General features: G+C 31.3%; 40 protein-coding genes. 17 read left to right on the top strand and 23 right to left on the bottom strand.

Going from position 1 to position 44,949, the window contains the following annotated elements; all coding sequences use genetic code 11:
* Positions 1 to 101: 101 nt before the first annotated feature.
* Complete coding sequence (locus WY13_RS08700; protein WP_204377957.1) at positions 102 to 548, bottom strand: hypothetical protein; 447 nt, start codon at positions 546 to 548, stop codon at positions 102 to 104.
* A 419-nt stretch (positions 549 to 967) separates the two neighbouring features.
* Here WY13_RS08700 and WY13_RS08695 point away from each other — a divergent pair, with 419 nt between their 5' ends.
* Positions 968 to 1,690, top strand: coding sequence for an alpha/beta hydrolase (locus WY13_RS08695; RefSeq protein WP_063555303.1), 723 nt, complete (start codon positions 968 to 970; stop codon positions 1,688 to 1,690).
* Between the two features lie 299 nt (positions 1,691 to 1,989).
* Here the strand turns inward: WY13_RS08695 and WY13_RS08690 are convergent, their stop codons facing one another.
* A complete protein-coding gene (locus tag WY13_RS08690; RefSeq protein WP_063555302.1) occupies positions 1,990 to 3,573 on the bottom strand; it encodes an AAA-like domain-containing protein in 1,584 nt (527 codons plus the stop codon).
* 235 nt (positions 3,574 to 3,808) lie between these two features.
* Here WY13_RS08690 and WY13_RS08685 point away from each other — a divergent pair, with 235 nt between their 5' ends.
* From WY13_RS08685 to WY13_RS08670, 4 genes are all read left to right on the top strand, one after another.
* Complete coding sequence (locus WY13_RS08685; RefSeq protein WP_063555301.1) at positions 3,809 to 5,146, top strand: putative DNA modification/repair radical SAM protein; 1,338 nt, start codon at positions 3,809 to 3,811, stop codon at positions 5,144 to 5,146.
* 11 nt (positions 5,147 to 5,157) lie between these two features.
* Positions 5,158 to 5,892, top strand: coding sequence for a TIGR03915 family putative DNA repair protein (locus tag WY13_RS08680; RefSeq protein ID WP_063555300.1), 735 nt, complete (start codon positions 5,158 to 5,160; stop codon positions 5,890 to 5,892).
* A 130-nt stretch (positions 5,893 to 6,022) separates the two neighbouring features.
* Positions 6,023 to 7,393 carry an 8-oxoguanine deaminase gene (locus WY13_RS08675; protein ID WP_063555299.1) on the top strand — a complete coding sequence of 457 codons (1,371 nt, stop codon included), beginning with the start codon at positions 6,023 to 6,025 and terminating at the stop codon, positions 7,391 to 7,393.
* Positions 7,371 to 8,405, top strand: coding sequence for a GGDEF domain-containing protein (locus WY13_RS08670; protein ID WP_063555298.1), 1,035 nt, complete (start codon positions 7,371 to 7,373; stop codon positions 8,403 to 8,405). The genes WY13_RS08675 and WY13_RS08670 overlap by 23 nt, the downstream gene beginning before the upstream one ends.
* 157 nt (positions 8,406 to 8,562) lie before the next feature.
* Here the strand turns inward: WY13_RS08670 and WY13_RS08665 are convergent, their stop codons facing one another.
* The 3 genes from WY13_RS08665 to WY13_RS08655 all read right to left on the bottom strand — a co-directional run bounded on the left by WY13_RS08665 (position 8,563) and on the right by WY13_RS08655 (position 12,056).
* Positions 8,563 to 9,570 (bottom strand): aldo/keto reductase, encoded by a 1,008-nt coding sequence (locus WY13_RS08665; RefSeq protein WP_063555297.1) that lies wholly within the window; start codon positions 9,568 to 9,570, stop codon positions 8,563 to 8,565.
* Between the two features lie 133 nt (positions 9,571 to 9,703).
* Positions 9,704 to 10,267, bottom strand: coding sequence for an N-acetyltransferase family protein (locus WY13_RS08660; protein ID WP_431602450.1), 564 nt, complete (start codon positions 10,265 to 10,267; stop codon positions 9,704 to 9,706).
* Positions 10,268 to 10,406: 139 nt separating this feature from the next.
* Positions 10,407 to 12,056, bottom strand: a complete 1,650-nt coding sequence (locus WY13_RS08655; RefSeq protein ID WP_242866402.1) for a methyl-accepting chemotaxis protein — start codon at positions 12,054 to 12,056, stop codon at positions 10,407 to 10,409.
* Between the two features lie 94 nt (positions 12,057 to 12,150).
* Here WY13_RS08655 and WY13_RS08650 point away from each other — a divergent pair, with 94 nt between their 5' ends.
* Complete coding sequence (locus WY13_RS08650) at positions 12,151 to 12,984, top strand: methyl-accepting chemotaxis protein (RefSeq protein WP_063555294.1); 834 nt, start codon at positions 12,151 to 12,153, stop codon at positions 12,982 to 12,984.
* A 150-nt stretch (positions 12,985 to 13,134) separates the two neighbouring features.
* Here the strand turns inward: WY13_RS08650 and WY13_RS08645 are convergent, their stop codons facing one another.
* On the bottom strand, positions 13,135 to 14,301 hold the full coding sequence (locus WY13_RS08645; RefSeq protein ID WP_063555293.1) for a phosphoglycerate dehydrogenase: 1,167 nt from the start codon (positions 14,299 to 14,301) through the stop codon (positions 13,135 to 13,137).
* A 258-nt stretch (positions 14,302 to 14,559) separates the two neighbouring features.
* Here WY13_RS08645 and WY13_RS08640 point away from each other — a divergent pair, with 258 nt between their 5' ends.
* From WY13_RS08640 to WY13_RS08625, 4 genes are all read left to right on the top strand, one after another.
* Positions 14,560 to 15,210: a GTP pyrophosphokinase gene (locus WY13_RS08640; protein ID WP_063555292.1), complete on the top strand. Its 651-nt coding sequence runs from the start codon at positions 14,560 to 14,562 to the stop codon at positions 15,208 to 15,210.
* A gap of 15 nt (positions 15,211 to 15,225) precedes the next feature.
* The gene (locus WY13_RS08635; protein WP_063555291.1) at positions 15,226 to 15,900 is read left to right on the top strand and encodes a response regulator transcription factor; all 675 of its coding nucleotides are present in this window, start codon (positions 15,226 to 15,228) and stop codon (positions 15,898 to 15,900) included.
* The gene (locus WY13_RS08630) at positions 15,897 to 17,126 is read left to right on the top strand and encodes a sensor histidine kinase (protein WP_063555290.1); all 1,230 of its coding nucleotides are present in this window, start codon (positions 15,897 to 15,899) and stop codon (positions 17,124 to 17,126) included. The genes WY13_RS08635 and WY13_RS08630 overlap by 4 nt, the downstream gene beginning before the upstream one ends.
* Before the next feature lie 136 nt (positions 17,127 to 17,262).
* A complete protein-coding gene (locus WY13_RS08625) occupies positions 17,263 to 20,010 on the top strand; it encodes an EAL domain-containing protein (protein WP_347459205.1) in 2,748 nt (915 codons plus the stop codon).
* Positions 20,011 to 20,133: 123 nt separating this feature from the next.
* Here the strand turns inward: WY13_RS08625 and WY13_RS21785 are convergent, their stop codons facing one another.
* Together WY13_RS21785 and WY13_RS21780 are read right to left on the bottom strand one after the other, a co-directional pair.
* Complete coding sequence (locus tag WY13_RS21785; protein WP_347459208.1) at positions 20,134 to 20,322, bottom strand: DUF1287 domain-containing protein; 189 nt, start codon at positions 20,320 to 20,322, stop codon at positions 20,134 to 20,136.
* Positions 20,323 to 20,357: 35 nt separating this feature from the next.
* Entirely contained in the window at positions 20,358 to 20,522 is a 165-nt protein-coding gene (locus tag WY13_RS21780) for a hypothetical protein (RefSeq protein ID WP_242866401.1), read from the bottom strand.
* Positions 20,523 to 20,790: 268 nt separating this feature from the next.
* Here WY13_RS21780 and WY13_RS08615 point away from each other — a divergent pair, with 268 nt between their 5' ends.
* Both WY13_RS08615 and WY13_RS08610 read left to right on the top strand, forming a co-directional pair.
* On the top strand, positions 20,791 to 21,837 hold the full coding sequence (locus WY13_RS08615) for a GlcG/HbpS family heme-binding protein (RefSeq protein ID WP_063555289.1): 1,047 nt from the start codon (positions 20,791 to 20,793) through the stop codon (positions 21,835 to 21,837).
* 234 nt (positions 21,838 to 22,071) lie between these two features.
* Positions 22,072 to 22,980, top strand: a complete 909-nt coding sequence (locus WY13_RS08610) for a GGDEF domain-containing protein (protein ID WP_063555288.1) — start codon at positions 22,072 to 22,074, stop codon at positions 22,978 to 22,980.
* A 111-nt stretch (positions 22,981 to 23,091) separates the two neighbouring features.
* Here WY13_RS08610 and polC read toward each other — a convergent pair whose 3' ends face one another.
* Positions 23,092 to 27,441, bottom strand: a complete 4,350-nt coding sequence (gene polC / locus WY13_RS08605; protein ID WP_063555287.1) for a DNA polymerase III subunit alpha — start codon at positions 27,439 to 27,441, stop codon at positions 23,092 to 23,094.
* A gap of 546 nt (positions 27,442 to 27,987) precedes the next feature.
* Here polC and WY13_RS08600 point away from each other — a divergent pair.
* Positions 27,988 to 28,176, top strand: coding sequence for a hypothetical protein (locus WY13_RS08600; protein ID WP_063555286.1), 189 nt, complete (start codon positions 27,988 to 27,990; stop codon positions 28,174 to 28,176).
* 75 nt (positions 28,177 to 28,251) lie between these two features.
* Here the strand turns inward: WY13_RS08600 and WY13_RS08595 are convergent, their stop codons facing one another.
* The 5 genes from WY13_RS08595 to WY13_RS08575 form a co-directional block, all read right to left on the bottom strand.
* A complete protein-coding gene (locus tag WY13_RS08595) occupies positions 28,252 to 28,821 on the bottom strand; it encodes a hypothetical protein (RefSeq protein WP_242866399.1) in 570 nt (189 codons plus the stop codon).
* A 184-nt stretch (positions 28,822 to 29,005) separates the two neighbouring features.
* A complete protein-coding gene (locus WY13_RS08590) occupies positions 29,006 to 29,263 on the bottom strand; it encodes a hypothetical protein (protein ID WP_063555285.1) in 258 nt (85 codons plus the stop codon).
* A 100-nt stretch (positions 29,264 to 29,363) separates the two neighbouring features.
* Positions 29,364 to 30,533: an iron-containing alcohol dehydrogenase gene (locus WY13_RS08585; RefSeq protein ID WP_063555284.1), complete on the bottom strand. Its 1,170-nt coding sequence runs from the start codon at positions 30,531 to 30,533 to the stop codon at positions 29,364 to 29,366.
* Between the two features lie 32 nt (positions 30,534 to 30,565).
* Positions 30,566 to 32,539 carry an FAD-dependent oxidoreductase gene (locus tag WY13_RS08580; RefSeq protein WP_063555283.1) on the bottom strand — a complete coding sequence of 658 codons (1,974 nt, stop codon included), beginning with the start codon at positions 32,537 to 32,539 and terminating at the stop codon, positions 30,566 to 30,568.
* Positions 32,540 to 32,567: 28 nt separating this feature from the next.
* Positions 32,568 to 33,737 (bottom strand): MFS transporter, encoded by a 1,170-nt coding sequence (locus WY13_RS08575; protein WP_063555282.1) that lies wholly within the window; start codon positions 33,735 to 33,737, stop codon positions 32,568 to 32,570.
* A gap of 274 nt (positions 33,738 to 34,011) precedes the next feature.
* On the opposite strand from WY13_RS08575, the gene WY13_RS08570 reads away from it, so the two are divergent.
* On the top strand, positions 34,012 to 35,574 hold the full coding sequence (locus tag WY13_RS08570) for a PucR family transcriptional regulator (RefSeq protein WP_063555281.1): 1,563 nt from the start codon (positions 34,012 to 34,014) through the stop codon (positions 35,572 to 35,574).
* A 70-nt stretch (positions 35,575 to 35,644) separates the two neighbouring features.
* On the opposite strand, the gene WY13_RS08565 is transcribed toward WY13_RS08570, so the two are convergent.
* Together WY13_RS08565 and WY13_RS08560 are read right to left on the bottom strand one after the other, a co-directional pair.
* A complete protein-coding gene (locus WY13_RS08565) occupies positions 35,645 to 36,274 on the bottom strand; it encodes a flavodoxin family protein (protein WP_063555280.1) in 630 nt (209 codons plus the stop codon).
* Positions 36,275 to 36,520: 246 nt separating this feature from the next.
* Positions 36,521 to 37,102, bottom strand: coding sequence for a hypothetical protein (locus tag WY13_RS08560; protein ID WP_063555279.1), 582 nt, complete (start codon positions 37,100 to 37,102; stop codon positions 36,521 to 36,523).
* 260 nt (positions 37,103 to 37,362) lie between these two features.
* On the opposite strand from WY13_RS08560, the gene WY13_RS08555 reads away from it, so the two are divergent.
* Positions 37,363 to 37,569 (top strand): hypothetical protein, encoded by a 207-nt coding sequence (locus tag WY13_RS08555; protein ID WP_063555278.1) that lies wholly within the window; start codon positions 37,363 to 37,365, stop codon positions 37,567 to 37,569.
* Between the two features lie 104 nt (positions 37,570 to 37,673).
* Here WY13_RS08555 and WY13_RS08550 read toward each other — a convergent pair whose 3' ends face one another.
* Together WY13_RS08550 and WY13_RS08545 are read right to left on the bottom strand one after the other, a co-directional pair.
* Complete coding sequence (locus tag WY13_RS08550; RefSeq protein WP_063555277.1) at positions 37,674 to 38,486, bottom strand: alpha/beta fold hydrolase; 813 nt, start codon at positions 38,484 to 38,486, stop codon at positions 37,674 to 37,676.
* A 77-nt stretch (positions 38,487 to 38,563) separates the two neighbouring features.
* Entirely contained in the window at positions 38,564 to 38,752 is a 189-nt protein-coding gene (locus tag WY13_RS08545) for a hypothetical protein (RefSeq protein WP_063555276.1), read from the bottom strand.
* A gap of 570 nt (positions 38,753 to 39,322) precedes the next feature.
* Here WY13_RS08545 and WY13_RS08540 point away from each other — a divergent pair.
* Positions 39,323 to 39,856, top strand: coding sequence for an amidase domain-containing protein (locus WY13_RS08540; RefSeq protein WP_431602451.1), 534 nt, complete (start codon positions 39,323 to 39,325; stop codon positions 39,854 to 39,856).
* 201 nt (positions 39,857 to 40,057) lie between these two features.
* Here the strand turns inward: WY13_RS08540 and WY13_RS08535 are convergent, their stop codons facing one another.
* Together WY13_RS08535 and WY13_RS08530 are read right to left on the bottom strand one after the other, a co-directional pair.
* Positions 40,058 to 40,495, bottom strand: a complete 438-nt coding sequence (locus WY13_RS08535) for a hypothetical protein (protein WP_063555274.1) — start codon at positions 40,493 to 40,495, stop codon at positions 40,058 to 40,060.
* A 128-nt stretch (positions 40,496 to 40,623) separates the two neighbouring features.
* Positions 40,624 to 40,902 (bottom strand): hypothetical protein, encoded by a 279-nt coding sequence (locus WY13_RS08530; protein WP_063555273.1) that lies wholly within the window; start codon positions 40,900 to 40,902, stop codon positions 40,624 to 40,626.
* Positions 40,903 to 41,662: 760 nt separating this feature from the next.
* On the opposite strand from WY13_RS08530, the gene WY13_RS08525 reads away from it, so the two are divergent.
* The gene (locus WY13_RS08525; RefSeq protein ID WP_023162117.1) at positions 41,663 to 41,884 is read left to right on the top strand and encodes a DUF6485 family protein; all 222 of its coding nucleotides are present in this window, start codon (positions 41,663 to 41,665) and stop codon (positions 41,882 to 41,884) included.
* A 334-nt stretch (positions 41,885 to 42,218) separates the two neighbouring features.
* On the opposite strand, the gene WY13_RS08520 is transcribed toward WY13_RS08525, so the two are convergent.
* From WY13_RS08520 to WY13_RS08510, 3 genes are all read right to left on the bottom strand, one after another.
* On the bottom strand, positions 42,219 to 42,710 hold the full coding sequence (locus WY13_RS08520; RefSeq protein WP_063555272.1) for a DUF4829 domain-containing protein: 492 nt from the start codon (positions 42,708 to 42,710) through the stop codon (positions 42,219 to 42,221).
* A gap of 803 nt (positions 42,711 to 43,513) precedes the next feature.
* A complete protein-coding gene (locus tag WY13_RS08515) occupies positions 43,514 to 43,759 on the bottom strand; it encodes a type II toxin-antitoxin system prevent-host-death family antitoxin (protein WP_063555271.1) in 246 nt (81 codons plus the stop codon).
* An 81-nt stretch (positions 43,760 to 43,840) separates the two neighbouring features.
* The gene (locus WY13_RS08510) at positions 43,841 to 44,620 is read right to left on the bottom strand and encodes a DNA adenine methylase (RefSeq protein WP_063555270.1); all 780 of its coding nucleotides are present in this window, start codon (positions 44,618 to 44,620) and stop codon (positions 43,841 to 43,843) included.
* Positions 44,621 to 44,949: the final 329 nt, after the last annotated feature.

Here is a 44,949-nt window from a genome sequence, read left to right as displayed (position 1 = left end):
CCTTATTTTGATTTTTTCTGCAAGATAATCATAAAGGAGATATCGGATGCTTTTCAATTTTTTTGCCAGTACATTGGTAATGCAATTAATGGTATTTTTAATTATTCACAAAAGTAGTGGTTGAACCATTTTTTTGACCAACCCAATTCATAGATTTTCTCTACTATAATTTTAAATATTTCTTTTTCTTCAGCTAAACTAAATTTATACTTACTAAATATTCTAATAGAGTTAATCTTATATAACATAAATATGAAGCTTAGCTCTATAGATAGCCTCAACGAAAATCTAAATTTTTCTACATAAATTTGTCTATCTTGTATAACTTCATTAAAAACTTCTGCTCTATCTGCTCTTGTTAATTTGCTATAATGTACTTTAGCAAACCTAATTACATCATTTATGTTTTTAAATTTCTTTATTTCTTCTCTCATTCTTTTATAATTAAACATGTCAGTCTCCAGTTCTCTTTTCATAAATAAAATAGCATTAGCATTTATTTGTGGTATGGGTTCACAACTCATTATTCTAAAACTCTTCAAATCCATTTAATAAAATTAGATCAAATTCTAACTATAGATATTAGCTATATCATGTTCCCTACTCCAGGTATATCCACAATTTAATTATTATATATATTTCTACAAAATATATTTCTACAAAAAAACTAAATTTCCTCTAAATTATGGTTATACTACATCAAGTGATTCTTACACTCAGATGGAATTTCCCTATGAGGAATACCTTCTTCCTGAACAAGCTCGTTAAATGTCATTTAGAAATTTAATCCATCTGAGTCTTAGAAGAACTTATCCATGCGCGCAGCAGCGCTCATCCCCACTTTCATAGGAAAGCAGATATTCCAAATCTTTGTCTTGCTTCTTCATAAACCAGAAAAAATTTGTACTTCTCCATAATTTACTGTAAATTAATAATTATAAATTTAAATATTCTAGGGGGTGAAGACATGAACGGAACTATACAAAATTTAAATATAAATGAGCATCATTGTTCACTATACCTTCCACCTAACTACAACATACTTGATGTTAACTATCCTGTTGTATATATGAATGGAGATAACAATATAGAAGAAATAATAAATTCTATAGAGCCTCATTTTGATGTAGACTGCAGTACTTTTATACTTATAAATATTAAATCAAAAAATTGGAATCATGATTTTTCTCCATGGCCTGCACCAGCTTTAACAAAGGACAGAGAAGACTTTAGTGGGGGTGCATATGAATATCTAAGTAACCTTACTAAGGTTATCAAGCCTTTTATAGATGCACATTACAGGACAAAAACTGAACCTGAAAACACTGTACTGATTGGATATTCCCTAGGTGGACTTGCAACTTTATACAGTCTTTATCTATTTGGAACCTTCGGAAAAGTAGGAAGCTTATCTGGTTCATTATGGTATGATGGGTGGATTGAATTCATAAGTTCTAATTCTCCTATAAATACTGCTGCAAAAGTATACCTCTCTCTTGGCAAGAGTGAAGAACGCAGTCGAAATCAGCGTATGGCTAAAGTTGGAGATTGTACTCAAAAGACCTTTTCTATATTGTCAAAACAACTTGTATCTACAGAAAACATAATACTAGAATGGAATAATGGTGGTCATTTCACTGAAATTTCTCAAAGGTTTAGCAAAGCACTGTTATGGCTTATGCATATATGAATATAATAAATGGAGTAGGCTTCCTTTTTTAGTAGATAAGGGTACAGCTGTAGCTATAGGTATAGCTTTTTCTGGAATTTTAACACCTTCCTAAACTATCAAGTGATTCTTAGGTTCAGGTGGAATTTGCTTATAAGGAATGTCTTTCCTCCATCTGAACCTTAGAAGAACTTATCCAGGCGCGTAGCAGTGCTTATTCCCCCCACTTTGAAGAAGATGGGGGTGTTAGCAATGGTAGCGATCGGATAAAAAGCACCTAGTTACCCCAATAACTAGATGCCCTTTTCTCTCACCTTACATTAGCAATAGACTTCTACTATATTCTTTTTCCTATCCCCTATAGTTACAGCCGCTTCTTTCAACTTTCCTAATTCATTATTTAACTTTCTAAAATCAAATATTAAAAGATAACCTTCATCTAGTCCATATTGCTCTAAGTATTCTCCTAATTGTACTAAACCCTTTTGATGATACTCCTCACCATTCCACCTTTTAAGTTCTAATATATACATTTTTTTATTATAGGTTATAACTATATCAAAACGTTTTTCTTCTCCACCCTGCACTTCTTTGAATGCAAATCCTGTTCCATTTATAATAGGATTTATAAATGCTAAAAATAATAGTCTTCCATCTGCTTCTAAAAATGCTTGCCTCTTCTCTGAATATTCGTGCTTCATAAATTCAGAAAATTTTATAAGAATTCTTCTTACATCTAACTCTCCATCTTGCTTTATATAGCCGCTTTTTTGATTGTAATAACCTATATTCACTGAAATTTCTACAAGTGAACTCATATAATTGTAAATTCTCTGTTCATATACCCTATTGTTGATTTTTATTTTACCATTTTCATTTTTAAAAATTCCATAAATTATTCCCATATTTATTACTGGATTGTCAGCTACATAAGTTACTTCATCATTATCCAGTATAATTCTCTTTACTAAATTCTTTAATTCATCATTATTTTCAATATTTTTAATAAGGCTATCAAAATTAGTATTACTTTCCATTAAGATTTTTTTCACTGCTAAATCCATGTAATCTTTGTCCCATACTAATCTGTCCTCATCCATTATCTTTTCATCTATTATCTTACACAATTTGCTCACTAAGAAAGGATATCCTGAAGTATAATAATAAAGCCTTTCTGAAAAATATTCTTTATCTAACTCAACATTCTTGTCTTCTACATAATCATCCATCATCGTCTCTATTTCTTTTGAAGAAAAGCTCATATCCACGTCAAAATCTGAAGCTATATTCCAGGGACTGTTATATTTATGCTCTTCATCTGGTCGTATCTTAACCTTTAAAGTCTTTACATCATGCACTCCCGCCAGGATTACACTATAAAAGGTGTAATCCTTTCCCATATTCCTAAGCAAATATTTATTTCTAAGCATTCCTAAAAAACTTAAAAACAGTTGATTATTACTGCTTTTGTCTACCTCATCTATCATTAATATAACTTTTTTATTTATGTTTTTTACTAGTCGTGTTATGAAGCTTGATAGATCATCTAAATTCTCTACATTTTCCTTTTCTTCATTTATAAAAGCTGCAATTTCTAAATCTTCTAGCTCCACAGTTCTCTTTAATATATTTAAAAAGCCTTTGGAAAACTTAGTTTCATCCTCAAATATCAAGTCTCCTATGCCCTCAAAGCTTATGGAGATAACAAAATAATCTTCATTTTTATTTAAAGTTTTTTCAAGTAAAAATAGTGTTGTAGTCTTTCCATATTGTCTTGGTCTATTTATTATAAAATATTTTCCCTTATCTATAAGTCTTATAACTTTTTTTAGTTTATTAGATGTGTCTACCATATAATGCATTTCAGGTATGCAGGTCCCTGTTACATTAAATTCTTTTTCCATAGCTTTCTCACCATCCTATATCTATATTCTATCATAGGTTAACCTTATTTAAACAAAAAGTCTTGAGTCTTAAAATCTTGAATTCTAACATGCTATTTTCTATAATGTTATACAAAAAGATTTATTACAAATTCATCACATATACATTTTCCTAGTTTCAGTTTACGAACACTTGTTCTGTAATAAAAAATGAGTTATAATTAATTCATAAAAGTGAAAAGATTGGTGATGAAGTATGGAAATAGGTGAAAAGTTAAGGATTTTATCTTCTGCAGCCAAATATGATGTATCTTGTTCATCTTCCGGCTCAAATAGACATTCAAAGAAAGGCAGTCTTGGTTCAGCAGATGTAAGTGGTATATGCCATAGTTTTACTCCAGATGGACGGTGTGTATCTCTGCTTAAGATACTTTTAACAAACTGCTGCATATATGATTGTTCTTATTGTATCAATAGAAAATCCAATGATATCGAAAGAGCTTTTTTTACCTGCGATGAAATTGTAGATCTGACCATGAATTTTTATAGGCGTAATTATATAGAAGGCCTGTTTCTAAGTTCATCAATTGTGAAAAATGCCGACTTTACCATGGAACTACTTACAACTGTTGCTTATAAACTAAGAAATGAATATAACTTCAGGGGTTACATTCATATGAAAGCAATTCCCGGAGCTGACAAAGACCTTATAAAAAAGGCAGGCTCCCTTGTAGACAGAATGAGTGTAAATATAGAACTGCCATCAGCAAAATCACTTAAATTATTGGCACCTGAAAAAAATAAGCATGATATTTTTAAACCTATGGGAGATATTAAAAATAATATTATTGCAAATAAGTATGATCGTGGAAAATATAAAAATTCACCTATATTCGTTCCTGGAGGACAAAGCACCCAGCTTATTGTGGGAGCTACAAAAGAAAATGATTTAAATATACTGAATTTAACAGAAAATTTATATAACAAATTTGATCTAAAAAGGATTTACTATTCTGCATATGTTCCTATTAATAGTAGTCCCAATCTTCCAGATATTAAAACTCCACCTACTTTAAGAGAGCACAGACTATATCAAGGTGATTGGCTGCTGAGGGTTTATGGATTTAAAGCAGAAGAATTATTAAATGAAAAAAATCCTAACTTTGATATCAACTTTGATCCTAAAACAACCTATGCCTTAAATAATATTCATCTATTTCCTGTTGAAATAAATAAGGCTCCTTATAACATTCTTATAAGGGTTCCTGGAATTGGGATACGCGGTGCACATAAGATAATAAGTGCCCGCAGAATTGGTTTATTGGACTTTTTTGATCTAAAAAAACTTGGCATAGTCATAAAAAGAGCACAATATTTTATCACTTGCAAAGGCAGATATTATGGAAATGTGAAATTTGATGATATGCGAATTAAGAAAGCTCTTTCTCCTAAAGTTGATTTAAATTCAATAGATAAGGGAAAACAATTAAGTTTCTTCGATAATATGGATAATTTAACTATCCCTAAAATTTCATCGAATAATAAACTGCTTTTGTTAAATGATAAGTCCACCTCAATTACCGGTGAATTATAGGAGGTTCTGTCTTGAAAGAATATATATATGATGATACTTTTGAAGGTTTACTTACAGCTATTTTCTATGCCTACAGCTGCAGGGAAAATTGTATCATAACAAAGTCAAAAGACTATATACCTTCATTTCTCAATGAAATTTTAAATATTCCAGCTGAGTACGATAAATTTGATAGAGTTTATAAGAGCATCATAAAAAAACTTAACAGAAAAGTTTTAACAAATATTTATTACTTATATCTTTGTGGAATTTCAGATTCCAGTTCCATTGCTTTAAAGTATCTTAAACTTTGCTATAAATATGGTACAAATATTAATTTGGCTAAAAATAATGATATTATAATTTTAGTTGACAAGTATACTAGAAAAGTTACCTCTGAAGCCCATAACTTCAATGGATTTGTAAGATTTAAAGAAATAGCCCCCTTAAGTTTTTATGCTCCTATAGAACCTGATCACAATATTTTACCATTGATACTCAATCATTTTACAAAAAGATTTTCCGACCAGAATTTTATAATTCATGATTTAAGAAGAGAACTGGCAATCATATACAACAAAAAGACCGCTATCATAACTGAATTTAAAAAGGAAGATGCTAAAATGTTAAACTCAGCAGATGGCAAATTTGAAGCTCTTTGGAAAACTTTTTATAAATCCGTCAATATAGAGGAACGTAAAAATTTAAGGCTGCGCAGCCATTATATGCCCAGAAGATATTGGAATCATCTTACGGAATTTAAATAATAAAAAGCTATACAAATATTTATAAAATTGATAATATAATATTAGAATATGTACAAATCAGTGTCGAGTTAACCACTTTGAATATACTCATTCAAAGTGGTTTTTTTGTTTTTTAAGGAGGGTTTTATTAATGAAAGCATTACTTTTAAAGAATATTGAAACTGTAGTAACATTTAATGACAAAGATGAAATACTTGAAAATGTAGACATATTAGTAGAAGGTCCAAAAATTACTTCAATAGGTAAAGACCTTAGTGTACCTGATAAGACAGAGACAATAGACTGTACCAATCTTGTAGCTTTGCCTGGATTTGTAAATACCCATCACCATTTATATCAAACCTTATTTAGAGGAATAAAAGAAGTTCAAGAAAAACCGCTTTTTCCATGGCTTATTGGATTGTACGAGTTTTGGAAAAACATAACTCCCGATGCAGTATATTATGGTGCTTTAGTTGGTTTTAGCGAACTATTAAGAACCGGATGCACCTTAACTTCAGATCATCACTATGTGTTTCCAAACAATCAACCTCAAACTCTAATAGATGATGAAATCAGAGCAGCAAAAGAAATAGGAATTCGTTTTACTGCCACAAGAGGCTCCATGTCTTTAGGCAGGGATCAGGGAGGACTTCCTCCAATGACAGTTGTTCAAAAAGAAGATAAAATATTAGAGGATAGTGATAGACTTATAAGCAAGTATCATGATGTAAATGATTTTGCAATGACAAGAATCGCACTAGCACCCTGTTCACCATTTTCAGTTACGAAAGAGTTAATGCTTGAAACAAAAGAGTTAGCTAGAAAAAGAGGAGTTATGATGCATACTCACCTTGCAGAAACGCTAGATGAAGAGAAATTTTGCATTGAAAAATATGGAAGAAGACCTTTTGAACTTATGGAGGAACTTGAATGGGTTGGCTCTGATGTTTGGTATGCACATGGTATATATCTTAGCGATGCAGAAATAGATAGATTAAGTGGAACAGGTATTGCACACTGTCCTTCATCCAACATGAAGCTCAGCAGTGGAATCTGCAGGACTTCTGAAATTGTTCGAAAAGGCGGAAAAATAAGTATAGGGGTCGACGGAAGTGCTAGTAACGATGGTTCTAATATGTGGGAGGAAATTAGACGTGCCTATCTTCTAAACCATTTAAAGTATGGAACAAAAGGACTTAATGCTTATGAAATATTAAAGATTGCTACAAGAGGTGGAGCAGATGTGCTTGGAAGAACTGATACTGGAAGACTAGATACCGAAAAAGCTGCAGATATAATATTATTTGATCTTAGCGGAGTTGAATATGCAGGATGCCATGATCCACTTGTTTCATTGGTATGCCTTGGAAACTCAAGTTATACAAAAATGACCATTGTTAACGGAAAGATAGTTTCAATAGATGGAAAGCTTATTACCATGAATACAGATGAAATAGCAAAAAACGCCCATAAAATTGCTCAAGATATAGTTAAACATGAAAGAGAAAATAATCTGTAAGGCAATGAAAATATATAAATATTATGGTATCATCTTAATAAACCTAAATAAAATTCAAGGTGGTGATATGACTAATATGATAACATTAATCAGTACAGATATTCTTGCAATTATTGCACTTTGTTTTACAATAAATTTGGCTAAAAGGAATGTTGTTATAAATAATAAAAAAACTATGATTTACATATCTGCATCGGTGACTACAATTATTTTACTAATTTTAGAAATAGCGACTATTTTAATGGGATCTTCAAGCAATAGTATCCTTGTGATACCTTATCGCATAGCTAACATATTAGGATTTTCGTTGAGTCCTGTAATTCCTTTTATTCTTTTCCTATTTTTTAATAACGATAATACGAAAAACATTTTGCATAATTTCTTTTTAACAGTACCTTTATATTTTAATACTTTTATTTGCATTTTAAGCTATAAAGCAGGCTTCATCTTTTTCGTCAATGCTCAGAATCAATATGCACGAGGAAAATTATTTTTACTACCCACTATAATTAGTATGTTTTATTATGTGTTGTTTTTAATTATTGTAATCAAAAATAGTGCTGAATATGAAATAGAAGATAAAAAAATTATAATTTCTGTTTTTTTTATACCCGTACTAGGAATCATATTGCAGCTTTTATTCAAAGATATAATACTAATTTGGAGTTGTACATCTATATCTTTGCTGTTATATTATATTTTTTTACTTGAGTTACAATTTAGATATGATGTTCAAACTAAAATTAAAAATCGTGCATCATTTGAAAAAGAAATGGGGCAATATGTAAATGGAGATAATAATGCAACAATTGTTATGTTTGATTTAAACAACTTAAAAGTTACTAATGATAAATATGGACATAAAGCTGGTGATGAAATGATCTTTCATGCAGCAAAAGTTATAGAACAAAGCTTTATGGACATGCTTTTTATAACAAAGACGCAAGCGAAAGTATATATTCTACATTTTACAAAGCTGATAAAGCTATGTATACTAACAAAGCAAAATTGAAAGGATTTTACGGTAGAAGGGAGACCGATTAGAAATTGTTATCCAGAGACGCAGCCACTCTTTGCTCACACTTGGAAAAGTGTGAGCATTAGAGTGGGTAGTCATCGGATAAAAAATATCTGCCGCACCCTTGACTTATTATTTTCTTTCAAATGCATTATAAAAAGGTCTTGTAGTCATCATAATTCTTTTTTAGAAGTTCCGGAGTGTTTAAGCCATATGGACATTTGCTCATACACTTGTTACAGTGAATACAATCCTCTATTTTTTTCATCTTCTCCTGCCATTCCTTTGATAGATATACATTCTGCGGTGCACGTCGGAGAAGAAGACTCATCCTTGCACAATCATTAATTTGAATCCCAGCAGAGCATGGCATACAGTACCCACATCCACGGCAGAACTCACCGGATAATTCTTTTCTGTCATGTTCAATCTGTTTTTTCATATCTTGTGTCAAAACTGGTGGATTACCATTATAGGACAGGAATTCATCCAGTTCACGCTCACGCTGTATACCCCAGATTGGAGCAACATGTTCAAACTGTGCAAGATATGCATATGCCATAGCAGAGTTTGTAATAAGTCCTCCTGATAAAGCTTTCATTGCAATAAAACCCATATTGTTTTTCTTGCATGCTTCCACAATTTCTATATCTGCATCGCTTGCAAGATAACAGAATGGGAACTGCAGCGTATCATATAAATTTGATTCTATTGCCTCTTTTGCTACTGCCAATCTGTGATTTGTAATTCCAATAAAACGAATTTTCCCCTGTTTCTTTGCTTCAAGCATTGCATCATAAAGTCCCGATTCATCACCAGACTTTGGGCAAAATGCAGGATTATGAAATTGATATATATCAATATAATTTGTCTGAAGATTTTTAAGACTTTGCTCTAAATCTTTCCAAAAATCATCCGCATTTTGTGCTGCTGTTTTTGTACTGATAACAATCTTATCTCTTATGTAAGAAAAGGCAGCTCCAAGCTTTTCCTCACTGTCCGAATACGCTCTTGCAGTATCAAAATAATTGATACCATTATAAAATGCCTTTTGCAATAAATATACAGCATTTTTCTTTGAAATACGCTGTATTGGAAGTGAACCAAATCCATTTTTGCTTACAACTAGTCCGGTTTTTCCTAATGTTACAGTTTGCATATTATCATCCTCCCTAAAACCCTAGATAATATTATACACTATTACTAATAAAATTTGTGATTGATTTTCCACTACATTATTTAGCAGTTCTTTAAATGTAGTATTATATTTGCTGAAAGCCAAAACAAAATCTCTACAACTCTGATATTGGAATAACTGGTTTTGGATTTTTAGAATGCTCTCCAATAATTTTCTCCATCCAAATCATATCATACCAGTTTCCAAACTTGTATCCGCATTTTGTAAAATGTGCAACTTTCCTGTACCCTAAATGCTCATGAAAATACGTGCTGCCATTGGTAAGATATGCATTATCAGTAGCTGTATAGGCTATACACGCATTCAAGTTAATGATATTTTGTCTCTTTAATATTTTTTCCAAAGCCAAATACAATTTTTTTCCTACACCTTTACCTCGACAATCCTGATTTAAATATATAGTAGTTTCAACAGCCCAATCATATGCAACTCGTTCCTTAAATGATGAAGCATATGCATAACCAATAATCTTATCGTTATCTACCGCTAATATGTATGGATATTTTTTCAATATGTTATTAATCCTCTCAGTAAATTCTTCAATAGATGGAACATCATATTCAAAAGAAATTGCAGTATCCTTCACATAAGGTGCATATATGTTCAAAATTTCTTTTGCATCTGCTTTAGTTGCCATACGTATTGTAGCATTTGTCATTATCTTACCTTCTCTCATAAAATATTAATTTGCAATAACGGCCGCGTATCAAACCTTACATTATTATCTGGTTTAAATCAATTTATTATTTTGTTCTTTAAAATAGTAAATCTTTTAATATTTTTTTTCAAGCCCATAATTATAATTTAAACTTTTGTACAAGTTCATTAAGTTTTTGAGCACTGCCTGCCTGAATTTGTGCTGTTTTAGCCACCTGTTCAATTCCTTGTGTTGTTTCATTTATACTCTCTTTTATAACAAATGCATCTTCTGAAGATTTCTGAGATACTTCTGCCATATTCTGTGCCGCTTCACTCACCTGATTCATAGTTGCAGTAAGTTCTTCTGACATAGCTGCAATTTCTTCCGACGTTTTACTTACAAATTCAGCCTCACTATAATATTGATTCCCCATACTTCCAAAAGCTTCAAATCCTTTACCCACATCTATATGTACAAAATTCAATATATCATTGCTGTTCAATGACAGGTTTTCAAATGCCTCATGGACTTTTAAAATAGTGTCCTGAATACCAGTTGTTGCTTCTGAAGACTGCTCCGCAAGATTTCTTACTTCATCCGCAACTACAGCAAATCCTTTTCCTTTTTCTCCAGCTCTTGCTGCTTCTATTGCTGCATTTAATGCAAGTAAATTGGTCTGCTGTGCTATGCTCGATATCGTATCAGCCATAATTTTTATGTTTTCTACTACTTTACCATCTTCAATTGCCTTCAATGTTTTTTCTCTTTTTTCATTATAGACTTTTGTTGTTTGTTCGATTGCCTTTTTACCACTTTCCTGTACAGTTAAAGCATGTTCTTTTGACTGGTTTGCATTATTACTTCCATTTAAAGATTTTTGTGAAAGCTCACTTATACTCGAATTTACCTCCTGAATAGATGCTGTAATTTCTTCAGTAGATGCACTTGTTTCTTGTACTCCAGATGCAATATTGTCTACAGCATTTTGCATATTTTCAGTTTTAGAATAAAGCTCTTCAACAGTAGCAGATAATTCTTCGCTGGCTGCACTCATATCCTGAGAATTTTCCATTATATTGTGAATGAGATTTTTTATATTGTTTCTAGCATTTGTAAGGGCAACTACAGTTTCTCCAAATTCGTCTTTTCTAGCCATTGAAGATTTATATGATAAATCATATTTCTCTAGTTTATGTGCAAAATTGAGTATGTCATGAAGTACCTTGTTTATGTCATTTGATGTAAGCAATCCTATCAATATTGCAAGAGCAAATCCAAAAATTATCAATATAGCCATTATTACACTTGACATATTATATAATTTTATATCGTCTTGATTATCGTTTTTTGCATAATTAAGATTTAAGTTTATTAAATCATTTAAACTTTTAGACATATTTTCTCTCATAGATGTAGCTTTATTTAGCAATTCACTTTCTGCAGATTCGTAATCCTGTTTTGATGAAAAATTATTGATATTTTTAACTTCATCATTATAACTCTTCAATTGACTTTTAAATGTTTCCCAAGCACTCTTTTGTGAAGCATCCATTTCAAATGTATCAAAAACTTTAACATATTCGGCATTATTGATTTCTTTGGCATTTATATCTTTTTCAGCATCTTGCCTTTTTGCATCGCTCTTTTGATAAACCATTTTTAAGGTATCTGACCTTATATCAGATAAATTCCTGTTCATATCGGATAACTTATAAACAATCTGCATGTTTTGATTGTACATGTTTTGGGAATTACTTGAAACTTTCTTTAAAGATATTGTTCCCACTACTCCTACTATTAAAATCAATGCAGCTACAATTTATTAAAAGTAGAAAATGGCCCTAAATTGTGATATATTGTTAATAAAATATTTCACAAAATTATGAGAGAAGGGATTATAAATGGAAAAAATTTTTCAATCATTGATTAATACTGCACCAGTCATAAGTGAAGCGCTTGAAGGAAATGTAGTTATCACAATTTGGGATAAAGAAAAATGTATATATGTTCTAGACAGTAAAAATAAAAAATCTACTGTAAAAGTCGGTGACAGATCTGATATGAATCTTATTAAAAATGTTGGTGCCAGTGATATCATTTTTAATAAAAAAGAAACATTTAGAGCTGTATTTAATAAAAATGAACATGGTATAGATGCTAAGATTACCATAATTCCTGCAATTAATAAAGATGGCCAAGTTGTTGGGGTATTAATTTTGTCAACAGATATAGAAGACATCTTAAAAATTGAAAAGTCCACATCAGAATTAAAGACCTCTCTTCAAGAAACAAGCTCAAGTATATCAGAAATTACTAATGATGCTGTTAAATTATCTGAAAAATTAAACTATATTATAGAAAATACTGAAGTAACAAAAAAATTAATAATTGAAAGCAATGAGGCTATTAATTTAATTGAAAGCATATCAAAACAATCTAATCTTCTTGGACTTAATGCTGCAATAGAGTCTTCAAGAGCTGGAGAATACGGAAAAGGTTTCTCCGTAGTAGCAGGAGAAATGAGAAAATTGGCATCAAATAGCAGTGAATCTTCTAAAAAGATCTCTTCTGCACTTGCTGAAATGAACAACAATATGAAAGTAATAATAGATACTATAAATGAATTAGGCGAAATAGCCACAACTCAAGCCGGTTCATTAGAAGAAGTATCTGCAACAATAACACAAATTACTGAAAATTCACAGATATTGGTTGATAATATGAAGTTACATTAATAGATTATATTTTATTTTAAACTGATTTAACTTTTTCTCAATTTTGTGATTAATTAATAATGCATCGCCTTTGTATGGTATAAGGTGATGCATTATATATAAAATACCATCTGATGCCAAGAACTCTGTTTATCAGAAACTACAGCATAACTATCTAATAATTCTTACCATTACAACTCCATCGATTGCCTTAATTTTTTCCAACACTTCAGAAGTTACATTACCATCAACATCTATTATATTGTATGCAATTTTTCCCTTATGACTATTTAATAGACTGGCAATATTTATTTCATTTTGTGCTAATATAGTTGTTACCTGTCCAACCATATTAGGAACATTGATATTTCCAACTAAAAGCCTTATGTGACCCTTATATTCTAGATCACAATTTGGGAAATTTACTGAATTTTTAATAGTACCTCTTTCAAGAAAATTTCTAAGTTCATCTATTGCCATAGCTGCACAATTTTCCTCTGATTCAGGCGTTGAAGCTCCTAAATGAGGAATTGTAATAATATTATCATTTCCTATTAGTTCATCCTCTGGAAAATCTGTAATATAGCAGCTTACAGTGCCATCTTCTATTGCTTCAAGTAAATCTTCATTTACAACTAGTCCACCTCTTGCTATGTTTATTATTTTCATACCTTTTTTCATAATTGCAAACTTTTCCTTATTAATCATACCTTTTGTATTATTATTTAATGGAACATGAATAGTAATATAATCTGCTTCAGCAAGTAAGTTATCAAAATTCGTCTCTTTTTCTACCTTTCGCGAAAGATTCCATGCTGAATCTACGGATATATATGGGTCATACCCTATTACCTCCATACCAAGTGCAAGTGCATCATTGGCAACCGCTGCACCTATAGCGCCAAGCCCTATAATTCCAAGCTTTTTTCCTTTAATTTCTGGTCCTTGAAATTGGCTTTTGGATTTTTCCACTAACTTTACAACATCTTCACCTTTTCCTTTAAGAGACTTAGCCCAATTTATTCCTCCATATATCTTTCTTGAAGAAAGAAAGAGAGATGCTAAAACTAACTCTTTAACACCATTTGCATTAGCTCCTGGTGTATTAAATACAACAATTCCATTTTCAGAACATTTGTCTATTGGTATATTATTAACTCCAGCTCCTGCCCTTGCAATTGCTTTAAGACTTTGAGGAAGTTCGGCATTAAGTAAATTGAAACTTCTAAGAAGAATTCCATCTGGATTATCAAAATTTTCCCCAATCTCATATAAATCATTTGGCATTGTATTAAGTTTTTCTTGTGAAATATTATTATACTTCTGAATTTTAAACATTTAATTGCCCCCTATATCGTTTATCTGATGGCTGCCTACTGTAACACTCCCATTAAGTAAAATTCATTGATAGGAAATAGCTTGACCATTTGTCAGATTTATTACTATATTATCAAAATTCAAGCATTTCAGCAACTCTACCATAATACAAATAATAAATTATTTATACTATTATAAATTTAACCTATATTTAAGGTTACAATGCTATCTTTTATATCAGAAGTTAAAAACAATTATTTCAGCAAGGAGGAATACCTGATGCAGCAGTCCAAATATGACATTAAATGTGAAACGCTGTCACCTGAACATGAATTCTATAAAGAATCTCATATACTATTAGAAGGAGCAATTATTGAAGTTATTTCAAGGTTGGATATTATTCGAAAATACAAAGTAGCCAAGCAATGTAAAGATCCTATTGAACACTGTAAGGCGAGGATTAAGTCGGCTAAGAGTATGAAAGAAAAATTGATGCGAAAAAATTTACCTGTTACGGTAGAGAGTGCTTTAAAGGAAATCCATGATGCAGCTGGAATCCGTGTTATCTGTCCATTCTTAGATGATATTTATTGGATTGTAAACATGCTAAAGAACCAGCAGGATATTAAGATTATTAAGGAAAAGGATTATATTCATAATCCGAAACCTAATGGCTATCGTAGTTATCATGTAATTCTACAAGTGCCATTGCATCTAGAAAACCGGGTTGAAATGGTGTACTGTGAGATTCAAATACGTACTATTGCAATGGATTGTTGGGCAAGTTTAGAGCACCAGTTAAAATACAAGAAAAACATTCCTAATGAGAAGATGATTATTAATGAATTAAAACGGTGTGCAGATGAAATTGCTTCAACAGATTTAAATTTACAGACTATTTCGGATATGATAAATGAAATACAATATTAAGATGGAGATATATATATGAGAATTTTACTTGCGGAAGATGAAAAAGAATTGTCAAATGCACTGGCTGCCATTTTAAAGCATAACAATTATTCAGTGGATACTGTGTATGATGGAGCAGATGCATTAAAATGTGGATTATCCAAAAGCTACGATGTGATTATTTTAGATATTATGATGCCAAAGATGAACGGACTTGAAACATTGGAAAATTTAAGAAAAGAAGGAATACATACACCGATTTTGATGCTTACTGCAAAGGCTGAGATTGAAGACCTAATTTTTGGACTAAATACAGGAGCAGATGATTATTTGAGCAAACCTTTTGCTATGGGAGAATTGCTGGCCAGAGTTCATGCTATGACCAGACGAAAAACCGAGTTTACACCAAGCTTAATTAAAGTAGGAAATATTAGCCTCAACAAAGAAAACTATGAATTATCAAGCAAAAAATCCTCTCTAAGACTTGGCAACAAGGAATTTCTGATGCTTGAGATGCTAATGAATAATCCAAAATGTTTGATTTCCACAGAACAGTTTATGGAACGAATTTGGGGATATGATGAGGAAGCTGAAAGCAATGTGGTGTTGGTATATATTTCTTACCTGCGTAAAAAGCTGTCATCTTTAGGTGCTAATGTAAAAATTAATTCAAGGAGAGATGCCTGCTATACATTGGAGGAGATTAAATGATTAAAAAATTACAGAGAAAATTCATTATGATTACAATGAGTTCATTGGCTTTAGTTGTATTCATTCTCCTTGGCTCCATTAACGTAGTTAATCTTTATCAGATAGACCGTAAAGTTAATGGTGCCCTTAAAATTCTTTCGGAAAATCAGGGAAAGTTTCCAATATATAAAAAAGGAAAGCTGCCGCCTAGTGAGCAAAGATTTGGTTTTCAAATGAATGCAGAAACCCAGTTTGAAACACGGTATTTTGTAGTAAAGGTCAATAAAGACGGTAGTATCCGAGAAATTGATACAAACCATATTGCTGCTGTTTCTTCAACCGATGCAGCAGGATATGCCAATAAAGTACTAGATGAGGGTAAAACTAACGGATATAGTGACATCTATAAATATATAGTAGTAAATAAACCAGATGGCCTCATGCTTGTATTCATGGATTGTAGAAGTCAGATCCAAATGGCTACTTTATTTTTACTAACTTCTTGTGGAGTTGCACTAATAACTCTTTTGCTTGTGTTTATTCTTGTGTCTATTTTTTCTAAAAAAGCAATTAATCCTATTATTGAAAATATGGAGAAACAAAAGCAGTTTATTACTGATGCAGGACACGAGATCAAGACACCACTTGCCATTATTTCAGCTAATGCAGATGTGCTGGAGCTAACTCACGGTAAAAGTGAATGGATTACAAGCACTCGAAATCAAATTTCCCGTCTTAATAAGCTTGTAAAAAATTTACTAACACTTTCAAAGATGGATGAAGGAAATATTAAATTGGTGTTTACTGATTTTGATTTGAGTGATTCAGTTTTTGAAACAACAGCTCCATTTGGGACCATTGCAGAGTCACAAAATAAAAAGTTTCTAATGGATATTAATCCAGGAATAAAATTATATGGAGATGAAGATAGTATCCACCAACTCGTTTCTACTCTTGTGGACAATGCCGTGAAGTATACTAATGAAAAAGGGACTATCAAAATTTCTTTGTCTGCTGCAAAGAAAGGATCAAAGCTAGAAGTATATAATACAACGGATGAAATTGATAAAGAAAATTTAAACAAGTTATTTGACAGATTCTATCGGGCGGACTCCTCAAGGTCCAGAGAAACTGGAGGGTATGGAATTGGACTTTCCATTGCCAAATCCATTGTACAGGCTCATCATGGAAAGATTTCAGTTAAAAGTGAAGACGGAAAATCCATTTGCTTTACTGTTCTAATCTAATTAAAGTGTCTATTACTACTTCATTAACTTTAAATCAATGCCTACAAAAGATAAAATTTCCACAAAAAATTTTGTAATTGTACATGTTATGACTTAAAATAAATTATAAGCAGTATATAGATCATTTTAGAGGAGTATGCCCATGTATGGAATTTTATTCAGTATAAGTTTTATAGTTTCTATAATTTTATTAGTTCTTCTGTATAGAGTAAAAAATGCTGCCATCACAAAGCCATTGATCATAAATACTGTGCTTGTTTCTTTATGGCTTTTAATGGAAATACTTAGCTATTATATAAAAACAAACGAAATTGCAATTCTATTCCAGAAGATAGAATTTATCAGTATAGTATTTGTGTCACCACTTTACCTGTTAATAATAAATGAATATGCTAATAAAAACAGAAAAAATCTTTACTTTATTTTATTGATTTTTATTATACCAATATTATCATTATTGTCTTTAACTTCTAACATACCCTACAAATTTATGTCACATATTAGCATGTCATATATTAAAGGTATTCCCATATTGTTATACGTGCCAAATATCGGATTTTACATTAATCTCATTTATACCTACTGCAGTATTTTGGCAGGATGTTATATTCTTATGATGAAATCAATAAAATCTCCCAAATTATACCGCAGGCAAAGTACATTTATTTTTATAGGTACAATCATATCAATCGGACTCAACTTTTTATTTATTAGTTCTAATTTTAAATTAGTCCCCATAGATGTTACTCCCATTTGCATACTATTAACATTGATTGTATTATACCTGGGAATGTTTCATATGACCAAGTTAGTAATAGTACCAATTGCCAGAGATCTTTTAATAGAAAATATTAAGGACATTGTTATTATAGTAGATTCTTCTAACAAAATAATAGATATCAATCCAGCAGGCATTGAACTTATAATGTCTTTCAAAAATAAAAAATTTAATATTAAACAAGGTATGAATTTTATAGGAATAAAAATTAATGATCTATTAAAATTTGTACCGGATATAAAACACGCTGCTGCAATAAATGATACAAGTAACGAATATACAATTACTTTTAACTTCAACAATAAAACTTTTTACTATAGGGTATATAAATCTTCTATTTTTGATACAGATAAATCTGAAATTGGCAGATTATTTACCTTCCACAATATAACTAAGATGCAGGAATACACTAACAACCTTAAGCAATTAAATGATAATTTATTAATTTCATATAGAATAATCGGCACTGCCATGGAAGGTGTATTGATGACAGATGCTTCTGGAAACATTATTAAAGTGAATGATTCTTTTCAGAGAATATCGGGGTATAAAAAAGAAGATTTAATTGGGAAAAACCCTAGAATACTTAAATCCGGCCGTCACAATAAAAAATTCTACTTAAATATGTGGCACAATTTAATTGCTACCGGTTATTGGGAAGGTGAGATTTGGAACAAAGCTAAAAACGGGCAATTATATCCTAAATGGATGTCAATAACATCTTTAAAAGGGTCGGATGGAACAGTAGAAAATTACATTGCTATTTCTACAGACATCAGTAAACTAAAAAAGACAGAAAATAAACTTCACAATCTTGCCTATTATGACCCATTAACAGGTATACCAAATAGGGCTCTCTTTTATGAAAGGCTTGAAAGAGCACTTATAAGAGGTAATGACAACAAAAAAGCAGTAGCTTTGTTATTTATGGATTTAGATGGTTTTAAATTCATTAATGACTCCCTTGGTCATGCAGCTGGAGATTTACTTCTTAAAGAAGTCGCAGTCCGCATTAAATCTAATATTCGTAAATCCGACACTGTGTCAAGGCTGGGAGGAGATGAATTTACTGTAATACTTGAAAACGTAGGGAATCAAGAATATGTAAAAACTACAGCACAAACTATCATTGATAAAATACTGATTCCTTACAATATACTTGACCAGGAAATAACTTTAGGGGTAAGTATAGGAATAGCTTTAGCACCCTATGATGAATCTACCGTTGAAGGCCTAATTAGAAAAGCAGATGCTGCAATGTATGACGCAAAAGAATCTGGAAAAGGAAAATATTCTTTTTCTTCAAAAGAAATTGAAAGAAAAAACCGCGAAATTCTTGAAATGCAAATAAGATTAACTACAGCACTGCGCAATAATGAATTTAGTTTATATCTTCAGCCACAAACTATTTTTGACGGAAATGACTTTAAAGTAGTTGGTGCTGAAGCCCTTATTAGGTGGAAAACAGCAGATGGCAAAGTATTTACACCAGATAAGTTTATACCTATATCTGAAAACAATAGAATGATAATACCTATTGGTAATTGGATATTAGAAGAAATTCTTAGAATTGATCAAGTATTGAAAAGCAGTGGCATCAATATTAAGTTATCAATTAACGTTTCATCAAAACAATTTGAAAATAATAATTTAGTCTCAAAAATTAAAGAAATTTTCAAAGAGAATATTTCTCAAAATATTGATTTGGTAATTGAAATAACAGAAAGCTTTTTATTGCAAAATACTGAGGAAGCAATACAAAGCTTGCTTGAAATAAAAAAGATAGGAATTGGTATTTCGATAGATGATTTTGGTACAGGTTTTTCTTGTCTGAGTTATTTAACTCATTTGCCTGCCGACTATTTAAAAATTGATAAGTCTTTTATAGATGACATTGTGAATACAGATCATAAAAATCTTACACCAAGTATTATTTCTATGGCAAAAACTCTCAACCTAAAAACAGTTGCAGAGGGGGTAGAAACACAGGGACAAGTCAACAGATTAATAGCTGAAGGATGTGACGAACTTCAGGGATATTATTTTAGTAAGCCCCTTATTCTCAGTGATTTTATCAAATATGTAAAGCAATATAATAAAATTTAATATTCATATTTTTCTATAATATTTATTATATTCAACTTTTTATCATTTCAAAACCTTTTCCATTTTCTACATCAATAACTTAATTCTTATGTCAATAGATTTATACCCTGAATTTTTAAAGTTTTATTTTGGGAATCTAAAATGGCCTGTTATTTTAGGCATCCAATACATAATTTCGTCACCTTCTCTAGCATAAGGTGGCGCATTATGTATGATATATGGAATGCCGTCTTCTCTCCTTTTATCAGAAACTATAGCTATGTGTTCCCTATGATCAAAGGTTATGATATCCCCTGGCTGCCATTCCTTTATATTCTTGTCTGAATTTATTAATATTATTTTTTTCTTTAGCTTCTCATCAATTGTTTCAATCTTTTTTTACTATCCATACTTTTATTTTCCATCTCGGTTGTATTTTTACTGTAAAGCGAATTTTTCTGTACAAAAAGTTTAAACCCTACAACAATTAAACAAATCAAAGCTAAAAATATTACACAAAACTTTTTTCTCACCTTTTACCCCCTTGTCATTTTCTATTACGCTAGTAATAGACTTCTACCATATTATTTTATCTATACCTTATAATAACTTTTTAACCAGCCTATAATTCTATTCTATCATATGCCAACATTATTTGAATAAAAAACATCTAAATATCTTTGAAAATAAATGACGTTAGCCACTGTCTAGCTACATATTCAACTCCTTTTAAGGGAAAAATATAAAAAGTGCATTTGAAACTTTAAATAACTTATATATCCTAAGAAAGGAGTCTTATTAATGAAAATAAATAAGACATCATTTCTTGCATTAATTTTATCACTTATGTCAGTAATACCTTTTTCTGGCTGTCAAGATACTACCCAAAAGAATGAATCAAAAACTACTACAGAACCTGCAACAATTGAAGCAAAAAATACCAATATCAAAATAGGCCGATCTATTGTAAATTTAGCCCTTGCAAAACAAATTACTACTGCAGCCGAGACAAAAGCAAAAGAAATAAAGGTTCCCATGTATATTACTATTGACGATGCTGATGCAAACTTAATTTCTATTAATAGAATGGCTGGCACAATTTTGGCTAGTGAAAAAATATCACAGGGTAAGGCATATACTGCCGTTGCACTAAAAATGCCAACTAGCAAACTTACATCTCTAGCTCAACCAGGATCATCTTTATATGGTATACAAAATAATAGCAATATAATTATTTTTGGTGGAGGTTTCCCTCTACTACTAAATGGTGAAATTATTGGTTCTATTGGTGTAAGCGGTGGTTCTGTTGACCAAGACATGCAAGTAGCTCAGACTGGTTTAAAAAAATATAAAGAAATCGCTGAAGGATTGAAGAGCAACTCTGTAATAACACAATCAGAGGCATCAAAAAATATAACTGGTACTAAAATAACTGATTATGGAATTAATGTTGAACTAGCCAGAAAAATGGCTATTGCAGTTGAGAAAAAATCTGCTGAAATCGGCGTACCAATGTGGTTCTCTGCAGTAGACAAAGGTGGTAATCTAATTTTAGAACAAAGAATGGATGAAGCTTTGCTGGCAAGTAGAGAAATTTCATTAAACAAAGCATATACAGCAGCTACTCTTAAGCTTCCAACAGATGAAGTTTCAAAACTTTCCCAACCTGGAGCTCCACTATTTGGTGTCCAGTCTGTTTCTAGAATGATCACGTTTGGAGGTGGCTATCCACTTGCATATAACGGAAAAGTTATAGGTGGTGTTGGTGTAAGCGGCGGATCTGTTGATCAAGATATGCAAGTAGCTCAAGCTGCTATGGATGTATACAATGCAGAATTGAAAAAATAATTGAAGAAAATCAAATATAAAATTTTTAAATATAATGAAAGAAGGTAGCAGCCAGCTATCTTCTTTTTCACTTTCAATTAACTTCTTGTTTAGCAAGTATGTAATTGCAATAAGGTAGTTTGCTATTATAGATAGTTTTAGAATTAAAAAATTTACTGGAGTTTTTTTACTACAGAAAACATAATATTTATGATATGATTGAAAATAATGGACTCTATTTTAGGAGGAAACAATATGGAAAAAGTTAATACAAGTACTAAAAGTATTAGTATGAATACATTAATTAACACCATTTCAATATTTGAGACGTTATATGACGTAATTAGGATAGTAAACCCAGTAAAAAAACAATTATTAGATTTAAAGTTAAACAAGGTTAATGAATTGGAATCTTCTTGTTATAATCTTTGGAGGATGGGAAAAGTATGTAGTAATTGTGTCTCTGCTAGAGCTTATAATGAAAAAGAAACTTTTGTAAAAATAGAGTACACTGGCAAAAAAGTCTACATGATCACCGCTATACCAGTTGAAGTTGATAATTTACCAGTAGTTCTTGAACTTCTCAAGGATATAACTAAAAGTGGAGTCATAGAAAATATAGAAAATAAAGATAGTGACACTATACGCCATGCAGTAAATCATATAAATGAACTAATAGTATTAGATCCTCTTACGCAAGTTTTTAATAAACGATTTATATACGAAAGACTTCCAGCTGACATAATAAAGAGCTTATTAAACAGTAAGCCGTTGTCATTAATAATGGCAGACATAGATTTTTTTAAGAAAGTAAATGACATTTATGGACATGTAGCTGGAGATGAAGTTCTTAAAGTAGTTGCTTCTATACTTAGTGGTTCTGTGAGAAAAGATGTAGATTGGACGGCTCGCTATGGTGGAGAAGAATTTATAATTTGTTTAAAAAATGCAAGTGAAGATACAGCAGTAAAAGTTGCTGAAAAAATGAGAAAAGCAATAGAAAACACTATAATTAATTATGAAGGTGCCTCTATAAAAGTCACTGCAAGCTTTGGTGTTAAAACATTATTTGATGAGAATCTTAATGAAGAAGATCTAATAAAAGAAGTAGATAAAAAATTATACGAAGCTAAAAATGCTGGAAGAAACAAGGTAATAGCATAATGTATAAATAATTTTATTCTACACATAATATTGTATGAATTCAACATTAGCCTTCTTCGATTAATTTTTTTACCAGGGATATTTTAAATCCCTGGTTTTTTTAATTATCTTTTAAATTACATCAAAAAAGCTTATTTGATCACTTTCTGGAAGACCTTTTAAACAACCAAATTTTTTAAGTAAATCTACAGCAGAATTTCCAATTTTAGCACGTTTCTTTACATCCTCTATAGAACTAAATGGCTCTTCTCGTGCTGCACTAAATATACTTTCTGCTGCGATATTTCCCATGCCAGATATACTATTTATAGGTGGCCTTAAGCCATCTTCCTCTACTATAAATTTGGTAGCATGAGATTTATATAAATCAATTGGTAAGAATTTAAATCCCCTCTCATACATTTCCAAAACTATCTCTAAGTCATCATACATATCCTTATCCTTAGGAGTAGCTTGATTACCCATGATTTGAATTTCTCGCATCTTTTCTATAACCTTTTCTTTTCCAAATATCATAAATTCACTGTCAAAGGCCTTTGCTCTAATAGTAAAGTATGCTGCATAATAAGCCTTTGGTATGTGAACCTTAAACCAGGCTATTCTAAATGCCATCATTACATAAGCTGCAGCATGAGCTTTAGGAAACATATATTTTATCTTTTTACAGGAATCTATGTACCATTCTGGCACTTTATGTTCTCTCATTAAAGCTTCATACTCTGCCCATTTTTCAGGCTGCTTCGATACCTTTCCTTTACGTACCAGCTCCATTATCTTAAAGGCACTATTTGGTGGCAGACCTTTTTTGATAAGATAAATCATAATATCATCCCTGGTACATATAGCCTCACTTAATGTAACTATTCCATCATCAATTAAGTCCTTTGCATTTCCAAGCCACACATCGGTACCATGAGAAAGTCCTGATATACATATTAAATCTGAAAATGCTTTTGGCATTGTATCTACAAGCATCCCCCTTACAAACTTAGTACCAAATTCAGGAATACCAAAGGTTCCTACCTTAGAATTTATCTGTTCCGGTGTTACTCCTAAAGCTTCCGTAGATGAAAATATAGACATAGTCTCCTTATCATCCATAGGTATCTCATGGGGATTCACCCCAGTTATATCCTGCAGCATTCTTATAACTGTGGGATCATCGTGTCCAAGTATATCAAGTTTCAATAAGTTCTGGTCAATAGAGTGATAATCAAAATGCGTCGTTATAATATCTGAATTAGGATCGTCTGCAGGATGCTGTACAGGGCAAAATTCAAAGATTTCACGCCCCTTTGGCACAACTATAATTCCTCCCGGATGCTGTCCGGTGGTTCTCTTTATCCCCGTGCAACCTGCTGAAATTCTAGTTATTTCTGCCTTGTTTACTGGAATATTTTTTTCATCAAAGTACTTTTTTACGTATCCAAAAGCTGTCTTTTCTGCTATAGTACCTATAGTTCCAGCTTTAAAGGTTGTGCCCTTTCCAAAGATAACCTCCGTATATTTATGGGCCTTTGCCTGATATTCTCCTGAAAAGTTTAAATCTATATCCGGCTCCTTATCTCCATTAAAGCCTAAAAAGGTTTCAAAAGGTATATCTATACCATCCTTAGCTAGCTTTTCTCCACAAACAGGACATACTTTATCCGGTAAGTCAAATCCATTTTTAACACCGTAATCTGAGAAGTCCGAATACTTGCATTTAGGACACCTATAGTGGGGTGGCAGAGAATTTACTTCCGTTATACCGGTCATATTTGCTACAAAAGAGGAACCAACAGATCCCCTAGAACCCACTAGATAGCCATCTTCATTTGATTTCCATACTAGCTTTTGAGCAATAATATACATTACAGAAAAGCCATTTTTTATAATAGATTCCAGCTCCCTATCCAGCCTGGACTGAACAATTTCTGGAAGTGGATCTCCATACAGTTCATGAGCCTTTTTATAAGCAATGTCCTTAATAGTCTGTTCACAGCCATCTATGTGCGGTGGACATTTCTCAGGTGAAATAGGACTAATTGGCTCACACATATCTGATATCTTGTTGGTATTTGTAACTACCACCTCATAGGCCTTTTCTTTTCCCAAATATGAAAATTCCTCAAGCATCTCCTCTGTAGTTTTTAAATACAATGGAGCCTGATTATCTGCATCCTTAAATCCCTGTCCTGCTTCCAGTATACGCCTGTATATCTCATCCTCCGGGTCCATGAAGTGAACATCTCCTGTAGCAACTACAAGTTTATTTAATTTTTCTCCCAGGGCTACAATTTTTTTATTAATTTCCTCTAGATATTCTTTACCAGGTACCTGCTCTGTCCTTACTAAATAATCATTATTTCCTAGAGGCTGAATTTCCAAATAATCGTATCCTTTTGCTAATTCTTCAATTTCCTCATCGGATTTTCCCAGTAGTATTGCCTGATACAACTCTCCTTCACTGCAGGCACTACCAAGAATTAAACCCTCAGAATATTTTTTATACAGACTCTTTAATATACGAGGTTTTTTATAAAAATAATCCAAATGGGAATAAGATACCAGCTTATATAAATTCTTTAATCCCACATAATCCTTTGCGAGTATTATTGCATGGTAAGTTTTAAGCTTTTTATACTCTTCTTTTTTAGCTGCCTCATCACGGCCGTATATATCTATATCTTTAAGGTTTTCTGCTCCCCTTTCTTTTAGCTTTTCAAGCATTACATTAAACACCTTAACAGTAGTTGCCACATCATCCAAAGCTCTATGGGCAACTTCCACCTTTATACCAAGGTTTTTAGCAATTCTTCCTAATTTATAGGTTTTAAAATCAGGGAAGACCTCCTGTGCTAAGGACAAAGTATCTACATATGTAAAATCAAAGTCACAACCTAAAATTCTGGCATTATGCTTTAAGAATCCCACATCAAATTCAGCATTATGTGCAACCAAAACACTATCCTTAATAAAATCCAGCATTTTAGGAAATACCTGCTCTATGTTTTCTGCATTTCTTACCATATCATCAGTTATATTTGTAACCTCTACAACTCTCAATGGAATTGGCTTTTCAGGGTTTACAAAACAGCTGAATGTGTCTATTACCTTTCCATCCTTGATTTTCATGATTCCTATTTCAGTAATTTTTTCTGTTACTGGCGAAAATCCTGTGGTTTCCAAATCCAATACACAATAGGTAGTATCAATACTCTGTCCCTTAGGGTTTATTACAGATGGCTTTTTATCCGGTGCCAGATAGGCCTCAACTCCATATATAATCTTCATATCTGGATTATCTCTTCCTAAAAGTTTATGTGCTTCAGGAAAAGCCTGCACTACTCCATGATCTGTTATGGCAATTGACTTCATCCCCCAGCTCATAGCTCTTTTAATTAAATCAGTAGCACTAGTCATAGCATCCATCTGGCTCATTTGGGTATGCATGTGAAGTTCTACCCTCTTCACCTCAGATTTATCTTGTCTCTGAACTTTCTTCATGCCTTCTGTTTCAATTATAGTATTGGCAATAATCTCAATTTCCTGAGAAAACTTGCTATAACCTGAATTCCCAGAAAGCCTAATACCCTTAGCCTTTTTAAGTCTGGATAATACCTCACTGTCTTCACCGGGCTTGCAAAATACCTTACAGGTCATTGAACTTGAACCATCATATAAATCAAAGGAAATTAGTATTTTTCCGCTTCGGAGTTCCTTTGCCTCCATGTTGGATATTTCACCCTGTATAGCTATCCTGCCTTCATCTGGTGTAATATCAGTAATTTTTACTACAGGCTCCCTAATACTACTACTTCTGCCTAATATCAAGAATGGATTATTAGCTTTTTTCCTATGGGTCTCTGTTTTCATTTCCTGATTTTTTTCTACAGGCTTATTTGGCAATTTAGAAACATTATTGCTTCGTATACTATTAATTTCCTTCTTAATAAACAGCATTTCGCTTTCACGTTTATCCTCTTCAAACTTTATTAATTCTTCACTTCCCAATTTATCAACAAAGTTTATTTTATATTCTGTACCGTACATGCTTTTTATAGCCTTAGAGATCTTTTTATCATAATCCATAGATTTTAAAAATTCTGATACTGAAATCTTTAAATTGAAGTTTATGGTATTTTCATTCACTTCATATTCACTATTATTTAAGAGTACTGCTCTTAAAGCAGGATGCTTATCTGCCACAAAAAATATAATATTTTTCAACTCATCTTCTATGGGTTTTTTATCCGTATCTTCAGCATACTTTACAGCAATTTTAGAATTCTTTAGTGAAAACCTTTCTCTTATAAATTTATTAAGTCGCTGGATTTCTCTTATTTCAATATACTTATCTGAGTTAATTTTCATTTCTAAAGTTTTAGTTTTTTTACTTAAGACTACAGATTCTACAATGGCAGCATTTATGTTACCTTCTGTTTCATAATCACTAAAAATTTCATTTATTCTTTTCATACTACTTTTTAACCTTCTCCCAAAAATTTTTAGTATGTTACTATTATATAAGATGATCTTATGCCTTGTCATGTAGGGAAAAAGTGTATATAACACCGTTTATCCATTTTCACTACTTTCTTGCAATTATATTATATCCTATCTAAATAGGAAGTTATCATAATTTTATTGTTCTTTTCATCAAAATGAACTTACCTCATAATTATGATAAGCTTAAAATATCTTCAATATGATATAATATCTACAATAGAATTTTATCCTAAGAAATAACTATAAGCATCCTAAATGACGGATACCTATTTCACGCTAAATTCTAAGGGGTATAATTTAAAAAATCATTCTAAATTTGGCGAAATTAAATTTTATAAATAATTTAAATAATGTTCACAAATCGGAAACAATTGTATATAATATAAATAAGAAATATATTAAACTATTTCTTATTTAACTAAAATGTGGATATCCTGTAAACGTATACTTGAATGGGAATTAATGAAAAGAAAATTTTTGTTTAAGTATAAAATTAATATAAGGAGGTGTATATTGATGGCAAACTTAGGTTCTCTAGGACAAAAATCAATAGAAAAAGATCATACTGTACAGCCACCAACTGAAGAATTAAATAAACTTAATGATAGGCCTGTACAGGAAGATGACATACCACCTGCATTATTAGTTGTGTTTGCAGTTATTCCTATGGCTATATTGCTTATATTATTTACGTTTTTTAATTAGCATCCAATATTTACGATTTAAATATCTGCATTATAAATTTTTCATTTTATAAAAAAGAGCGGTTAGCCGCTCTTTTTAAATTATCAATTCTTTAGCATATGGTAGAGTTTCAATCCATTTACAAAATTCTCTCCATTCTGGTAGCCTATGATTCCTTCTCTGGCTATATACACCCTTTAAACATCTATAATTAGTAGTTAATCTTGCAGTAAGTTCAAATCCTGCAGGATTAGAGTATAAAAGCTTTAAATAATCTTCTTTATCCTGAGTTTTATTGTATGTATTCTTTAATTCTTCTATTATATCAATAATTCTTTTGTCCACATATTCATTATACTGCTTGGATAAATCAAATTTCGATATTCTATGCATTGTACTCTGACTGCTTACGAAAGTAATAAATCTATATCTTTCCAATTCAACCCATGCCTTATTAGTAAATGTTAAATCAAAGGCAACACGTATTCCTGACAAAAATTGATCATGAGCTTCTCCTTTAGGTGATTTAGCCAAACTTTTAACTGTATTTGTAATATCAGAATTGCATTTATCTGTATCTACTGCCATAGGATATTTACTTGCTTTTATGCTTTCTTCTAGATCATATACTTTTAAATTTTCTATTTTCATTATTTTACCTTTCATCCTTCCTTAACTCATATATTCTATACTAAGTTTATCATCTTTTATTAGAACTAACCAGTAACTTTTTTCAAAAATGATAATTCTATATTCATAGATTATACTTTTATGGCAAAATATTAACAAATGGAAAATATATTGTAAAACATATTATGTATGACAAATAGAGTGGATACGTACATCCACTCTATTTTTTGGTGTTTTGCAATATAATATTACTTTTATCAATACGTTTTAATATATATTTTTTTAGCATTTCATAAAACGATATATCAGTATCATTATTTCTTTTATGTCCATTTCCATGTTCACTATTTAAATTTCTATGAAACTCATTATTAGATTTGATAATTGAATGTACTCGCATTTTATCACCCCTAATTATATATACGAAACGTACATCTATTTTTATGATATCCTTAAGTAAATTTTCTAACGAATTCAAATCTTTCCTACCTTAAAACAGTAAAAGAAAAACACCCGTTGAATCGAGTGTTTTTCTTTACTATACTATACTTGCAAAATCTAAAGGAAACGATGAGCTTTTATTGGTAGCCGTCATATAACGTTTCTAATGTCGTAATTACATCCTGTTCCATAATTGTTCCTCCAAATGACATACATAATGGTTCTTTATAAATCATTGGTTTTGCCGCTAATATCTGTTCCTTTGTAAATCCTTGCTCTTTAAAAGAAGGAATTTGTATTTCTTTGCACAACTTTCTAACTGCATTACCTACTGCTTTTCCAATTGCTTCTGGTTCTTCTGATGAAAAAGTAACTCCCATTATTTCTCCAATTTTTTTCATTTTCTCAGGATATGTTTTAGCGGCAAATTCTATAATGGCTGGAGTTACTAATGCACAGCATATACCATGAGAAATATGGTACATATGCCCCAAAGCATGTGCTGTTGAATGTCCCATATGCACTCCTGACTCATTAAATGCAATACCTGCAAAATTACTTGCCAAAGCTAGATTTTCTCTTGCTTGTACATTGTTTATATCTTTTACTGCAATTGGCAGCCATTTTGTTATTAGTCTAATAGCTTCGTAAGCTAGCAAATCAGAATGTGATGTATTTTTTCCTTCCGTTAATGCTTCGTTGGCATGTGAAAATGCGTCCATTCCTGTAAATGCTGTAATAAATGCCGGACATCCAACTGTAAGTTCTGGATCTACAATTGCATAATCAGGGGGACACGGAAGTCCAATCTTGCATTGCATTGTTTCCGAGGAAATAACTGATACAAAGGTACTCTCTGAACCTGTTCCTGAAGTTGTAGGAATTAATAGCATTGTAAGCGGCTTTACAGCATAATTCTTTTGACCGGTTAAATAAAGTACAATTTCCTGTAATACTTCATCACCATTTGGAATTACTGCTGCAATAGCTTTTGCACTGTCAAGCGTACTACCGCCGCCAACTCCTACAATACCATCAACTGCTTTTTCTCTACCTATAGCTGCTGCCGCTGCTACTGTATAATCCGGACAATCTGTTTCTACACCATCCCATATAACAACTTCCACATCCTCCTCTCTTATAATATTAGCTACTTTTTCTGCATAACCAATTTCTGAAATTTTCTTATCTGTTACTAATAATATTTTGTTCATACCCAATTCTTTTGTTTTTTTACCTACTTGCTGTAAAGTTCCATTTCCAAAAAGTACTGGTGATAGTTGTGTGTAAATTCCTGATTTTAACATTTATCATTTCCTCCTTTTTTAGCCTATTATTTTTATAATTCAAATGCTGCTTTATATCCGCTGCCAACAGCTGCCTCAATACGCCCTGCCTTTGCCGCATCGCCAAGCAATACAACCTTGTCAAATGCTTTCCTTATTTCTTCTACCAATTCTTTATTAGATGCTGTTCCCAAAGAAACTACTACTGCATCAAAATCAAAATTTTTAATTTCATTAGTATCTGTCGTTTCCACTGTCACAGTAGTTCCATCAATTTTTACCAATTTATTCTTTGGATATAGTTTAATTTCACGTTCTGCTATTCTTCCCATAACATCAATCAGGTTTTGAAAGAATATTCCCGGCCCTATTTCATCTGCCATTTCAAATACTGTTACCTTATTGCCTTGTGATCCCAACAATTCTGCAGTCTCAATTCCTGTCATGCCTGAACCAATAACACCAACCTTTTTACCTTTAAGTGTTATTTTTCCACTCAAAATATCTACTGGTGTATAAACCTTTTCTCCATCAAGTCCTGGAATAGATTTTGGCATTATAGGATTAGAGCCTTGTGCAACAAATACTGCATAGGGATTTAATGCTTTTATTTCATCTATTGTTGGTGCATGATTTGTTTTTACCTCGACACCAAGTTCATCCAATTGCCCTTTTTGGTAATCAATTAGCCATGCTGTTTTTTCTTTTTTAGGCGGCTTAGAAGCATATACAATTTGCCCACCAACCTTAGAATTCTTTTCAAAAACAATTGGCTTGAATTCACGTTTTGCTAATATGCGAGCTGCTTCCATTCCTGATGGTCCGGCACCAATAACTACAACTATATGTCCCTTACCATCTTTCTTCAAACAATGGTCCCCATACTGATTTTCTCTGCCTCCCTGATAATTAATTGCACATGCCATAGGTGCTGATCCCATATCTGCAGACATTAATGTTTCCATGCAATACAAGCAAGAGATACATTTTCTAATACTTTTTTCTTTTCCCTGTTGTGCTTTATTTCCCCATTCTGGGTCAGCAAAGAATTGTCTAGCTGATCCTATAAAATCTACTTTTTCTTCTTCAAGAACCTTCTCTGCAAATTCTGGCTCACGAATAACAGATACACCAATTACCGGGATAGAAACTGACTCTTTGATCTTAGCTGGAATATTAATTTTCCATCCTTGATCAAAACCAACTGGTTCCCAGGATGTATTCATTGTTTCATAAATACCACAGCTTACATCAAGTGCATCAACTCCTTGTGCCTCTAAATGCTTTGCAATCTTTACTCCTTCATCTAAATGTATTCCTAATTCCGGATATCCCGCATAACCCATACACTCATCTGCTGAGTATCTTACAATAATAGGATAATTTGATCCACACTCCTTACGAACTCCTGCAATAATTTCATCTAAAAATCTCATACGGTTTTCAAAACTTCCACCATATTCGTCCGTTCTTTTATTCGTATACGGGCTTAAAAATTGACCAATCATATAACCATGTGCTCCATGAAGTTCAACTGCGTCAATTCCGGCTTTCTGCAGCCTTTTAGCTCCCTGAATAAATCTATCGATTGTATCTCTAATTTCTTCTTTTGTCATCTCATGAGTTGGTTGATGAACCACCTGACATTCTGTAACACTAGGTGCTTGCATGGTTGTATTTCCATTAATTACTGCAATTCCCTGACGCCCTGGATGATAGATTTGAACAGCTACCACTGAGCCATATTTATGAATTTCATCTGCCATTCTTTTCAATCCCTCAATGTATTTATCATCATCTACTGCTATCTGCCTGCAATTTCCTTTTCCAATTTCTAAATTGATGCAAGCACACTCTGTGATTATAAGACCTACTCCACCTTTTGCTCGTTCTCCATAAAATGCTACATCTGATTCTGAAACACTTCCATCTGCTTCTGCCAAATGGTTACCCATTGCAGTCATAACTATTCTATTTCGCACAGTCATTGATCCAATATTTTTTGACGAAAATAATTTTTGATACATATCTTTTCTCCCTCCAAGTTGTATATTTTTAAATTACTTGCCTATTTTTTTTAACACCCCAAACCAACATCAGTATAGTTAAGGCAGCTGCCACAATTGCTCCTATGATAAAACACATAAAGTTTACACTGTGGCCGCCGCTAATTGATGCGGAAATTGGATTAATAATATATGGGCAACAAAATTGGCCAAAATTTTGTGCACAGGTCACAACTGAAATTGCCATACCTGCTGAAAATCCATCTACAGACATCCCTGTATTGATAAAAATACCAGGTAAAGCAGCAGAAACGGCCATACCAACAAGTATGCTGCCAATATGGCACACAATCATACTTCCAGCAAATGCTATGACTACATAAGCTATTGCCAGCATCAAACAGCCAACTGCAATTGCACAGTTTTTAGTCCTCTTTGCCAGGCTGCCATATAACAATCCCATAATAATACCGCCAATTGCAAAGAATGCTAACCCTAGTCCTGAATCTGCAGCAGTTCCAAGATTTTTTTCTGTTACAAGAAACGACAATGAAATGGAATATACTTGTACACTGATAAATAGGATAAACATGAATATAACCCATCCCCATGTAGCACTTGTAAGCTTTGTTTTTTGCACATCACCTGTTGTTGTCATTTTTTCCGGTTTTGTATTTGGTACCATAACTACTACTAAAATAAGTGATATGATTGCAAGTAAATGAACGAAAAATACATAATTCCATCTCACTTCTGTCAGCCACCCACCTGCAAAAACCATAATAGCTGCTCCTGCCATTTGGCTTGCTTGTAATGTCCCCTGTACTTTTTGTTGTTCAACTCCACTAAAATTATCAGCAACAATTGCAGTACTAACAACTTGACATATGCCTATACCAACACCAAGTATCCCTCTCATAACTAGAATAGTTGTGAAAGATGTCATAAATGCAGGTGCTGATCCTCCTATAAGGAAAATTATAATTCCTGCTAGTGCAATATTCTTTTTAGAAATCGTTTGCATAAGCTTGCCGACTACAATAGTTGTAGGTATAATTACAATGCATGGTATTGAAATTAGATTCTGAATCATCGTTTGTGACGCTTCAGGAAATTTAGCTCCTATTGTCGATAAAGAACTAGAAATGCCGATAACACCCATCATTAATAATCCAATGCCGTAAATTCCTAACTTAATTTTACTTTTTGCATTTTCCATAAATATTTCTCTCCTTTCATACAGTAGGGTTATTTCTTAAACTAATTTTATCACGTACCTACCTTTCAATGCATCGTCTAAAAGTGAAATTGTTAAATTATTATCATTAAATATATTGCATTTTATTTTTATAATTTATTGATAATCTATTACCTCTAATTTGCAATAAATTGCAACATACTTTATAATATCGCATGTTTAGACACCTATCATCTTGCTTGTTTACACTACTTACTATATAATTTAATAAAGACTATATTATGGAGGAATTATTATGGCAGTAAAAATTAGCAGCTTATTAGAATTTCTTTCAGAATTTAAACCAACTTCCGTATGTAAATGTTATCATGAGGTGCGTACTTTTCGTTTGTTAAATAACAATTTAAGTAACTTACATTCAGACTGTATATACATAGGTAAAGCTTCTCAACTAGCATCTGTTCAAACAACTGTACCAACAACATTTTTACTGATAAAGGATAGTGACACTTTTGCATACGATTCTTTAGCCCATAAATGTGACTATATTTACGTTGAACCTAGTACAAACCTTAATATGCTATTTAACTCAGTACAGGATTACTTTGATAATGCTATGTATGTATCTGAATGTGCTCTCAAAATTATGCAATTAAATAAGAATACTTCCACTTTGCAGGAAGTGCTTGATTTAGGCCTGGAGTTATTAGGGAATCCTCTCTTGTTGGTAGATGTTTCACTTTGTTTTATTGCTCATGCTGGCGGTAACACCGTTATTAATGAACCTTTATGGGAATGGACATTATCTAAAGGATATGTAACAGAAGAATATGTTAACTCTGTAATGATGGATGGATTAGCTGATGAAAGAACATATCCGCAAAAACCTCTTTTAATATGGGAAAAGGGTATTTTAAATCATGACCAATTAGTTTTTCGTATTTTATACAATAATACTCCTGTAGGATATCTTAAAACATTAGCATATAATAAGTCAATATCTGAAACTGATCAACAGATTATTACACTCATAGGAAATTGTCTTTGCCAATTTTTAACTAATAATCATGCAGAACAAGCTTCTTGTTCTCCCCTAATAGAATCATTTTTAACATCCCTATTAAATGAAAAATTATATGATCGTAATGCAATTAATGAGCGCATACACCAATTTAATTTGAAGTTATATGATAATTTGATATTGATAGTTATTGAACTAAAAAATGACCTTTTACAAGACAAAGACAAAGCTTTTCTATTTAAAAGAAAACTTCAAAACTTCCTGGGACGAGATAACATTGTATATTACGATAATCACCTTGTAGCTCTTTATGATTATAAATCAAATGAACCATTCACAGAATTTGAATGGACTAATTTTGAAAATTTATTAGATTCTTTTAATTGTCGTGCTGGTATTAGCTTGCTATTTAGCAATCTTTATTCATTGCCTGAATGTTACCGTTCTGCTTGTGAAGCACTGCATACCGGTTGGAAATTACATTTTTCTAAACCCATTATTAAATATTCAGATATTATTCTTCAACACGTTTTCTTGACTTATGCCAATCAAAAGGATTTGTCACCTTTGATTCATCCAGCTATAAAAACTTTGCAAGAGCTAGAATCAGACAAATACCACATGTTACTAGAAACTATAAAAGCATATATTACCAATAGGTTAGAAATTGTACCAACTGCTAAATCATTATTTACTCACTATAATACAATAAAATATAGACTTAATCGAATTGTAGAATTGACAGGACTAAACTTTACAGACTATCAGACTATATTTCAATTACAATTATCATTTCTTATTATGGACATGCTTGAGCAGCTAAAAAAAACTGATTAATAAATTTAGAATCTTCTAATGCAAAATAAGCACCCGTTTTAACCAGTGCTTATTTTGCATTATTCTTTATTCAGACTCCTAAAGACCCCAATAATTTTCCCATACTATTAGCTTGAAGGATTGTATCTTCCTGCTCTTCAAAACTAGGCGGAAGATGTTTCTTTTCGATTTTATCCAAAGGACCATGTTTCTTAACCACATTCCCTACACTACATTTGTGACCAAATCCACATGTGTAACATTGGGAATATCCATGAGCGGATATAGTACCAACTACTGACATCTTATTACCCATCATAGCTTTTTTTATAATCATATTGACTAAACCGGCTCCTTGCTCACTATAACTAGAACTAACTGCTATACCAATCTTGCCGGATAGACTAAAAACTCCTCTATGTCGAAAGCAAAAAGTTCTTTCCAAGCATGCATGACCAAGGGCATTTATAGTCCATCCATAATTAGGTGCACCAAAAACAATTGCATCTGCCATTAACATTTTTTCTGCTATTTCATTCCAGTCATCTTTAACTTTGCACTGATTATCGGCGGCGCAAAGTGTACATCCAACACAACCATTAATTCTCTTGCCTGATAATGAAATGTATTCATACTCTGAATTACTTGCTTCCAATATAGCTTTCACTGTCTTGCTGGTAATTCCATCTTTTCTGCCGCTTGCACTAATTCCCAAAATCATATTATCCATCCCCTTTACTTATATTTAGTGTATGTTACTATACTAAGTATTACCCTTATATGACTGTCACCTAGCTTATGGCAATAACATTATCTGTTATTTGTATTAAATAGTATTCTATATTGAATTAAAAATTCCTTTTCTAGAATTTATCTTTTGCAAAGAAATCATTACAGTTAATATACAAAAATAAAACCTAAAATAGCTTTTACACTACTCTAGATTTTATTTCTTATTGAACTCTGTTTATGATACATTACCTTCAGCTGCTGTATCAGCCTTTTGTACAGGAGTTACAGTATTCTGTATATTAGCTAGTTTTTGCTTCAATTTTTCATTTTCTTTTTGTACTTCAGCTAAATCTTGCTGAGCCTTTTGAATTTGTGCATTTTTTTCAGTTTCTGTAGGAATAGCATGTCCTAAGTCATTTACTGCCTCTTGGATAAAATCACTAATGAGCTTTCTTTGATTCATTGTAGGTTCCACATTAATTTCCTTAAGTGCAGCATATACCGTGTTCTGAGCTGCCTTAAATCTGTCTTCATCAGTTTTTAATATTCCTGAATGATATAGTTGTTCAGCTGCTTTTACACCTGCTTTTGCTTTCTGTTCTATCCAATCTATCAAACTTCCAGCAGGTTTTAGAGCAGGTAAAGTCTCTGAAATTTTTATAAGTGGTTCTGCTGCAGTTAAAACTTGTTCTGTTGTGCTTAATACCTTGTCTACATTAATATTCCTTTTCTTCAAATAAGGTGTTAACCCAAATATACCTCCGATTACACCAACTAATACTCCACCTATGGCTACAATATCATTTACGCTAATCATATCATTTTCCTCCACTTTAAATTTATCTTAGTTGTTCAATAATATGCTCTAAATATCTAACTTTGGATATACCAATGCCCCACTTTTAAAGTATTCATCAAACTTCTAATTTGTTCATTTAGGTTTTCTATTTTTAATACAAAAATGTCTGTAAAACACTCAATATAGCTTAGTGTGAATTCGATCAAAAATTTTAGTATTATATTTTCTATATTGTAAATAATATTAATCAAAGTAGATGATAAGGGAGGAATTGATATATGAATTCACAAGCAAGGAATAATATTCATAAAGTAAAAGAATCATTGAAAAGTGCTCAGCAAGGTTTGCAAATGGCTGCAGATGAAGTGGAAAATTCTAATATTAAAAATCAAATAAATACCCAGTTAAACCAAGTTTCTACTTGTCTTGACGAATGTGAAAAAATAGCTTCTGGATTAAGTCAGTACAAAAACTACCATTCATAGAAAACATTGCATAACACAAAATATTAAAGCCATCAATTTGTTAATAATTGGTGGCGCCTAATCAAAATCTACTAATTACAACATTTTAATAGAAATTTTAAATTCTATTCTTCGATAAATTTCATTAATTCTTCATTAAATTTATCTTTCTCATCATAAAATAATCCATGGCCACTATATTTAAATGGTATGAGTTTTGAATTTCTAATACATTTGTTTTGCACTTCTCCCAATTCAAAAGGTACAACCTTATCGTGAATTCCATGTAGTATTAATGTTGGAACACTTATTGAGGATAAATCATTAAACAGTTCTTCTCGTATCCATGTATTTGCTACTGCAATAGTTGACCAACTTGCTGCCTGTAATCCCAAACTTAAGAACCAATCAGCAAAAGGTTTAGTTATATGCTGAAAAAAGAATATATCACCAAAATCACTTAACATTTTAGGTCTGTCATTATATGTTTGACTAATAATACTAGTTACAGTTTTCTTATCAAGTCCATATGGAAAATTGGGACGTTTAATAAGACTAGGAGCTGCTGCTGCAAAGTTCAAAAGTTTTGATACGCCATATTCTTTATACCTTGACATATACCTAACAGCAATGGCTCCTCCTGTAGAATGACCTGCTAACATAAAATTTTTCAACTTTAAAGCTTCCACCACTTTTCTAACATCATCCGCCAGTGTATTATAATCATAACCTATAAATGGTCTATCAGATTTACCAAATCCTCTTTGATCTATGCCAATACATCTATATCCATGTTTAGGAAGTACATTAAATTGATATTCAAATAAATTATGATTTCCAGGCCAACCATGTAAAAACACTATGGTTTTATTTCCATTAGGATTAATATCCTCCACATAAATTTTCACCCAAGGTTCCACTTCAACATAATAGCCCACTAAAATTCCTCCGATATTTAATATTTACCCCTACATATTATTCGAACAAATATAATCTTGTGAGCATCTAGTTTAACTTAATATAAACTTTCTATTACTTTTTTCGCATTTTCCATTTTTTCATATGTATTTTCTAATATATGTTTTTCTAGCATTTCATAAAACAACATACCCATCCCATTATTTCTTTTATGTCTATTTTCATATTCACTATTTAAATTCCTACAAAATTCATTATTAGATTTGATAATTGGATATACTCTCATTTTATCACCCCTAATTATATATTCGAAACAGATTTAACTTGATTTACCATTTAAAAACACTATTTACACTTTTACTTACTTTTAATAAACCAACGTGTTGAAAGTATTATCGCTAAATATAGCAATTTCAATGCTTAAATTTACTTGTATTTGTTAATTCTTGTAATTATTATTGTAATAAATATAATTATATGCTGCTTCTTATTGAATAAGTTCTTTTTAATGTAAGACGATTTAACAAAAATTTAAATTGCATTAGTATTACAGTATAAAAAAGGATGAAATTCATTGAACAATTCAACTCTACTTTTACTATATGCAGAATAGGTATCCTAGATGACGGATGCCTATTCTACAAATAATTGGGGATCTAATTTTATATACTTTCTTGTGGCAGTTGCACTTAAGTTTAAAAATCTTCCATATACTAATTCCATGAGTTAATATTATCATATTTTTTAAATATTTCGTACTAAAATATCCTTGGACATATCCTAAACTCTTAACGTCTTAGTATGCAAAAAATATTCTATTGCTACATAAAATATAATTATAAATAATTTTATGGAGATTAATATGAACTCATTTAGACAAAATCAATATTTCAGGGCTGATGCTGTAAAATACGCCATTATATATGCGCTTAAACCTAACCCTGCTTATAGATATTTTCCTCTAACAAATAATAACACTAGTGGTGATTGTGCTAATTTTGTTTCTCAATGTTTACACGCCGGTGGTGCACCTATGAATTATAGTACTAGAAACCCTTGGTGGTATAGACATAGTGACATAAATATAAATAGAGATACTTGGTTTATATCTTGGGCAGTAGCAAATTCTCTTTACTGGTACTTGAAAATAAATCAGGCATCACACTTGCCCGGTGCTAAAGGTTTAGAAGTTCAAAATGTTTCTTTGCTTAAACCAGGCGATCTTATATTTTTTGAAGATAACAAAGGCTTTATTTTCCATTCTACAATAGTTACATCACTCTTACACAATAAGCCACTAATATCTCATCATTCTTTTGAGGCTTTGAACATACCCTACCAAAGTTCATGGCCAGCATATAAAATGCATTTTTTGAAAATAAGCATTTAAAGTATAGCTACAAAAAGGGAGGCCCAGCCTCCCTTAAATTATTATTTCATTTTTATTTTTTGAATATCCCGTAAATAATATAAGAATAAGCACCAGCTTTAACCAGTGCTTATTTTTATTTATATAAGATATAATCATACTTTGTATTTCCCTGCTCCTTTAAGTTTCTTTCTAAATTAAAACTATTGTTTGACAGGTCACTTACTTTTTCCACGGCAAATTCAACCTTCCATAAAACACCGATTTACAAACATAAAAACCTCTTATAGTATTACAGAATATTTTAATTATAAGTGCAATAGATACTACTATAATTCCTATAAGAACCATATTAAATAGTATCCAACTTACATCTAATAAACTAAAACTGAAAAGTAATACAATATGGTTTACTGAGCTTATCAAAAGCATTTTAATATTTAATCTTGTCTCCTTTATAATAAGGTTTATACACAAAATTGATAAAACAATTACAATTGTTTTTAGTTGAAATGTCAATATAAATATTCCCATACCATTTTCAGGGTCATACCAAGGTGACCATTTAAAGTTCGTGGTTGTTATTAATATTTGAGCAACAATTAAAAGCATATCTAACACACCAGCTAACGAAATTAACATAAGCTTTGCTATTTTCATTTTGCACCCCCATAAAATCTTCCATATACCAATTACGTAGGTTAATATTATCATATTTTTGAAATATTTCATACTAAAAAAGAGTCCTGAATTTCTCCAAAACTCTCAATCTATTTCAACCAATAAAATTATTCTAATCCTTTAGCTAAAACCTTTATCATTCCTTTAATAAATTTTTGAGTAACTACTTTATTTTTTACTGCTTCATAAAATAATTCAACCCACTGCTCTTCTGGTAAATCTAGTGGTCTAGGAATAAACATGGGTTTCTCACCTTCATACTTCCACCATGAAAACCTTAATTCTTCTGCTCCTGTTTCCCTTATTAGTATTCTTTCAACCTTAGCAATTTCATTATCAGCTATATGTATTTGAGCTTCACTTATAAGATCCTTATACTTTGACATAAAAGTACACCTCCTATAAAAATTATACTAACTGTTCCTAAATAATACTAATACCATATAACTTAAATAAACTAAAATATTAATAAAACTTCCTACAAACAATATATAACTAAGTCCCTGATTCTTAATATTTTCATTTTTATTACGCAAAATAGGCACCCTAGATGACGGATGCCTATTCTACAATAATAATTGGGGATCTAATTTTATATACTTTCTTGTGGCAGTTGCACTTAAGTTTAACGTGCCCTGCAACTACAGACACGAGGAGGATAACTACCTTCACTTTTCTTTCATATATGTAAATGCATTATTTTCATTTTCGCTAAGGCTATTTCCTTAGGACACTTATAAGTATATACGGTATTTGTTACGATTTAATGTCATACAAGTAAATTATTTATTTATTTTTTGAATATCATGTAAATAATATAAGAATAAGCTCTGGCTTTAACTAGTGCTTATCTTTGTTTAATCATGTTTTCATCTACCATCTGCGTAAAAGCATCGATTTGCAAACTTATTGATAAAAATATTACATTGCTGTGAGAATCAAAATTCATTTAGATAATTTCATTGTATAATAACCACTTTATAATATTATAGTTAGTATTTATACATCTGATATAGTATTTTAAATACCTTTTATGAAAAAAAGGTAACAACTTATTGTTATATAATTGAGTAATCATTTATAATTTATTATACTTTTCTTTGATACTTAACTAATTCGTGCTGCTCATTTAAGGAGGAACTTTTTATGGCTAATACTGATTTTTGTACATGTAAAAATTATAGTTGTAAGTTTAACCCACGTAATCATGACCAAGGTTGTAATCTCTGTATTAAAATTTGTCTAAATGATGGTGCACTCCCATCATGTTTTTTTAGGGCTGTTTCTGAAGAACTAAGGGATGTAACAGTAATCGATGACTCATCATATGAAGCTTTTGCAAAACTTGTTCTCAATAACAAGAAATAATTAATACCATTAGTTATTCAATATAAATTTTTATTTAGCACGAATTAGAAGTTTTTTAATAGTATAATATATTCTTTACTTAAGTTTTGGGAAAACAAACTTAAGTTGAAGTATAAATCCAGCTATTTTTCCAGAATAAAAGACACTTATTATTAAAAAGCAGCTTTAGAATTTTCAACTGATGATTTCAAAAGTTCCAAATTTCTTACGCCACTTGTCCCTCTAACAGCCTTTATTAACCTATCATTAAGTTTTAAAATTTACTAATAGTAATATAATTTTCTCTATTTAGATCTATTTCCATATTACCATCAGCTCTTGATTCTACATAAAATTAAGGCTGGCCTTGTGAATCTATAAGCCAAGGTGAATTTTTATCTTTTCTAACTACGAAGAACCATGATGTATTTTTCCCATTGTCTTCAGCTGTAATAGCATCTTCTTTGTATTTTACATCATAGTCAACTTTATATACTTTTACATTTTCTTTCTTGACACCATTAATACTTCCTCTACCATTAGATAGATACCCCTCTTTAAAGACAGGATTCGTTTCTTCGTTAACAGAAATAAGCTTAATATATTCACGAACATCAAATCCCCATTCCACATTTGGCGCCTTCTGCCATTCAGTTATTGTTGTAAACAAAGCCTTTTTATTCTTCTCATTAAGATACTTAAAATAATTTTCCACTACTTGCTTAGGTTGCAATAACTGCTGTGACTCTGATGCTTGTTTTTGCGAACTAGTCTGTTGTGTTTTTGTTATAGAACAACCTGTAAGCATAATAAACAAAGATAAGATTACCAATACTACCTTTTTCATTTTACACCCCCATAAAATCTTTCATATACCAATCCTATGAGTTAATATTATCATATTTTCGAAATATTTCGTACTAAAAAGGTTATAAGAGTCACAGTAAAAACTTATATGTTCTAAATAAATTGCCAGCTACCTTTATTTATGCCACTATATAGTGAAGCAATCCAGAATACAAAATAGACACCCTAAATAATAGGTGCCTATTTTGTATTAGAATGCTTTAAAGGAAATCAATTAATATACTATCTTGTGATGGTTGCATTTAAATTTTACGTGCCCTGCAACCGCAGACACAGACAGGATATTAATTTACTTTTGTGCCCTACATATGAATAAACTATTATCATTAAAACAATTCTTTACGTCGTTTCAAGTATATAAATGATTTGTTACAATTTGATGTCATATAAGTAAATTAATTCTTAATATTTTAAAGATTTTGTAAACTACATAAAAATAGAAATGGCTCAGCCATTGTAGTTGAGCCATTCTTTCATCTTTGGTAGTCCCTAGGAGAATCGAACTCCTAATTTTATTTTTAATATATTACAATTATATATGATTTTCTGCAAGCCCCTGATTATAAAGGCTTTCTATCTATAATAAAATATTGTTATATGTATCAATCTAAAACTATGGTGTAAATATGATTTGTTTCTAAGACAAAGTCACACCACTGTTTTTAAGTAACCTTTATTCTTATTTAGATTACCAAAATAAAAGGCACTTATTATTAAAAAGTACCTTTTTCATGACTTTTTATTCAATTAACTACATTCTCTTGCTCTATCTTACTATATACTTCATCTATTTGCTAATTCCTTAAACGCCTCTATATTGTCATCTAAAATTTTATCAGCAATTTTATCAAGGGTTTGATCCTCAGATGATGCCTCTTTACTAAATTTATCAAAATTCAAAATAACATATCTAGGTTTATTATTTTTCATTATAACAACTGATTTATCTTCATCAACTATTTTTGCTACCTTGGAAAAATTCTTATTCGCTTCTGATATTGAAATCATTTTATTTGTATTAACAAGCATTTGAGTCCCTCCTCAACTATAATATATTTATATTATAACGCAAATAGGATAAATTTATCCTATTTTATGAAATTTAATTTTTTAATAGTTTCTAATAATCAGTTCACTATATTTATGCTCTTTACCTTCATATTTACCTTCATATTTACCTTCATATTTTCCTACAAGATTATGGTTTCTTTGGACTTCGTCTATATTAAAATTTTTGTATAGATCTCTTATAAATTCACAGTCATTATATGAAAGAATAAAATTCCCTTTCACATTCTTAAGACAATCACACAATCTTACATGATCATCTTCTGAGAACTTATTCTGATAATATCTTTCAGTACCATAGTATGGAGGATCCAGATATATAAGGGCACCTTCTTTGTCATATACCTTGATTAAATCTTGGAAATCTTTGTTCTCTATAATTACTCCTATGAGTCTTTCTTGAATATCTGTAAGATATTTAGCTGCTACATTAATATCCTTTTTAACACATACATAAGATTTATGGTCACTTCCATAGCTTGTCTTAATTAGCATAAAAAATCGTGCTGCCCTTTGTATATCTGTCATTCCCCTAGTGTTGTATTGGCTTACAAAGTCATAAAACAATTCTCTTGAATTAAGCATAAACGAAAGCTCTCTTTGCAATTCTCCACAATGAAATTTCACGCATCTAAATAAATTTACCAAGTCACCATTTACGTCATTGTATACTTCCATATTAGCTTGTTTGTCTTTTGAGAATAGAACCCATACTGCTCCTCCAAATACCTCTATGTATCTATTAAATTTTTCAGAAAATCTTTTAACTATCTCTTTTCTTAAAAGTTTCTTTCCATCTATCCAACCTATAAAACTATTCATATAGTACCTCCTATATTCCAGACAATACTATTACATGCGAACGTATGTTTGCTTTCAAAATAGAGCATGCATAACGGGACTGTCGCACTAAAAAAATTAGTGTGACAGTTTTTTGTATAAAAAAATAAATCTCTCACTCGGAAGAGTGAAAGATTTATGGTAAAATTAATATATGACAAAACACATTAATTTACATAAAAATTATACTTCAAATCGTGGAAATTATCAATTAAAACTTCCACTAAATATTGAGTACATGATTCCAGATGATGATTCGGTGCGTTTGCTAAGTCAATTTATTGAGGAGATGGATTTAACAGATTTATATT

The sequence above is a fragment of the Clostridium ljungdahlii genome (assembly GCF_001636845.1).
In the GTDB taxonomy this organism is placed as follows: domain Bacteria; phylum Bacillota; class Clostridia; order Clostridiales; family Clostridiaceae; genus Clostridium_B; species Clostridium_B ljungdahlii_A.
The sequence above is the reverse complement of the archived record's forward strand: the minus strand, read 5'-3'. Positions and strand labels throughout refer to the sequence as shown.

Coding starts and splice junctions, on each gene's coding strand:
- WY13_RS08700 (WP_204377957.1), bottom strand. CDS start 548: ATGGATTTGAAGAGTTTTAGAATAATGAGTTGTGAACCCATACCACAA.
- WY13_RS08695 (WP_063555303.1), top strand. CDS start 968: ATGAACGGAACTATACAAAATTTAAATATAAATGAGCATCATTGTTCA.
- WY13_RS08690 (WP_063555302.1), bottom strand. CDS start 3,573: ATGGAAAAAGAATTTAATGTAACAGGGACCTGCATACCTGAAATGCAT.
- WY13_RS08685 (WP_063555301.1), top strand. CDS start 3,809: ATGGAAATAGGTGAAAAGTTAAGGATTTTATCTTCTGCAGCCAAATAT.
- WY13_RS08675 (WP_063555299.1), top strand. CDS start 6,023: ATGAAAGCATTACTTTTAAAGAATATTGAAACTGTAGTAACATTTAAT.
- WY13_RS08670 (WP_063555298.1), top strand. CDS start 7,371: ATGAAAGAGAAAATAATCTGTAAGGCAATGAAAATATATAAATATTAT.
- WY13_RS08665 (WP_063555297.1), bottom strand. CDS start 9,570: ATGCAAACTGTAACATTAGGAAAAACCGGACTAGTTGTAAGCAAAAAT.
- WY13_RS08660 (WP_431602450.1), bottom strand. CDS start 10,267: ATGACAAATGCTACAATACGTATGGCAACTAAAGCAGATGCAAAAGAA.
- WY13_RS08650 (WP_063555294.1), top strand. CDS start 12,151: ATGGAAAAAATTTTTCAATCATTGATTAATACTGCACCAGTCATAAGT.
- WY13_RS08645 (WP_063555293.1), bottom strand. CDS start 14,301: ATGTTTAAAATTCAGAAGTATAATAATATTTCACAAGAAAAACTTAAT.
- WY13_RS08640 (WP_063555292.1), top strand. CDS start 14,560: ATGCAGCAGTCCAAATATGACATTAAATGTGAAACGCTGTCACCTGAA.
- WY13_RS08635 (WP_063555291.1), top strand. CDS start 15,226: ATGAGAATTTTACTTGCGGAAGATGAAAAAGAATTGTCAAATGCACTG.
- WY13_RS08630 (WP_063555290.1), top strand. CDS start 15,897: ATGATTAAAAAATTACAGAGAAAATTCATTATGATTACAATGAGTTCA.
- WY13_RS08625 (WP_347459205.1), top strand. CDS start 17,263: ATGCCCATGTATGGAATTTTATTCAGTATAAGTTTTATAGTTTCTATA.
- WY13_RS08615 (WP_063555289.1), top strand. CDS start 20,791: ATGAAAATAAATAAGACATCATTTCTTGCATTAATTTTATCACTTATG.
- WY13_RS08610 (WP_063555288.1), top strand. CDS start 22,072: ATGGAAAAAGTTAATACAAGTACTAAAAGTATTAGTATGAATACATTA.
- polC (WP_063555287.1), bottom strand. CDS start 27,441: ATGAAAAGAATAAATGAAATTTTTAGTGATTATGAAACAGAAGGTAAC.
- WY13_RS08600 (WP_063555286.1), top strand. CDS start 27,988: ATGGCAAACTTAGGTTCTCTAGGACAAAAATCAATAGAAAAAGATCAT.
- WY13_RS08595 (WP_242866399.1), bottom strand. CDS start 28,821: ATGAAAGGTAAAATAATGAAAATAGAAAATTTAAAAGTATATGATCTA.
- WY13_RS08585 (WP_063555284.1), bottom strand. CDS start 30,533: ATGTTAAAATCAGGAATTTACACACAACTATCACCAGTACTTTTTGGA.
- WY13_RS08580 (WP_063555283.1), bottom strand. CDS start 32,539: ATGTATCAAAAATTATTTTCGTCAAAAAATATTGGATCAATGACTGTG.
- WY13_RS08575 (WP_063555282.1), bottom strand. CDS start 33,737: ATGGAAAATGCAAAAAGTAAAATTAAGTTAGGAATTTACGGCATTGGA.
- WY13_RS08570 (WP_063555281.1), top strand. CDS start 34,012: ATGGCAGTAAAAATTAGCAGCTTATTAGAATTTCTTTCAGAATTTAAA.
- WY13_RS08565 (WP_063555280.1), bottom strand. CDS start 36,274: ATGATTTTGGGAATTAGTGCAAGCGGCAGAAAAGATGGAATTACCAGC.
- WY13_RS08560 (WP_063555279.1), bottom strand. CDS start 37,102: ATGATTAGCGTAAATGATATTGTAGCCATAGGTGGAGTATTAGTTGGT.
- WY13_RS08555 (WP_063555278.1), top strand. CDS start 37,363: ATGAATTCACAAGCAAGGAATAATATTCATAAAGTAAAAGAATCATTG.
- WY13_RS08545 (WP_063555276.1), bottom strand. CDS start 38,752: ATGAGAGTATATCCAATTATCAAATCTAATAATGAATTTTGTAGGAAT.
- WY13_RS08535 (WP_063555274.1), bottom strand. CDS start 40,495: ATGAAAATAGCAAAGCTTATGTTAATTTCGTTAGCTGGTGTGTTAGAT.
- WY13_RS08530 (WP_063555273.1), bottom strand. CDS start 40,902: ATGTCAAAGTATAAGGATCTTATAAGTGAAGCTCAAATACATATAGCT.
- WY13_RS08525 (WP_023162117.1), top strand. CDS start 41,663: ATGGCTAATACTGATTTTTGTACATGTAAAAATTATAGTTGTAAGTTT.
- WY13_RS08520 (WP_063555272.1), bottom strand. CDS start 42,710: ATGAAAAAGGTAGTATTGGTAATCTTATCTTTGTTTATTATGCTTACA.
- WY13_RS08515 (WP_063555271.1), bottom strand. CDS start 43,759: ATGCTTGTTAATACAAATAAAATGATTTCAATATCAGAAGCGAATAAG.
- WY13_RS08510 (WP_063555270.1), bottom strand. CDS start 44,620: ATGAATAGTTTTATAGGTTGGATAGATGGAAAGAAACTTTTAAGAAAA.